The 55,063-nt window shown below is 71.6% G+C and carries 54 protein-coding genes, 1 tRNA gene and 1 pseudogene (1 of these 56 cut by a window edge); 18 read left to right on the top strand and 38 right to left on the bottom strand.

Features of this window, described 5'->3' with window-relative positions:
• The 5 genes from ACFWJW_RS26345 to ACFWJW_RS26325 form a co-directional block, all read left to right on the top strand.
• Positions 1-1,650: the 3' portion of an ArnT family glycosyltransferase gene (locus tag ACFWJW_RS26345; RefSeq protein WP_387246037.1), read on the top strand. 666 nt of this gene lie to the left of the window's left edge; only the last 1,650 of its 2,316 coding nucleotides appear in the window; its start codon lies off the left edge, out of view; it ends in the stop codon at positions 1,648-1,650.
• Positions 1,651-1,904: 254 nt separating this feature from the next.
• Complete coding sequence (locus ACFWJW_RS26340) at positions 1,905-4,322, top strand: ATP-binding protein (protein ID WP_387246035.1); 2,418 nt, start codon at positions 1,905-1,907, stop codon at positions 4,320-4,322.
• Between the two features lie 365 nt (positions 4,323-4,687).
• Positions 4,688-5,848, top strand: coding sequence for an RICIN domain-containing protein (locus ACFWJW_RS26335; protein ID WP_387246033.1), 1,161 nt, complete (start codon positions 4,688-4,690; stop codon positions 5,846-5,848).
• Between the two features lie 99 nt (positions 5,849-5,947).
• Positions 5,948-7,507, top strand: coding sequence for an MFS transporter (locus tag ACFWJW_RS26330; protein WP_387246031.1), 1,560 nt, complete (start codon positions 5,948-5,950; stop codon positions 7,505-7,507).
• A gap of 143 nt (positions 7,508-7,650) precedes the next feature.
• Positions 7,651-8,421, top strand: coding sequence for a TetR/AcrR family transcriptional regulator (locus tag ACFWJW_RS26325; protein ID WP_387246066.1), 771 nt, complete (start codon positions 7,651-7,653; stop codon positions 8,419-8,421).
• A gap of 33 nt (positions 8,422-8,454) precedes the next feature.
• Here ACFWJW_RS26325 and ACFWJW_RS26320 read toward each other — a convergent pair whose 3' ends face one another.
• The 3 genes from ACFWJW_RS26320 to ACFWJW_RS26310 all read right to left on the bottom strand — a co-directional run bounded on the left by ACFWJW_RS26320 (position 8,455) and on the right by ACFWJW_RS26310 (position 12,670).
• On the bottom strand, positions 8,455-9,297 hold the full coding sequence (locus ACFWJW_RS26320; RefSeq protein ID WP_387246029.1) for a YceI family protein: 843 nt from the start codon (positions 9,295-9,297) through the stop codon (positions 8,455-8,457).
• 287 nt (positions 9,298-9,584) lie between these two features.
• Positions 9,585-12,185, bottom strand: a complete 2,601-nt coding sequence (locus ACFWJW_RS26315) for an MFS transporter (protein WP_387246027.1) — start codon at positions 12,183-12,185, stop codon at positions 9,585-9,587.
• An 11-nt stretch (positions 12,186-12,196) separates the two neighbouring features.
• Entirely contained in the window at positions 12,197-12,670 is a 474-nt protein-coding gene (locus tag ACFWJW_RS26310) for a MarR family winged helix-turn-helix transcriptional regulator (RefSeq protein ID WP_387246025.1), read from the bottom strand.
• Between the two features lie 345 nt (positions 12,671-13,015).
• Here ACFWJW_RS26310 and ACFWJW_RS26305 point away from each other — a divergent pair, with 345 nt between their 5' ends.
• A complete protein-coding gene (locus ACFWJW_RS26305; RefSeq protein ID WP_387246023.1) occupies positions 13,016-13,234 on the top strand; it encodes a hypothetical protein in 219 nt (72 codons plus the stop codon).
• 170 nt (positions 13,235-13,404) lie between these two features.
• Here the strand turns inward: ACFWJW_RS26305 and ACFWJW_RS26300 are convergent, their stop codons facing one another.
• The 3 genes from ACFWJW_RS26300 to ACFWJW_RS26290 form a co-directional block, all read right to left on the bottom strand.
• Complete coding sequence (locus tag ACFWJW_RS26300) at positions 13,405-14,547, bottom strand: hypothetical protein (RefSeq protein WP_387246021.1); 1,143 nt, start codon at positions 14,545-14,547, stop codon at positions 13,405-13,407.
• 229 nt (positions 14,548-14,776) lie between these two features.
• Positions 14,777-17,677 (bottom strand): helix-turn-helix transcriptional regulator, encoded by a 2,901-nt coding sequence (locus ACFWJW_RS26295; RefSeq protein WP_387246019.1) that lies wholly within the window; start codon positions 17,675-17,677, stop codon positions 14,777-14,779.
• A gap of 203 nt (positions 17,678-17,880) precedes the next feature.
• Positions 17,881-19,212 carry an amidohydrolase family protein gene (locus tag ACFWJW_RS26290; protein ID WP_387246017.1) on the bottom strand — a complete coding sequence of 444 codons (1,332 nt, stop codon included), beginning with the start codon at positions 19,210-19,212 and terminating at the stop codon, positions 17,881-17,883.
• Positions 19,213-19,285: 73 nt separating this feature from the next.
• Between ACFWJW_RS26290 and ACFWJW_RS26285 the strand changes: the two genes are divergently transcribed.
• Entirely contained in the window at positions 19,286-19,837 is a 552-nt protein-coding gene (locus ACFWJW_RS26285; RefSeq protein ID WP_387246015.1) for a MarR family winged helix-turn-helix transcriptional regulator, read from the top strand.
• A 119-nt stretch (positions 19,838-19,956) separates the two neighbouring features.
• On the opposite strand, the gene ACFWJW_RS26280 is transcribed toward ACFWJW_RS26285, so the two are convergent.
• From ACFWJW_RS26280 to ACFWJW_RS26255, 6 genes are all read right to left on the bottom strand, one after another.
• On the bottom strand, positions 19,957-20,430 hold the full coding sequence (locus tag ACFWJW_RS26280) for a VOC family protein (protein WP_387246013.1): 474 nt from the start codon (positions 20,428-20,430) through the stop codon (positions 19,957-19,959).
• A 230-nt stretch (positions 20,431-20,660) separates the two neighbouring features.
• A complete protein-coding gene (locus tag ACFWJW_RS26275; RefSeq protein ID WP_387246011.1) occupies positions 20,661-21,482 on the bottom strand; it encodes a hypothetical protein in 822 nt (273 codons plus the stop codon).
• A 357-nt stretch (positions 21,483-21,839) separates the two neighbouring features.
• Positions 21,840-22,676 carry an RNA polymerase sigma factor SigF gene (locus ACFWJW_RS26270; protein ID WP_026169669.1) on the bottom strand — a complete coding sequence of 279 codons (837 nt, stop codon included), beginning with the start codon at positions 22,674-22,676 and terminating at the stop codon, positions 21,840-21,842.
• A gap of 190 nt (positions 22,677-22,866) precedes the next feature.
• Positions 22,867-23,676: an RNA polymerase sigma factor SigF gene (locus tag ACFWJW_RS26265; protein WP_026169670.1), complete on the bottom strand. Its 810-nt coding sequence runs from the start codon at positions 23,674-23,676 to the stop codon at positions 22,867-22,869.
• Between the two features lie 219 nt (positions 23,677-23,895).
• A complete protein-coding gene (locus tag ACFWJW_RS26260; RefSeq protein WP_042150707.1) occupies positions 23,896-24,189 on the bottom strand; it encodes a Dabb family protein in 294 nt (97 codons plus the stop codon).
• A gap of 136 nt (positions 24,190-24,325) precedes the next feature.
• Positions 24,326-24,490: a hypothetical protein gene (locus tag ACFWJW_RS26255; protein WP_167392858.1), complete on the bottom strand. Its 165-nt coding sequence runs from the start codon at positions 24,488-24,490 to the stop codon at positions 24,326-24,328.
• 515 nt (positions 24,491-25,005) lie between these two features.
• Between ACFWJW_RS26255 and ACFWJW_RS26250 the strand changes: the two genes are divergently transcribed.
• Complete coding sequence (locus tag ACFWJW_RS26250; RefSeq protein WP_387246008.1) at positions 25,006-25,494, top strand: hypothetical protein; 489 nt, start codon at positions 25,006-25,008, stop codon at positions 25,492-25,494.
• A gap of 172 nt (positions 25,495-25,666) precedes the next feature.
• Here ACFWJW_RS26250 and ACFWJW_RS26245 read toward each other — a convergent pair.
• The 4 genes from ACFWJW_RS26245 to ACFWJW_RS26230 form a co-directional block, all read right to left on the bottom strand.
• Positions 25,667-25,753, bottom strand: a tRNA-Ser gene (locus ACFWJW_RS26245).
• A gap of 79 nt (positions 25,754-25,832) precedes the next feature.
• Positions 25,833-26,387, bottom strand: a complete 555-nt coding sequence (locus tag ACFWJW_RS26240) for a nucleoside deaminase (protein ID WP_387246006.1) — start codon at positions 26,385-26,387, stop codon at positions 25,833-25,835.
• Between the two features lie 70 nt (positions 26,388-26,457).
• Positions 26,458-27,000, bottom strand: a complete 543-nt coding sequence (locus tag ACFWJW_RS26235; protein ID WP_387246004.1) for a hypothetical protein — start codon at positions 26,998-27,000, stop codon at positions 26,458-26,460.
• A gap of 210 nt (positions 27,001-27,210) precedes the next feature.
• Positions 27,211-27,429 carry a hypothetical protein gene (locus ACFWJW_RS26230; protein ID WP_168480567.1) on the bottom strand — a complete coding sequence of 73 codons (219 nt, stop codon included), beginning with the start codon at positions 27,427-27,429 and terminating at the stop codon, positions 27,211-27,213.
• Positions 27,430-27,604: 175 nt separating this feature from the next.
• Between ACFWJW_RS26230 and upp the strand changes: the two genes are divergently transcribed.
• Positions 27,605-28,240 (top strand): uracil phosphoribosyltransferase, encoded by a 636-nt coding sequence (upp, locus tag ACFWJW_RS26225; protein WP_387246001.1) that lies wholly within the window; start codon positions 27,605-27,607, stop codon positions 28,238-28,240.
• 75 nt (positions 28,241-28,315) lie between these two features.
• On the opposite strand, the gene ACFWJW_RS26220 is transcribed toward upp, so the two are convergent.
• From ACFWJW_RS26220 to ACFWJW_RS26210, 3 genes are all read right to left on the bottom strand, one after another.
• Positions 28,316-28,963, bottom strand: coding sequence for a LytR C-terminal domain-containing protein (locus ACFWJW_RS26220; protein WP_387245999.1), 648 nt, complete (start codon positions 28,961-28,963; stop codon positions 28,316-28,318).
• Positions 28,964-29,119: 156 nt separating this feature from the next.
• Positions 29,120-29,416 (bottom strand): type II toxin-antitoxin system VapB family antitoxin, encoded by a 297-nt coding sequence (locus ACFWJW_RS26215; RefSeq protein WP_006604254.1) that lies wholly within the window; start codon positions 29,414-29,416, stop codon positions 29,120-29,122.
• Between the two features lie 195 nt (positions 29,417-29,611).
• Positions 29,612-30,238, bottom strand: a complete 627-nt coding sequence (locus ACFWJW_RS26210) for a DUF4232 domain-containing protein (RefSeq protein WP_387245997.1) — start codon at positions 30,236-30,238, stop codon at positions 29,612-29,614.
• A 224-nt stretch (positions 30,239-30,462) separates the two neighbouring features.
• Here ACFWJW_RS26210 and ACFWJW_RS26205 point away from each other — a divergent pair, with 224 nt between their 5' ends.
• Positions 30,463-32,085, top strand: coding sequence for an apolipoprotein N-acyltransferase (locus ACFWJW_RS26205; RefSeq protein WP_387245995.1), 1,623 nt, complete (start codon positions 30,463-30,465; stop codon positions 32,083-32,085).
• 5 nt (positions 32,086-32,090) lie between these two features.
• On the opposite strand, the gene ACFWJW_RS26200 is transcribed toward ACFWJW_RS26205, so the two are convergent.
• The 5 genes from ACFWJW_RS26200 to ACFWJW_RS26180 all read right to left on the bottom strand — a co-directional run bounded on the left by ACFWJW_RS26200 (position 32,091) and on the right by ACFWJW_RS26180 (position 34,748).
• Positions 32,091-32,720, bottom strand: a complete 630-nt coding sequence (locus ACFWJW_RS26200; RefSeq protein ID WP_387245993.1) for a hypothetical protein — start codon at positions 32,718-32,720, stop codon at positions 32,091-32,093.
• Positions 32,717-33,421 carry an RNA polymerase sigma factor gene (locus ACFWJW_RS26195; protein ID WP_387245991.1) on the bottom strand — a complete coding sequence of 235 codons (705 nt, stop codon included), beginning with the start codon at positions 33,419-33,421 and terminating at the stop codon, positions 32,717-32,719. Before ACFWJW_RS26195 ends, ACFWJW_RS26200 begins: the two co-directional genes overlap by 4 nt.
• A gap of 34 nt (positions 33,422-33,455) precedes the next feature.
• Positions 33,456-33,992, bottom strand: a complete 537-nt coding sequence (locus tag ACFWJW_RS26190; RefSeq protein WP_387245989.1) for an LPXTG cell wall anchor domain-containing protein — start codon at positions 33,990-33,992, stop codon at positions 33,456-33,458.
• A gap of 133 nt (positions 33,993-34,125) precedes the next feature.
• Positions 34,126-34,362 carry a hypothetical protein gene (locus ACFWJW_RS26185; RefSeq protein ID WP_387245987.1) on the bottom strand — a complete coding sequence of 79 codons (237 nt, stop codon included), beginning with the start codon at positions 34,360-34,362 and terminating at the stop codon, positions 34,126-34,128.
• Entirely contained in the window at positions 34,359-34,748 is a 390-nt protein-coding gene (locus ACFWJW_RS26180; RefSeq protein ID WP_387245985.1) for an ArsR/SmtB family transcription factor, read from the bottom strand. Before ACFWJW_RS26180 ends, ACFWJW_RS26185 begins: the two co-directional genes overlap by 4 nt.
• Before the next feature lie 194 nt (positions 34,749-34,942).
• Between ACFWJW_RS26180 and ACFWJW_RS26175 the strand changes: the two genes are divergently transcribed.
• A complete protein-coding gene (locus tag ACFWJW_RS26175) occupies positions 34,943-37,180 on the top strand; it encodes an MMPL family transporter (protein ID WP_387245983.1) in 2,238 nt (745 codons plus the stop codon).
• A gap of 61 nt (positions 37,181-37,241) precedes the next feature.
• Here ACFWJW_RS26175 and ACFWJW_RS26170 read toward each other — a convergent pair whose 3' ends face one another.
• The 4 genes from ACFWJW_RS26170 to ACFWJW_RS26155 form a co-directional block, all read right to left on the bottom strand.
• Entirely contained in the window at positions 37,242-38,465 is a 1,224-nt protein-coding gene (locus ACFWJW_RS26170; protein ID WP_387245981.1) for a GTP-binding protein, read from the bottom strand.
• Between the two features lie 5 nt (positions 38,466-38,470).
• A complete protein-coding gene (rpmF, locus tag ACFWJW_RS26165) occupies positions 38,471-38,641 on the bottom strand; it encodes a 50S ribosomal protein L32 (protein ID WP_085928160.1) in 171 nt (56 codons plus the stop codon).
• Between the two features lie 260 nt (positions 38,642-38,901).
• Positions 38,902-39,957 (bottom strand): NAD(P)-dependent alcohol dehydrogenase, encoded by a 1,056-nt coding sequence (locus ACFWJW_RS26160; RefSeq protein WP_387245979.1) that lies wholly within the window; start codon positions 39,955-39,957, stop codon positions 38,902-38,904.
• Positions 39,958-40,104: 147 nt separating this feature from the next.
• Complete coding sequence (locus ACFWJW_RS26155) at positions 40,105-40,452, bottom strand: hypothetical protein (RefSeq protein ID WP_387245977.1); 348 nt, start codon at positions 40,450-40,452, stop codon at positions 40,105-40,107.
• A 308-nt stretch (positions 40,453-40,760) separates the two neighbouring features.
• Between ACFWJW_RS26155 and ACFWJW_RS26150 the strand changes: the two genes are divergently transcribed.
• Both ACFWJW_RS26150 and ACFWJW_RS26145 read left to right on the top strand, forming a co-directional pair.
• Positions 40,761-41,279 (top strand): DUF1203 domain-containing protein, encoded by a 519-nt coding sequence (locus ACFWJW_RS26150; RefSeq protein WP_387245975.1) that lies wholly within the window; start codon positions 40,761-40,763, stop codon positions 41,277-41,279.
• 74 nt (positions 41,280-41,353) lie between these two features.
• Positions 41,354-41,851, top strand: a pseudogene (locus tag ACFWJW_RS26145) (IS982 family transposase); the annotation flags it as partial.
• 108 nt (positions 41,852-41,959) lie between these two features.
• Here the strand turns inward: ACFWJW_RS26145 and ACFWJW_RS26140 are convergent.
• Positions 41,960-42,532, bottom strand: coding sequence for a PadR family transcriptional regulator (locus tag ACFWJW_RS26140; protein ID WP_387245973.1), 573 nt, complete (start codon positions 42,530-42,532; stop codon positions 41,960-41,962).
• Between the two features lie 139 nt (positions 42,533-42,671).
• On the opposite strand from ACFWJW_RS26140, the gene ACFWJW_RS26135 reads away from it, so the two are divergent.
• Positions 42,672-43,103 (top strand): nuclear transport factor 2 family protein, encoded by a 432-nt coding sequence (locus ACFWJW_RS26135; protein ID WP_387245971.1) that lies wholly within the window; start codon positions 42,672-42,674, stop codon positions 43,101-43,103.
• Between the two features lie 115 nt (positions 43,104-43,218).
• Here ACFWJW_RS26135 and ACFWJW_RS26130 read toward each other — a convergent pair whose 3' ends face one another.
• Positions 43,219-43,425: a ferredoxin gene (locus tag ACFWJW_RS26130; protein WP_387245969.1), complete on the bottom strand. Its 207-nt coding sequence runs from the start codon at positions 43,423-43,425 to the stop codon at positions 43,219-43,221.
• Positions 43,426-43,584: 159 nt separating this feature from the next.
• Positions 43,585-44,928, bottom strand: coding sequence for a cytochrome P450 (locus tag ACFWJW_RS26125; RefSeq protein ID WP_387245967.1), 1,344 nt, complete (start codon positions 44,926-44,928; stop codon positions 43,585-43,587).
• 323 nt (positions 44,929-45,251) lie between these two features.
• On the opposite strand from ACFWJW_RS26125, the gene ACFWJW_RS26120 reads away from it, so the two are divergent.
• Complete coding sequence (locus tag ACFWJW_RS26120; RefSeq protein WP_387245965.1) at positions 45,252-45,749, top strand: MarR family winged helix-turn-helix transcriptional regulator; 498 nt, start codon at positions 45,252-45,254, stop codon at positions 45,747-45,749.
• 85 nt (positions 45,750-45,834) lie between these two features.
• Here ACFWJW_RS26120 and ACFWJW_RS26115 read toward each other — a convergent pair whose 3' ends face one another.
• From ACFWJW_RS26115 to ACFWJW_RS26095, 5 genes are all read right to left on the bottom strand, one after another.
• Entirely contained in the window at positions 45,835-46,995 is a 1,161-nt protein-coding gene (locus ACFWJW_RS26115) for a flotillin family protein (protein WP_387245963.1), read from the bottom strand.
• Between the two features lie 11 nt (positions 46,996-47,006).
• Complete coding sequence (locus tag ACFWJW_RS26110; RefSeq protein ID WP_387245961.1) at positions 47,007-47,258, bottom strand: hypothetical protein; 252 nt, start codon at positions 47,256-47,258, stop codon at positions 47,007-47,009.
• Positions 47,259-47,482: 224 nt separating this feature from the next.
• On the bottom strand, positions 47,483-48,145 hold the full coding sequence (locus ACFWJW_RS26105) for a peroxiredoxin-like family protein (RefSeq protein WP_387245960.1): 663 nt from the start codon (positions 48,143-48,145) through the stop codon (positions 47,483-47,485).
• Entirely contained in the window at positions 48,142-48,759 is a 618-nt protein-coding gene (locus ACFWJW_RS26100) for a TetR/AcrR family transcriptional regulator (RefSeq protein ID WP_387245958.1), read from the bottom strand. The genes ACFWJW_RS26105 and ACFWJW_RS26100 overlap by 4 nt, the downstream gene beginning before the upstream one ends.
• Positions 48,760-48,932: 173 nt before the next feature.
• Entirely contained in the window at positions 48,933-49,748 is an 816-nt protein-coding gene (locus ACFWJW_RS26095) for a methyltransferase domain-containing protein (protein WP_387245956.1), read from the bottom strand.
• Between the two features lie 28 nt (positions 49,749-49,776).
• On the opposite strand from ACFWJW_RS26095, the gene ACFWJW_RS26090 reads away from it, so the two are divergent.
• Complete coding sequence (locus ACFWJW_RS26090; protein ID WP_387245954.1) at positions 49,777-51,372, top strand: PLP-dependent aminotransferase family protein; 1,596 nt, start codon at positions 49,777-49,779, stop codon at positions 51,370-51,372.
• A gap of 162 nt (positions 51,373-51,534) precedes the next feature.
• Here ACFWJW_RS26090 and ACFWJW_RS26085 read toward each other — a convergent pair whose 3' ends face one another.
• Positions 51,535-53,064: an IPT/TIG domain-containing protein gene (locus tag ACFWJW_RS26085; protein WP_387245952.1), complete on the bottom strand. Its 1,530-nt coding sequence runs from the start codon at positions 53,062-53,064 to the stop codon at positions 51,535-51,537.
• 232 nt (positions 53,065-53,296) lie between these two features.
• Entirely contained in the window at positions 53,297-53,755 is a 459-nt protein-coding gene (locus ACFWJW_RS26080) for a nuclear transport factor 2 family protein (RefSeq protein WP_387245950.1), read from the bottom strand.
• Positions 53,756-53,850: 95 nt separating this feature from the next.
• On the opposite strand from ACFWJW_RS26080, the gene ACFWJW_RS26075 reads away from it, so the two are divergent.
• Both ACFWJW_RS26075 and ACFWJW_RS26070 read left to right on the top strand, forming a co-directional pair.
• On the top strand, positions 53,851-54,462 hold the full coding sequence (locus ACFWJW_RS26075; RefSeq protein WP_387245948.1) for a TetR/AcrR family transcriptional regulator: 612 nt from the start codon (positions 53,851-53,853) through the stop codon (positions 54,460-54,462).
• Between the two features lie 113 nt (positions 54,463-54,575).
• Positions 54,576-54,974, top strand: a complete 399-nt coding sequence (locus ACFWJW_RS26070) for a hypothetical protein (protein ID WP_387245946.1) — start codon at positions 54,576-54,578, stop codon at positions 54,972-54,974.
• Positions 54,975-55,063 lie beyond the last annotated feature (89 nt).

Here is a 55,063-nt window from a genome sequence, read left to right as displayed (position 1 = left end):
CTCGCCGTCGTCTACGCCTGCTGTGCGCCGGTCGCGCTGCGCCGGCGGTTCGGTCAGCTGCTGCTCGCCGGGCCGGCGATCGTGCTGTCCGGCGGCTGGTGGGTGGCGCTCGTCGAACTGTGGCCGGCGGCCTCCCGCCCGTATATCGGCGGCTCGCAGCACAACAGCTTCCTGGAGCTGACCTTCGGCTACAACGGCTTCGGGCGGATCACCGGCAACGAGACCGGCAGCGTCGGGGGCGGCGGCCGTCCCGGCGGCGGCGGTGGCTGGGGCGAGACCGGCATCACCCGGCTGTTCTCGTCCGACATGGGCGGGCAGATCTCCTGGCTGCTGCCCGCGGCGCTGATCCTGCTGGTCGCGGCGGTGGCGGTGCTCTGGCGGGCGCGGCGCGCGGTCGCCGCCGAACAGGCCGCGCAGCGGGCGGAGTTCCTGGTCTGGGGCGGCGCGCTGCTGATGACCTTCACGACCTTCAGCTTCATGTCCGGGATCTTCCATCAGTACTACAACATCGCGCTGGCCCCGTATATCGCGGCGCTGGTCGGGATGGGCGCGGCGCTGCTGTGGCGGCGCGGCGGACGGCTCGCCGCATACGTCCTGGCCGGGACGGTCGCGGTGACCGCCGGATGGTCGTTCGTGCTGCTGAACCGCTCGCCGGACTGGCTGCCGTGGCTGCGCTGGACCGTGGCGGCCCTCGGCCTGCTGGCGGCGCTGGGGCTGCTGGTGGCGGTACGACGGGACGGGGCGCCGGCGGTGGATCGAGCGCCGGCATCGGAGGGAGCGTCGGCAACGGGCGGAGCCCGTGGGCCGGGTGGCGCGCCCGTATCGGGTGGCGCGCCTGCATCGGGTGGTGCGCCTGCGTCGGACAGCAGGCCGGTATCGGGTGCTGCCCCCGTACGGGCGGGCCGGCGGATCGCGGTGCTCGCGGCCGGGCTCGGGGTGGTGACGGCGCTGGCCGGGCCGGTGGCGTACACGCTCAATACGGTCAACACGGCGAAGGGCGGCTCCATCGTCACGGCCGGTCCCTCGGTGCGGGGCGGCATGGGCGGCCCCGGCGGCGGGTTCCCGCGCGGCAGGATGCCGGGCGGCGGCATGCCGGGCCACAACGGCGGGGCACCGGGTGGCGCTCCGGGTGGCGGGGCACCGGGCACCGGCCAGGGCGGCCGGGCCGCCGGCCAGGCCCTCCCGCCGGGCCAGGGCGCCCAGGGCCGGGGTCCGGGCGGCATGGGCGGTCTGCTCAACGGCGCCAAGGTCAGCGACCAGGCCAAGGCGCTGCTGGTGAAGGACGCGGACGACTACACCTGGGCGGCCGCGGGCACCGGCTCCCAGACCGCCGCGAGCTACCAACTCGCCACCGAGAAGCCGGTGATGGCGATCGGCGGCTTCAACGGGAGCGACCCGTCGCCGACCCTCGCGCAGTTCAAGACGTATGTCGCGGAAGGGAAGATCCACTACTTCATCGGCGGCGGATCGGGCGGTGGCCCCGGTCGTCCCGGCGCCAAGGGGCCCGGCGCCAAGGGCCGCCCCGGCGGTACCGGCGGTCCCGGTGGCGGCCAGGGAAGCGCGTCGCGGATCGACTCCTGGGTGAAGCAGAACTTCAAGAGGGTCACGGTCGGCGGCGCCACCTTCTACGACCTGACGAAGCGCGGGTGATGCCGCCACCCAGCACCTCACGAAGAAGGGCTGAACGAAGAACGGCCGGCACCCTCAGCCCGGCATGAAGACGCCGGGCCCCAGCCCCACCCCGGCCCCCGGCCCCCACCCCCGGACGTTCACCCCGCCGACGACCCGTCGATGCTCCCCCTCCCGCTCCGTCCGCTACCTCTCGGTCCGTTACCCCTCCATTTGAGGGAGAGCGTTCCGGATGGCTGAAAATGATGCCGTCTCGGCCATCCGGAACGCGGCACATGAGCGAGAGGGCACGACGCAGCATGGAGAACGACCACCGGGCCACCGGCCATCACCCCGCCGAACGGACGGACCACAGCTCCCCGGGGGCCGGTCCGGGCCCGGCGGGCGGGGAGGTGCAGGCGGAGCTGACGAGCTTCGTCGGGCGTCGGCGGGAGGTGGACGGGGCGCGCCAACTGCTCACCCGTACCCGGTTGTTGACGCTGACCGGGGCGGGTGGCATCGGCAAGACCCGGCTGGCGCTGCGGGTGGCCTCGGAGGTGCGGCGGTCCTACCCCGGCGGGGTGTGGGTGGTGGACCTGGCGCCGCTGGAGGACGGCGCCCTGCTCGCGCAGACGGTGCTGGCCGCGCTGGGGCTGGACCACGATTCGGCCCGGCCGCCGATGCGGACGCTGGCCGACCATCTCCAGGACCGGCGGCTGCTGCTGGTGCTGGACAACTGCGAACATCTCCTGGACGCCTGCGCGGAGTTGATCCGGGTGTTGCTGGCGGCGGCACCCGGTATGCAGGTGCTGGCCACCAGCCGGCAGGCGTTGCGGGTCGAGGGTGAGCACTTGATGGTCGTACCGCCGCTGTCGACGCCGGAGTTGGGCCACCCGGTGCCGCCCGGGGAGCTGGCCAGGTACGAGGCCGTGCGGCTGTTCGCCGACCGGGCCCTGGCGGTGTACGGCGACTTCATCCTCAGCCCGGACACCCTGGTGACGGTCGCCCGGATCTGCCACCGGCTGGAGGGCATACCGCTGGCCATCGAGCTGGCGGCGGCCCGGCTGCGGGTACTGTCGCCCCGTCAGATACTCGACCGGCTCGACAACCGCTTCGCGCTGCTGACCCGCGGCAGCCGCGCCGCGCTGCCCCGTTGGCGGACCCTGCGGGCGGCGATCGACTGGAGCTACGAGCTGTGCACGCCGCCCGAGCAGCGGCTGTGGGCGTCGCTGTCCGTCTTCTGCGGCGGGTTCGACCTGGAGGCGGTCGAAGAGGTCTGTGCCGGGGAGGGGCTGCCCCGCGAGACGGTGCTCGATGTGGTGACCGAGCTGGTGGACAAGTCGATCCTGAGCCGCGAGGACCACCAGGGCCAGGTGCGGTACCGGATGCTGGAGACCATCCGGCAGTACGGTCGCGCCCTCCTTGAGGACGGCGGGACCGGCCCGCGGCGGGAGACCGTACGCCGCCGCCACCGCGACCACTACCAGCAGTTGGCCACCCGTGCGGAGGCCGAGTGGTTCGGCCCCCGGCAGATGGCGTGGTTCGCCCGCCTGCGCCTGGAGAACGCCAACCTCCGGGCGGCGCTGGAGTTCTGCCTGGGGACGCCCGGGGAGCACCGCGCCGGGCTCCAGCTGGTCACCTCGCTGTGGAGCCACCGGCTCGGGGTGAGCGGAGTGGAGGAGCAGCGCAGCTGGCTCGGCCGGGCGCTGGCGCTGGACACCGGTCCCAGCCCGGCCCGCGCCAGGGCGCTGTGGGTCGACGGCTGGCTCGCCTTCCTGCGCGGGGACGTGGCGACCGGGCACGCCCGGCTGGCCGCCTGCCAGGAGCTCGCGGACACCCTGGGCGAGGCCGGGCCGCTCGCCGACGCGGTGCAGTTCGCCGGTCTCGCCGCGCTCTTCCAGGACGAGTTCCGCCGGGCGATACCCCTGCTGGAGGACGCGCTCGGCCGGCACCGCGCCAACGGGGACCTCGGGGCCCAGTGGACGACCCTGTTCCTGCTCGCCCTCTCGTACTGCCTGGCCGACGACCCCCGGGCCACCCCGCTCGGCGAGGAGTGTCTGGCCCTGTGCGACACCCATGACGCGCGCTGGTCCCGTTCGTACGCGCTGTGGGCGCTCGGGCTCCAGCGCTGGCTGGCCGGGAGCACCGGGGAGGCGATCGCCCTGCTCCAGGACGCGTTGCGGGGCGAGCTCCCGCACTACAACCTGCTGGCCACGGCCCAGTGTCTGGAGGTGCTCGCCTGGGCCACCGCGCGGGACGGCAAGCCGCTTCAGGCGGCCAGGCTGCTCGGGGCGGCGCAGACGCTGTGGGTGTCCCTGGGAGCCGCACTGCCCGGTCTGGGCCGTCTGCTCCAGCATCACACCGAGTGCGAGCTGCGGCTGCGGAGTGCGCTCGGCGACGCGCCCTTCGCCGCCGCGGTACGGGACGGGGCCGGCCTCCCCCTCGACGAGGCGATCGCCTGCGCGCTGGGCCGCCCGGACCCGGTCGAGGAGCGGCCGGCCCGGCCGGGCGCGCCGGGGCCGTTGACCCGGCGGGAGCACCAGGTCGTCTCGCTGCTCGTGGCGGGACTGACCGACAAGGAGATCGCCGCCAGGCTCGTGATCTCCGCCCGCACCGCCGAGGGGCATGTGCAGCGCATCCTGGCCAAACTCGGCTTCCACTCCCGGACCCAGGTCGCCGTCTGGGCCGTCGCCCAGGGCGTTACGGCCCCCTGACCGGTCCTCTGACCGGCCCCCGAGCCCCTGACCGTCCCGCCGGGCGGGGCCCGCTCCCGGATGCAGGTACCCGCGTACAGGTAGTTCTCCGCTACCGCCGGGCGGGCCGCGACGGTGATCGTGGTGCGGCGGTCGCCGCGTCGGGGGCGGCGACCCGTCCGGTCCGCCGGACGGGTCTCCCGATGCGTCCGGCGGACCGTCCCGCGCACGGTGGCGTTCCGCTCGCCCGCGCGGAGGAGCAGGGGGCGTGGTGCCGGGTCGGGTGCCACCCCTCACCACGACCAGCAGGAAGAAGTGGGGCACCGGAAATGACTGCACGATGGGCCGGGAGATCCGGCCGTCTGTGTGCGCGCTTGGGTACGGCGGTGGCGATCGCCCTGACGATGTGCCTCGGGCTCATCGTCACGCCGTTCGGGACGGGGGAGGCGCGGGCCGATGGCGGCCGGGACTGTAGCCAGCCCCTCCAGTGCGTGACGATCTACAGCAAGCTGGAGGCGCCCAACTGGCGGGTGCTGGACGTCGCACGGGGCTGGGGCGGCGACGGCGCCGCGAACTGGGGGCACCTCAACGTCGTGCCGAAGGGCGACCCGACCGGCGACAACCAGAAGTTCCAGCTGCGGAACACCGGCGACGGCAGTTTCCAGATGGTGGTCAACGACGGCGGCAAGTGCATCGCCCAGGACGACGGTCACTACCTCGGATGGATGGCGGAGGCCGACTGTGCGAACGTCGACACCCAGAAGTGGTACCTCCAGCCGACGCCCTCCGACGGGTTCATGATCCGCTCGGTCAAGGACGACTCCTGCATGAACGCCCAGGGCGGGTACAGCGGGCAGAACTTCGTCTACCACTCGAACCACGTCGGGTCCTACACCTGCAACTCCGGCGACCAGGCGTCGTTCTTCAGCATCCACGACCCGGCCGCCGGGGACGCGCGGGAGACCCCGGCCATGTACAGCCTCGCGGCGTCCTATGCGATGACCAAGTGCGACAAGGACCACGCGTACTGCAAGTGGGAGATCACCGACCGTTCCGAGCCCACGTACGGGACCCCGATCTGCCGCGGTCACACCGACAAGAACGAGACCGGCGGCGACCTGACCAAGGAACTGACCCAGACCGAGACCAGCATCGAGTCCACCACGACGGGCTCGGCGATCCAGGACACCGCCGAGGTGGGCGTCACCCTGACGCTGGGCGTGAAGGACGTCTTCTCGGCGCAGCTGGGCGCGAAGTTCAGCCACTCCTGGCAGAGCAACTACGCACGCACCACCGGTAGCCAGAAGACCTGGTCGGAGAAGGTGAGCATCACCGTTCCCGACGGCCAGTACGGCTGGGTGGAGGAGCGGCCCCGGACCCAGGACCTGACCGGCCACTTCGTCTTCGACATCAACGGCTGGGGCCAGTGGACCTACGGCGCCGACAGCAGCAACCCGGCCGTGGCCAAGATCGCCCTCGGCGGTGGCGACGAAGGGAACGGGCTGTGGGTCAGCAAGACCGGCGCCGACCTGCCGGAGTACTGCTGACCACGGGTACCCGCGACCCGGCCAAAAATAAAATGTACGGCGTATAGCACTCCCTGTACGGTGTAAATGATTCGCTCATACACCGTACAGGGAGCCCGTATGTCCCCCGTGGCCTCCGACGCCACCACCACGCTCCAGCCACCGGGCCGGACCGCCGCCCGCTGGCTGATCCTCGCCGTCATCTGCCTGGCCCAGCTGACGGTCATCCTCGACAACACCGTCCTCAACGTCGCCATCCCTTCCCTCACCGGGGAACTGGGCGCGAGCACCGCCGACGTCCAGTGGATGATCAACGCCTATTCGCTGGTGCAGTCCGGTCTGCTGCTCACCGCGGGCAACTCCGCCGACCGCTACGGCCGCAAGAAGATGCTCGCCGTCGGCCTGGTGCTCTTCGGCGTCGCCTCGCTCGGCGCGGGGCTCGCCCAGTCGCCCGGTCAGCTGATCGCGGCCCGCGCCGGGATGGGCGTCGGCGGCGCGCTGCTGGTGACCACCACCCTCGCCGTCGTCATGCAGATCTTCGACGACGACGAGCGCCCCAAGGCCATCGGCATCTGGAGCTCGGTCAACTCGCTCGGGTTCGCGGCCGGGCCGCTGATCGGCGGCACGCTGCTCGACCACTTCTGGTGGGGCTCGCTGTTCCTGGTCAACCTGCCGGTCGCCGTCATGGCGCTGGCCGCCGTCATCGCCCTCGTCCCCGAGTCCAGCAGCCGCGGCGGCGAGTGCCCTGATCTGCTGGGCGCCCTGCTCTCCATGATCGGCATGGTCGGCGTGGTCTTCGCGATCATCTCCGGGCCGGTCACCGGCTGGCTGTCCGGCCGGGTGCTGGTCTCCGCCGCCATCGGCCTGGCCGGCCTCGCCGCCTTCGCGCTCTGGGAGCTGCACGTCCCGTATCCGATGCTGGACATGCACTTCTTCCGCAACCGCCGGTTCATCGGTGCGGTCGCCGGCGGCATCCTCGTCGCCTTCGGCATGGGCGGCTCGATGTTCCTGCTCACCCAGCATCTCCAACTGGTCCTCGGCTACGGCCCGCTGGACGCCGGACTGCGGATGGCGCCGCTCGCGGTCACCGTCATCCTGCTCAACTTCACCGGTCTGAGCGCACGGCTGCTGCCCCGGCTCGGCACCCCCGGCATGATCGTCTCCGGGATGTCGCTGCTCGCGGCCGGCCTCGCCGCCATCTCGCTGCTCGGCGGCGACGGCTACGGCGGCATGCTGACCGGCCTGATCGTGATGGGCGTCGGTGTCGCGTTCGCCATGCCGGCGATGGCCAACGCCATCATGTCCGCGATCCCGCCGGCCAAGGCCGGAGTGGGGGCGGGGGTCAACGGCACACTGATGGAGTTCGGCCAGGGCCTCGGTGTCGCCGTCCTCGGCGCGGTCCTCAACTCCCGCTTCGTCGCGCTGCTTCCGCTGGCCGCCGCCGGCGCCGGCTCGCTGCCCGCGGCGCTCGCCCGGACCCGTACGGACGCCGAACGCACCGCCGTCCACGACGCCTTCGCGGCCGGTATCGGCACCAGCCAGCTGGTCGGCGCGGCCGCGGTGTTCCTCGGCGGACTGGTCGCCGCGCTACTGCTGCGCCGGGCGGAGCGGGCCGGCCAGGACCCGGAGGTGCCGGCCACGCCCGCCGGTGCGGAACCGGCGGCCGCCCCGGCGGAATAGCATCGGCGGGTACGTGATCGTGAACGGCGCGTACCGACGGCACGTATGACCACGCGTACGTGCCCGCGACCGACGACGACACCAACGACGACATCGACGACGACACCCTGACGCCGCAGACGTCCGGGGCAAGGAGGGGCGCCATGGCAGCGACGGACGGCCGCACCGGGAAGCGGTCGAACAGCGTCTGGCTGGCCGAACGCCCCCCGCTCAAACGGAAGGCGGACCAGCCGGCCGGACTCGACCTCGACAAGATCGTCGCGGCGACGGTCCGGCTGCTGGACGCGGAGGGCCTGGCGAAGTTCTCCATGCGCCGGCTCGCGGCCGAGCTGGGCGTCACCGCGATGTCCGTCTACTGGTACGTCGACACCAAGGACGACCTGCTGGAACTGGCCCTGGACCGCGTCATGGGCGAGGTGCGGCTGCCGGACGAGGCCGACACCGGCCGGGACTGGCGGGACCACCTGCGCTCACTGGCCACCGAATACCGCACCCTGCTGACCGGCCACACCTGGGTGGCCCGGCTGCTGGGCACGTACATCAACATCGGCCCGCACTCGATCGCGTTCTCCAACGCCAGCATGCGGGTGATGAAGGAGAGCGGCCTGTCGCTCCAGCAGATCTCCGGCGGGCTGTCCGCCGTCTTCCAGTTCGTCTACGGCTTCGCCACCATCGAGGGCCTGTTCAACGCCCGCTGCGCGGAGGCGGGGGTGTCCGTCGACGCGTACTTCCAGCAGGTGATGACCTCGGTCCAGGGCGTTCCGGAGTTCGCGGAGACGCTGGAGAACACCACCAAGATCATGGAGGCCCGCGGCGGGGCCACCGTGGAGGAGATGCGCGACCGCGACTTCGCCTTCGCCCTCGATCTCCAGATCGCCGGCATCGAGGCGATGCGGGAGCGGGCGGGGGAGTGACACCCGGCCGGTCCGTGCCCGGCGGAGGGGGCCTCACCCCATCGGCAGGCTCTCCCCCTGCACCGCCTGGATGTCCAGCTCCACCTTGAGCGTGGTCCCGATGGCCGCGACACCGGCCGCCACGACCTGGTTGTAGTTCATCTTGAAGTCCTCGCGGCGCAGTTCGGCGGTGGCACGGAACGCGGCGCGCACCCCGCCCCAAGGGTCGGGGCCGGTGCCGAGGTAGCTCAGTTCGAGGTCCACCGGCCGTACGACACCGTGCAGCCCGAGCTCACCGTGCACGGTCCAGCGGTCCGGGCCGGCCGGTGACAGGCCCGAGCTGCGGTAGGTGAGCTCGGGGTACTCCTCGACGTTCAGGAAGTCCTCGGAGCGCAGATGGCCGTCGCGCATCCCGTTGCCGGTGTCGATGGAGGCGGCCTTGATGTCCGCCTCGACCCGCGAGGCGTTCAGGTCCTCGGCGATCTCGATCCGGCCGCCGAACTCGGTGAACCGGCCGTGCACGCTGGAGATCCCCAGGTGCTGGGCGACCGCCGCCACCGTCGAGTGCATCGGGTCGATGGTCCAGACACCGGGCGGCGGCAGCTCGGCCCCGCCCTGCCGGGCCAGCACGACGCTGCCCACGTCCATCCGGCCGCTCGCCGTCACGATCGCGCTGGAGGCGACCGGTGCGTAGCCGACGGCCGTCACGATGACCGTGTACGGGCCGGGCGGCAGCGGCTCCGCGCTGCGGATGGCGCCCTCGTCGTCCGCCGCGGCCCGCAGCACCTGCGCGCCGGTCATATCGGTGACGGTCACTACGGCGTGCTGGACCGCCCAGCCGTCCCGTGTGCGGACCTGCGCCCTCAGTCCCGCAGCTCCCGCGCCCGTCGAAGTCATTGCCTCTCCCGTTTGTTGCCTGGTGGTGTCCCCTGCTCATGGGGCCCGTGCGAGCCGGGCCGTGAGCGTGGGGAGGTGTCGGGCCCCGGCGGCGGCGTGCAGGCCGTCCCCTGCCTGTGCGCAGCGCCGCCGCCGGAGCCCTTCGATCCGGTCCGGAACGCGCCTCCGCTCAACGCGCGCCCCGGACCGGGGTTCGTGCCGCCTGGATGCCCTGGTGCGGCATCCCGCGGGTGGGGGTCAGTGCCGGCGCGCAATCGACGCGCAACCGACCACGGCTCCGCCCACGCTCATTCCGGCGCACCCGCACCGGGGTGCGCGAGCTCGACGTCGTAGCCGTCGACCCCGTGCGCGCCGACCGCGAGGCCGGTGGCGACGGGCGGGTAGCCGCTCGCGATGACCGTGTAGTCGCCGGCGTCCAGGTCGGTGAAGGCGTAGGCGCCGTCCTCCCCGGTCGTCGAGGTGGCCACGACATTGCCCGCGGCGTCCACCAGCGTGACCCGGGCGTCGGGCAGCGGCCGGCGGTGCGCACCGGCCCGCACGACGCCCTGCACCCGTGCGCCGGACAGCAGCTCGATCTCGATCCGCGTGGTGCCCTGGCCGCCGATCTCGACCGGCAGCGCCGCCGGGCGGTGGTTCGGGGCGTTCACGGCGACGGTGAAGGTGCCGGGCGCCAGCTCGTCGAAGGCGAAGTGGCCCTCGGCGCCGGTCTTTCCGGTGGCCAGCACCTCGCCGCGGACGTCGGTCACGACGACCATCGCCCCGTCGACCGGTGCGCCGGTGGCCGCGCTGCGGACCTGGCCGCCGAGGCCGCTGGTGCCGCTGAGCAGGATGTCGTAGGCGTGCGGCGCCTCGCCGATGACGACCGTGGACGCCTGCGGCTGGTGGCCGTCGGCCGCGGCGATCAGCACGTACGAGCCGGCGCCGGGGGCGTCGAGCACATACGAACCGTTGGCCTGGGCGACCGCGCGGCCCAACTGCCGCCCGCTGAGCGAGATCAGCGTGACCGCGGAGCGCGGTACGGGGCTGCCCTCCGCGTTGCGGACGAAGCCGTGCACCGACGGCCCGGACGGGGTGCCGTCCCCGCCGCCGGCCGAGGCGTACGCGGCCAGCGGCTGGGTGGCTGTCGCCGCGGCCGGCCGTGCCCAGGAGGGCGTGTGCGCCTCGTCGTCCGGGGCCACCGGCGCGGCGCCCACCAGGGCGGGCTCCCGCTCCTCGGCCTGCGCCGGAATGACGGCCTCCGCGGCGGCGGCCGACGGGGTGGCCGCGGCCGGTGCGTCCTCGGAGCTCTGGGACAGGCCCCCGCGCGTCTTCAACGCGACCTCCTTGATGAACAGGGTGAAGAGGAAGGCGAGCAGCGCGCAGGGCGCCGCGTACAGGAAGACATCGGCGACACCGTGGCCGTAGGCGCTCTCCATGACGGTGCGCAGCGGCGCCGGGAGGGAGTCCAGGTCGGGGATGCCGCCGCCGCTGTTGCCGGCGCCGTGGGCGGCGGCCTTGGCGGCCTTGGGGCCGAGGTCGGCCAGACCGTCCTTCACGTAGTGGGTGACCCGGTTGGCCAGCACCGCACCCAGGGCCGAGACGCCCACCGCACCACCGAGGGAGCGGAAGAAGGTCACGACGGACGAGGCGGAGCCGAGGTCCTCGGGCGCCACCTGGTTCTGCGTGGCGAGCACCAGGTTCTGCATCATCATGCCGATGCCCAGGCCCATCAGCGCCATGAAGATCGCGATGTGCCAGTACTCGGTGTCGTAGCGGATGGTGCCCAGCAGGCCGAGGCCCGCGGTCACCAGCACACCGCCGCTGACCAGCCACGCCTTCCACCTGCCGGTCTTGGTGATGACCTGGCCCGAGACGGTGGACGAGATGAACAGGCCACCGATCATCGGAATCGTCAGGACGCCGGACATCGTCGGCGACTCGCCGCGCGCCAGCTGGAAGTACTGGCTGAAGAAGACGGTCCCGGAGAACATCGCGACACCGACGAACAGCGAGGCCACCGAAGCCAGGGTGATCGTCTTGTTGCGGAACAGCCGCAATGGGATGATCGGCTCCTTGGCCCTGGTCTCCACGAAGAGGAAGACCGCGCCGAGCACGACCGCGCCGCCGACCATCGCGGCGGTCTGCCACGACATCCAGTCGTACTTGTCACCGGCCAGCGTCACCCACACCAGCAGCAGCGAGACCGCCGCGCTGATGAAGAACGCGCCCGCCCAGTCGACCTTGACGCCCTCGCGCCGGACGACGGGGAGCTTGAGGGTCTTCTGGAGCACGATCAGCGCGATGACGGCGAACGGGACGCCGACGTAGAAGCACCAGCGCCAGCCGAGCCAGTCGGTGTCGGTGATGACGCCGCCGAGCAGCGGGCCGCCGACGGTGGCGACGGCGAAGGTGGCGCCGAGGTAGCCGCTGTAACGCCCGCGCTCCCGCGGCGAGATCATCGCGGCCATCACGATCTGGGCCAGGGCGGACAGCCCGCCCACGCCTATGCCCTGCACGACCCGGCAGGCGATCAGCATGCCGGTGTTCTGCGACAGCCCGGCGACCACCGAGCCCGCCACGTAAATGATCAGCGCGACCTGCACCAGCAGCTTCTTGCTGAACAGGTCGGAGAGCTTGCCCCACAGGGGGGTGGTCGCGGTCATCGCGAGCAGCGAAGCGGTGACGACCCAGGTGTAGGCGCTCTGCCCGCCGTCGAGGTCATGAATGATCTCGGGCAGCGCGTTGGAGACGATCGTCGACGACAGGATGGCGACGAACATGCCGAGCAGCAGCCCGGACAGCGCCTCCATGATCTGACGGTGCGTCATAGGGGCTCCGCCGGAGGCGTGCTGTCCGCCTCCGTGCCTGGCGTGGCCGCCCCGCACACCGGCTGGTGTGGTCGTAGCCATGTAGTTCCTTTTCATCCTGCGGGTGTACGGGTGGTGAAGTCGTGATGCGCCCGGGTGCGGCAGTCGCCGAAGCTCGTGCGGAGCCTGGCGAGGAGCTCGGTGAGCTGCCCGACGTCGGCGTCGGACCAGTCGTCCAAGTACCGGGCGAGCGCGGCCGTGTAGCGCTCGGCGAGCTCGGCCAGCAGCGCGGTGCCGCTCGGGGTCAGCCGCAGCAGCCGTGAGCGCTTGTCCGCCGGATCGGGCTTCCGCTCGATCCAGCCGCGCTCGGCGGCATGGGCCACATGCCGGCTGGTCACCGACATGTCGATCGCGAGCAGCTCGGCGAGCTGGCTCATCCGCATCTCACCGTGCCGGTCGAGCAGGGTGAGCACCCCGGCCGAGGCGGGCGGGCACTCCTGGGGCAGCATCCGCCCCATCTCGCGCTTGACGGCACCGATGGCGCTGAGTTGCCTGGCCAGCTCCTCGTACTGACTGTGAGCTGCCACCGGCTCCTCCACGATCCCTCGCACATCTTTTGTTGCTTGGGGCAACCATAAGCAACGTTGGTTGCTGAAGGCAAATGATTCGTCCAGGGTTGAAGTAAGGGCACCTCAAAGTCTGCACCGGGCCTTGGTCAATGGCCTGACCAAGGCCCGTAAACCCGCAGGTCGGAGCCGCTCTCGCAGCCGCCGACCAATACCGGCCGGTAACGGGACACCCCCGGACGGCCCGCCCGCACTCCCGCCCACGCGCCGTACCCGCCCCGACCCCGCTCCGTAGGCGCCTTCCCGGGCGCTCCACGCGTGCCCCAGGGGTGCCGCTCCGCCCCCGGTTCGCTAGGGTCCTTGCCCATGGCGACCAACCCGCAGAACCAGGCCGGCGGCAACTACGACCCGGCCGGCAGCACGCAGATGTTCCGCGCCTTCGTGGACGAGGGCGGTACCCCGCAGACCGGCGGCCGCCGCGCCCCGGCCCCCCAGCAGTCGGCCGGCCCCCGCGTGGGCCTCATCGTCGGCATCATCGTCGCCCTCCTGGTCGTCGCGGGCGCGGCGTGGCTGGCGCTGGCCTGAACACTTCCGCAACGCACGGGGCCCGGCATCGGCGATGCCGGGCCCTTCATCTGTGCGGGCCACAGGTCAGGCCACGCGACCGCCCTTACGGCAGAGCCCTCGGTCAGGGCATGGACCTGACCGAGGGCGGCGCCGGGGCAGAGTGTTACTCCGTCGCCGGATGAGGCACCTCAGGTGCCCGGGCAGGAGCCGGGGGGCGGCGGGGCCGGCTCATCCTTGTTCGAATAGCCCTCCGCATAGGTGACGGTGCTGGTGCCCTCGGCGCTCCACTTCATGGGCCCGCTGGAGAAGGTCCAGGTACCTGTCACGTCCCGCTTTTCCATGATCTTCACGACCCACCCGTAGTTTCCGGGCGAGATGGGAAAGTCCCATGTCGTGCTGCGCAAATCAATATGGCTCCAGGTCTTCTGGTATGACGTGGAAACCGAGGTGCTGACCTTACTGACCACGCCCGCGTCCACTCCGAATTCGGCTCCGACAGTGACGGTGGTCCCGACGCTGTGCTGCCAGCCCTCATTCTCCCCCCGGGTGTAATGACCAGTGGTCTTCTCCGTCTTGCTGGGGTTTTTCCACCACTGGTTCACGCACTCTTCGCCGACGGGCTGCGCATCGCCGTAGGACTTCGCTTCGTAGCTGCAACTATCGGGGTCGACACCGCACATCTTGAATGCTGCGGACAACGCCTTCTGGTGGAGCCGGCCGGTGAAATCGCTGCGCTGCGCAGCGTCTTCCAGAATGAACTGCTGGCTTGCCCGGCCCGAAGAGCACTCGCCCCTGCCGAGGTCTGGAACGTACTTGTCCTTGCGTATTTCGCCGCCTATCATCTGGTCGTCCATGCACCGGCGCTCGCCGGCGTTCACGATGTAGTAGGCGTTGCCCGCACCGCCCTCGTTCACCGGTACCAGGTACCAGTTCTGGGAGTCTGTCGTGGGATCTGCGGCGTTCTTGTCATGGCAGTCCGTCACCGTAAGCAGGTATCCCTGCTTGTAGCGGGGGACGCCCGAGTCGTTCGTTCGCCACTTGTCGATGCACTGGCCGTCCGTCCCGGACTTGATGTGGAACGTTCCGTCGTCGTTGAAGTCGAATTCGAAGACTTCGGGGGCATCCCAATTCAGAACGGATGTACCCACCGCGTTGACGTACTGGCCCGGCTTCGACGTGCTTTGGACCGATACGGTCGTTGTGGCATCTTCAGCGCGAGCTGTCCCCGTGGCGAGCGGCGACACGACGAAACCAAGCATTGCCGAACAGACCGCCAACAGTGCGGCGGCCGCCCGCGCCCCGGATCTCCGGGGGGTCATCTCATGGGTCATGGTTCCTGCTCCTGTTTCCGTGAGCCGAGCCCTCGAGGCCGGGTCAGTGACCCCGAGCGGCACCCACAGCACGTTCTCCAGGACGAAGGGCCTGGCCGGGCACCGGTTCACCCTGTGGGCCCGGATCGCGGTGGGACTGTCAACGTAGGAGCGGGTGGCTGGATGTACATCCGTCACCTGACGGATAGAGCCCTTGATTACAGGCGCGCCGGGGCGTATTGACCGGCGGTCAGTGCGGCGATGGCGGCTCGTCCGGACTCCTGCGGCGGATGACTTCGGCGGCGAGTTCGACCCGTGAGGTCATCCCCAGCTTCTGGAGAATGTGGGACACATGGGTGCCGACGGTGCGTCGTGAGATGTACATACGGGCCGCGATCTCGGGGTTGGAGTGGCCGGAGGCGACGTGGCCGGCGACGAGGTGTTCGGTGTCCGTCAGCGCCTCCCACCCGAGGCGGGCACTGCTGCGTGGTCTGCGTGCGCTGCGGTGGACGGCGTGGGCCCGCAGGCGAGCCAGGGCGCGGGCCATGTCCCACTGGGCGTCCATCCGTGTGTAGACCTCCAACGCCTGGTCGAGCAGGGCACGAGCCCGGGCGGGCCGCCGCTGCTGGGCCAGTAGTTCGGCCGCGTCGGTGTAGGCGTGTGCCTCACTCAGCGGTCGCGGCGCCTGGTGGTAGCAGCGGGCTGCTTCCAGCAGCAGATCCGGGTCCCGGTCGAGCAGTCCCTGGCACCGGAGGGCATCACCGAGGTGGTACGGGGTGCCACTGTGGTCGGCGCGTCTGCGTGCGGCCTCGGCGTAGCGCCGTGCGTTGGTGGTGTCGTTGTGGGTCAGGGCGAGCCGCACGAGATCGGGCGTCAGAAGGCCGAGGCTCAACTGGCCCGGCAGATGGCCGCCCACGCCACGGTCGAACGCGGCGGTGAGCCGGGCGTAGGCGCGCTCGGGGTGGCCCCGGGCCTCGTCCGCGAGGGCGTCGGCACACAGCGGCAGGTGTGCGTAGTACCAGGTGATGTCACTGCTGTCGGTCGCCGCGGCCGCGGCGGTCAGATGAGCCTCGGCGGCGGACTGCCGGCCGCGGTGCAGTGAGATCAGCGCCGCCACCCCCCGCAGTGCCCGGCACATCCTGAAGCGCTTGCCGGGATCGAGCCCGGCCTCGATCTCGGTGAGGGCGTCGTCCCAGCGGCCGGCGTGGAAGGCGAGCAGGGCACAGGAGAGGTGGTACCAGGGCAGATAGATGTCACCGGTGTGCTTCGTCGTCTCATGGACGGCTGCGAGGGTGCGCTGCGCGTCCTGGTAGCGGTCGAGATCCATATAGCGGTTGACCAGGGTGAGTTGCAGCCTGATCCGCTGTGCCGGATGCAGCGGCTCCGGCGTGAGCCGGGCGGCGTGCCGGGCAAGTTCCAGGGCTTCGGTGCCAGGAGCTTCGAGGAATCGCTTCGCCGCCAGGATGTGCAGCGCATCGGCCAGGGCGGCGGCGTCGTCCATCGCTTCTGCCGCACGCCGGGTGGCCGAAGCGACCGCGCCGGCCTCCGTCAGCCGGCCGAGTGCGAACAGGCAGGTTGCGCTGAACGCCCGGAACCGGAGCGCCTCAAGCGCCGATACGCCCGGCCTGCCGCACGCGGCGCGGATCTCGACGAGCGCCAGGTCGGGACGGCCGCGGGCGAAGGACGCGTGGACGATGATCCACCGCAGCGGGCCTTCCCACCCCGGGCCCCGGGTCCTGGCCAGTGCGCAACGGGCGGTCTCCTCCGCCTCCGCCAGGCGGCCGGAGGAGAGCTCGGCGACGGCCCGGTACAGCTGGAGTTGGCCGCGGCGTGGATCAGTGGGGCCGGCGAGCTCCAGTGCCTGGTCGATCAGCAGGAGCGCCATGGCCGGTGCCCGGGACGTGAGGGGGACCGCGGACCCAAGGAGCCAGTCGATCAGGAAGTCGCCCGACGCGGACGTCGCGACCAGCAGATGCTCGGCGACGCGTTCGGGAACCGCTCCGGCGCCCGCGAGGGCCTGCGCCGTCCTCAAGTGCAGCAGGGCGCGGGCCGGTCCCGGCACGGCGTCGTAGAGGGCATGTCGGATGAGGTCGTGACGGAAGACCAGCCGGTCGCCGGCATCGCGCAGAATTCCGGCCGTCCCGGCCTCCGCGAGGATGCTGAGCAGTTCATGTGTCGGCCGGTCGAGGACCGTTGCGAGGTCGGTGAGGGTACAGCCGGTGCCCAGCACCGAGGCGGCGCGAAGCACTTGCAGCACCTCCTCGCGCAGATACCGCAACCGGTGGTTGATCAGATGGGTCAACGACGGTTGCGGGCAGTCGAGGGGGACCTCTGCGAGCCCGTCGCGGAGGTCGATCGCGTCCTCACGCCGGAGGGCGGCGGCCAGCTCCATGACGTACCACGGGTTTCCTGCCGCCCCCTCGGCCATGCGTCTCAGCCGCGGACCGGGCGCACCGCCGCACAGGCCGGCCAGCAGGGCCGACACGGCAGGCGGAGGCAGGGGGGTCAGCTCCAGTATCGGGTGGTTGCCGAGAGCCAGACTTCGGGAGAGCCGGTCGACGTCCCCTTGGGGCGCGGGCCGATAGGCCCCGACGAGGAGCAGTGGCAACTGGTGAACCGACCGCAGCAGCCGCTGCACCACCAGCAGGCTCGCCGAGTCCGCCCACTGGAGGTCGTCGAGGAACAGTGCCAGCGGCTGCTGCGTACACAGGTCGTCGATCAGGCCGAGCATCGTCTCGACGGCGGCGAAGTCCGACCCGGCCGCCTCGCCCAACCCACCCGGCATCCCGTAGCGGCCCTCGCCCCGCAAGATCTCGCCGGCCCGTGCCAGGGAGGCATCCGCCGACTCCGTATCCACCCCCAGACAGGCCGAGATCACCGCGAACGGGCGCTGCCGTTCCAGCTCCTGGGCCGTCGCCTTCAGCACCCGCATGCCCAGCGACCCGGCAGTTTCCGCGGTCAGTTCCAGCAGGGCTGTCTTGCCCAGGCCGGCCTCGCCGACGACGAACGCCACCTGCCCCGTGCCCGCCCTCGCGGTCCTCGCCCATCCCGCCATTTTCGCCAGCTCGGCCTCACGGCCCACCAGCCGCCCCGGGAAATACACCACGCCGCCTCCTCTGTACTTCGCGTACCAGCTGGAGAGACGCGCCACGGTGGGTTCCATTACGCCACTCGGACAAAATCGCGAAGAAAGTTCAGCTGTGGGTCACCGGGTGTGGGGAGGACGGCGCTCCCCGCTCGCCGCCCTGGTGATCAATCACCGAGCGGCTCAAGAGACACGACAGGCCGACCGTGCAGACGCCGGCCGCACGGCCCGGCTGCCAGCGCACCTGGTACGGCCCCGTTGCGACTCCTCTAGGACCTCGACGCCCCCAGGCGTTCGACTGCACGGTGGGCCTCGGAGAGTACGCTGCCCAGCTCCCCGTACAGCAGCTGCCCGTCGCGTTTGACCGGGTGGCCGTCCACCAGGACCGTGTCGATGTTTCCGGGGTGGGCGGCGGTCACCACGGCGCCGATCGGGTCGTGGGCGACCGGGGCGAGGTTGAGGGCGTCGGTGCGGAGGAGGACGAGGTCGGCGCGTTTGCCGATGCCCAGGGAGCCCACCTCGTCGGCCAGGCCGAGGGTCTCGGCGCCCTCCGCGGTGGCCATCCGCAGGACATCGGCCGCCTTGACCGTGGGCCCATCGGGCTCGCCGTCGCCGTCACCGTCGAAGTGACTGCTCATCAGCGCGGCGCGCATCTGCGAGAACATATCGCCCGGCGCCGAGGTCACCGCGTCCGCGCCCAGGCCGGTCGGGATGCCCGCGCGGCGCAGCCGTCCCGCCATCGGTGCGCCGAACCGCATCGAAGCCTCGATCGCCGGCGTGATCGCCACCGCGCCGCCGGACTCGGCGATCAGCCGCAGCTCGGAGTCGGGCAGGGAATTGCCGTGCACATAGAGGGTGCCGGAGGTGAGCAGCCCCTGCTCCTGGAGGGCGGTGATCGGGCGCATCGCCACCGGGCCGGCGGTCACATGGACGGCGATCGGCAGGCCCAGTTCGCGGGCGAGCAGCCAGTCCTCCCGGACGGTCTCCGGTGGGGCGAAGGAGGGGCCGACGGGGGCCAGGGCCATCGTGAGCAGCGCCTCGCCCGAGGGGAAGTACCGGGTGCGGACCTGCCGCACCCAGTCGGCCCGCCGGGCGGTGTCGTCGAAGACGGGGTAGCCGTAGCCGAAGACGGCGCGGATGCCGGCCTCCTCCAGCGCCTCGACGGCGGCCGCGCTGTGCTCCGGCGTGTACTGGACGTGCGAGAAGTCCTGCACGGTGGTGACGCCGGTGTCCAGGCACTCCAGCGCGCCGAGGAGGTTGCCGGTGTACACATCGGCCGGCGTGAAGCGGCCGGAGAGATCGCCGAGGATCCGGCCGAGATAGCTGTCGAGGCTCTCGTCGACCGCGGCGGACCGCAGCACGGCCTGCCAGAGATGCCGGTGGGTGTCGACGAAGCCCGGCAGCACGATCCGCTCGCGGGCGTCGATCACCTCCAGGCCGGTATCGCCCTCGTCGAAGGGCAGCCCGCGGCCCACGGCGGCGATCCGGCCCTCCTCGACGAGGACATCGGTGTGCGGGTGGACGACGGGGTGGGGGGCGGTGTCGATGACCAGGCCGCCGCGCAGAAGCAGGCGCGGTGAGTGGTGGCGCTCGATTCCCATGGCAAGTCACCCTCTACACGTTCGGAAGAAAGCTTTATAGAAAGCTATCATGATGCTGATCTATCCTGCCGACGTGACCGCACCACCCGGACCGCGCCCTGACCCCGTCGACGCGCTGATGGACGCCTGGCACACCGAGCTGCCGGACGTGCTCCGCCCGACGACGGAGCTCTCGAAGCGCATAGCCCAGCTCGCCCGCGCCCTGGATCAGGCCACCCGTGGCGTACTGCCCGAACTCGGACTGACCGTCGCCGAGTTCGACATCCTGGTCGCCCTGCGCCGGGCGGGTGAGCCGTACCGTATGAAGCCGAACGAACTGGCCCGCGCCCTGCTGCTGTCCTCCGGCGGCATCAGCAACGTCGTCAACCACCTCGCCGGGCGCGGCCTCGTCCGCCGCGAGCCCTCCCCGGACGACGGCCGGAGCACCATGATCAGCCTGACGCCGGACGGGGTGCGGACGGCCGAGCACGCCGTCCGCGCCAACGCCGACGCGCATGAGGCCGTCTTCGCCGAGGCGTCCCCCACGGCCGTGGAGGCGGCCACCCGGGCCCTGCGCGACGTGGACATACGCCACAGCGCCGCCCCGCGCCCGATACGGACCGGACGGAACCCCAGCCGCTCCTGAGGCCGCGGAGACCGCGGCGCGGCGACGAGCCGGGCCGGGCCGGGGCGCAGCGACGAGCCCCGGACCACGGGCGGCCCGGGGCTCCCGTGACGCGCGGGCAGTCGCCGGACGGCGGCCGCCTATGCCTGGTCGGCCGCGGCCTGGAGCGCGGCGATGTCGATCTTCTTCATGCCGAACATGGCCTTCATGGCGCGGGCCGCACGCTCCTGGTCCGGGTCGTTGAGCATCTCCGCCATGCCGCCGGGTGCCACCTGCCAGGACAGCCCGTACTTGTCCTTCAGCCAGCCGCAGGGGCCCTCCTCGCCGCCCTCGGAGAGCTTGGCCCAGTAATAGTCGATCTCGTCCTGGTCGGCGCACTCGATCAGCAACGAGATCGCCTCGCTGAAGGTGAACTCCGGCCCGCCGTTGAGCGCGAGGTACTCCTGGCCGTCGAGCTCGAACTCCACCGTCAGCACGGTGCCGGCCGGCCGCGGGCCCGCCTCGTTGTAATAGGTGACGGCCTTGATCTTCGAGTTCGGGAACACCGAGCAGTAGAACTCGGCGGCTTCCTGGCCCTGGGTGTCGAACCAGAGGTTGGGGGTGATCTTGGGCATGGTCTCTCCCTGGGACGGTTCGCGGCCGGTGGCTGCGTCTGTGCCTCTATAGACGGTCGCACCGGTCGGAACTCATCGCTATTCAGGGAGATGGTTTCGCGGGCCTACGGGGGAACGGGGCGGCCCGGCCGGCCGCGGGGCCGGGCAGACCCGCCCGGCCGGCTGCGGGGCCCGGTAGCCCCGCCCGGCCCCTCACTGCCAGGCGGCCGCCTCACTTCCACCTGGCCGCCTCACTTCCAGGTGAAGTCCACGTCCTTCGTCTCGATGTGCATGCCCGCCGGCACCCGCCAGCCGTCCACGCACACCCGCCAGCTGCCCGTCTTCTTCTTTCCCGGCGCCAGCGGCAGCGGCAGCTTGTGGGCGGAGGAGCGGGTGGCCCAGTCGATGCCGAGGGCGCCGATGATGTGCGTGCCGAAGGTGACCGTGCCGGCGGTGACGGGCCGGTCACCGGTGTTGAGGAACTCCAGGGTGACCCGCTCGCACCAGCGGACGTCGGTGCCGGACCGGCCGGGCACACCGATCAGCAGGCCGTCGGGGGTGTTCGGGCCGGCCGGGAGGGTGGGGGAGGGCGGTTCGGGGGCGGGGGTGCCGTGCGGTGGCGTGGGATCGCCCGGGTGCGAGGGGGAGTTGGGGGAGCCCGGAGACGTCGGGGGCGTGGTGGTGCCGCCGTGGCCGGGGTGCGCTCCTGAGGTGGGTGCGGAGGAGCCGTGCCGGGCACCGGGTGTGCCGGGGCTGCCGGAGGCCCGTGCGCCGTCGGCCGTGTCCCCCTTGCCCGAGCCGTCGGACGCCCCCGAACCGGGCCGGCCGGACTCCGTTCCGCCGCCGCTGCCGTCTTTGCCGCCGTTCCGCGCCTGGCCCCGGTCGCCGTCCAGCGGCGTCAGCTCGACGCCGTCCCGGGGCGGTACGGCGTGGGTCGGCGCCCGGCCGTCGGCGGGACCTGCCGCGCCCACCGCGGCACGGCCCGCACCGGCCGCGCTCCCGCAGCCGGTCAGCAGGGCACCCAGACACAGCACGGCCGCGGAAGCGGAGGCCACAGTCGTCGTCCGTCGCATCGGCACAGTGTTGCTGACGGTGTGTCAGGTGTACAGAGGCCGGACCGGGCTTGTGGAAGGCGGGTGGACAGCCCTTCATCGCCGGGTCGACAGCCTTCTCCGCAGGGGGCCGGCTCACCGTCGGCGGCGTCGGCCGGCTCACGCGCACGGGCGACGACGGGCGGCCACGGCCGGTATCAAGTCCCTGGCCGACGGGGTACGTTCACGGTCCGCGAGGGGATCACGGAGGCAGAGTCCGTGAGGGGATCACGGAGGGGCCACGAGCTGCGTACGGCCGCGCACGGCCCGCAGAGGGTTCTCGTGTGACTGTCCGCCGAGCGGCACGAAGCGCTGTACAGCCCCCCGGCGGACCGTTCCTCAGTCGGAGATGAGGCCCTCGCGCAGCTGCGCCAGGGTGCGGGTGAGCAGCCGGGAGACATGCATCTGGGAGATGCCGACCTCCTCGCCGATCTGGGACTGCGTCATGTTGGCGAAGAAGCGCAACATGATGATCTGGCGCTCACGGGCCGGGAGTTTGGCCAGCAGCGGCTTGAGGGACTCGCGGTACTCCACGCCCTCCAGGGCGCTGTCCTCGTAGCCGAGGCGGTCCGCGAGGGAGCCCTCGCCACCGTCGTCCTCGGGGGAGGGCGAGTCGAGCGAGGAGGCGGTGTAGGCGTTGCCGACGGCGAGACCGTCGACCACGTCCTCCTCCGACACCCCCAGGCACAGGGCCAGTTCGGGAACGGTCGGGGAGCGGTCCAGCTTCTGGGAGAGCTCGTCACTGGCCTTGGTGAGGGCGAGCCGGAGCTCCTGGAGGCGGCGCGGCACCCGCACCGACCACGAGGTGTCGCGGAAGAACCGCTTGATCTCGCCAACCACGGTGGGCATCGCGAACGTCGGGAATTCCACGCCGCGTTCGCAATCGAAACGGTCGATCGCCTTGATCAGACCGATCGTGCCGACCTGGACGATGTCCTCCATCGGCTCGTTGCGGCTGCGGAAGCGGGCCGCCGCATAGCGGACCAGCGGGAGGTTCAGCTCGATGAGCGTGTCGCGTACGTACGTACGCTCCGCGCAGTCCTTGTCGAGCGAGGCCAGCCGCAGGAACAGGGAGCGGGAGAGCGTGCGGGTGTTGATGGCGTCGTCGTCGTGCACGTGCGGTGCGGGCGCGGGAATCGCGGGAAGCACCTTCGAGCTGCCCAGTTCTACGGACATGCCACCCCCTTGAGGTCGCGGTCGGGTCGCTGCGGCGTCCTCGGGCCGGGGTGGACCGAGGAGTGATACCTCCACCTGAATACCGGAGGCAGCGCCGCGGCAAACGCGGTTCCAGCAGAATGTCACATGTCGGCAACACGCTGTAGCGCCATGTCGACATATCTGTGCAGGATCGGGTCGCCCGTCCCGGCTATGCGTCGATCCTGTTTGCGGATCGCAGCCGAGCGAAGCTCCGCGACAGTAGCCGCGAGACATGCATCTGCGACACCCCTAGTTCCGCACTGATCTGTGACTGCGTCAGATTGCTGTAGTAACGCAGCAGAAGGATCCGCTGCTCGCGCTCCGGCAGCTGGACCAGGAGGTGCCGTACGAGGTCCCGGTGCTCGACGCCGGCCAGCTCCGGGTCCTCGTAGCCGAGGCGGTCGAGCAGGCCGGGCAGGCCGTCGCCCTCCTGTGCGGCCTCCAGTGAGGTGGCGTGATACGAGCGGCCCGCCTCCAGGCAGGCCAGTACCTCGTCCTCGCCGATCTTCAGTCGCTCGGCGATCTCGGCGGTGGTGGGGGAGCGGCCGTGCAGCACCGTCAGATCCTCGGTCGCGCCGTTGACCTGGACCCACAGCTCGTGGAGGCGGCGTGGCACATGGACCGTGCGGACATTGTCTCGAAAGTAGCGTTTGATCTCGCCGACGACGGTGGGCATCGCGAAGGTGGGGAACTGGACGCCCCGGTCCGGATCGAACCGGTCGATCGCATTGATCAGGCCGATGGTGCCGACCTGGATGACGTCCTCCATCGGCTCATTGCGGCTGCGGAAACGCGCCGCGGCATAGCGGACCAGCGGCAGATTGGCCTCGATCAGTGCGGCGCGGACCCGGGTGTGCTCCGGGGTGCCGGGCTCCAGATCCGTCAGCTCCGCGAACAGCACCTGCGTGAGCGCCCGCGTGTCCGCGCTTCGGCTCTCGCGGGATGGAGCCTTGGGCGCAGTACGGGCCGTCACGGTCACGCCACCCTTCACAGTGCATGTATCCGGCAAAAGCGGTCATAGCATCACAAGACATGTGCACTGTGTGCAAGCACCTCATAACGCCGTGTTGAACAGAGAGTTGAGTGGCTGCGGGGTGGCCTGCGGCGGGTGGGTGGCGGTCGGGGCCGGGGTACGACAAAGCCCCCCGCCCACGGGGGGCGAGGGGCTCGGCGGGACGGGCCGGGGGAGTGCCGCGGCTCAGAATTCGTAGTCGGCGATCACCCAGGTGGCGAATTCACGCCACTGGGCAGCGGCCGCCTGGTGGGCCGGGTGCTCGATATAGCGCTTGAGGGCGTCCTTGTCGGCCACCGCCGAGTTGATCGCGTAGTCGTAGGCGATCGGCCGGTCGGTGATGTTCCAGGCGCACTCCCAGAAGGCCAGCTCCGGAATCTCGCCCTCCAGCGCCGCGAACGCGCGGACGCCGGCCTGCACCCGCTCCTCGTCGCGGGAGACACCTTCATTGAGCTTGAACAGGACCAGGTGGCGGATCACGGGAGCCTCCGTGGGGCGGACGGGGCGCAGCCGGTCCGGTCGCCGGACGGGCTGGGCCGGGGCTGGGGCGCCGGCCGACCGTGGGCCGGCCCGGTCGCGGGCGGCCCCAGGGTTCGCCGGCCGGGGCGGGCGGTCCCTACTTGATCAGCTGGGTCATGAACTCGCCGACCCCCTGAGCGGCGGACGAGATGCCCTCGAAGCCTATCTGCACCATTTCGGCGGCCCGCTGAGGGGAGGTGATGATCGTGTACAGCACGAAGACAATGATCATGTACAACGCGATCTTCTTCGCCTGCGCCATCAGTCCCGTCTCCCCTACGCAGGCCCCTACGGCGGTGCCTGCACTTCCCGGTTGCAGTCGGGCGAGTGTAACCACACGTGTTCGATCTCGGGAGTCGTGGTTGCGGACCGAGTGCGTCCGCTCCAGTCCGGCACTGATACGGACTTTATGGACCAAAGGCCCGCCAAAGGGGGCCCTTCGCCTGCCTGTTGGGGCGGCTCCCGGGAGGCACCCTGAGAGACGTGGGCCGGTGAATCTGGCAGGAATTTCCGGCCCCTGGACCGGAGCCTCGCTGCGGGGTTCACGCCACGACCGCCCCCGGACGGTGGCGTGGACTCGAGGTGTGGTCCTCCTCGGAGGAGGCGGCGTCCGCGGATGCCGCTTCCCCGGGACGGGAGCCCTGTCGCCGAGCCGCCCCTGGTCACCACGGGGGAACCCAGGAAACGGTCCGGCGGCGGGGCTCCCGTCGTGTACGGCGACAGGCGCCGGGCCGCGGCACATAATGGCGGGACGCCCGTCCCGAAGGGGAACCGAAGATGCCCATGAACTCCGCCTCACCCGCGCCCGATTCGTCGCACCGGGCCGCCCGGCCCGCCCGGAGCGGCGCCCGCTCGCCCCTGACGCGGCGGCGGCCGGCCGTCGTACTGGCACTGCTCGCCGGTCTGCTGGCCGCGGCCGTCGCACCGGCAACGGCGGCCGGCCGCGCCGCGGGGGACACCACCCGGCCGGTCGCCGCCGCGAACGCTCCGGGCCGGGGCGCCGACGCCTCCGTACGGCTCGCCGCCGCCCCCGCGCAGCCCGTGTCGTACCGCCACCACCGGGCACACCACGCGCCGCACTTCACCACGGTCTCCAAGTCCAAGGTGTCGAAGTGGAAGAAGAAGGCGAAGAAGAAGGGCAGCTTCTTCAAGAAGCTCGGCATCGTGCTGATCGTGCTGTTCGTCGTCTTCCTGGCACTGGTGGCCCTGGCGATCTGGCTGCTCGTGCGCTTCGTCCGCTCGCGCAGCAGGCGTAACGCGCAGTAGATGCCGGCCGGCCCACCCCGGCCCGGCGGCGCGCCCGTCCCGGTCCCGGCGGGCGCGCCGCTTTTCCGTGACGAGCGCCGGCGCGGAACCCGCGCTCCGCCGTCGGGCGTCGCGGCCCCGGACATGACGAAGGCCCCGATCCTTGTGTGGATCGGGGCCTTCGCCCTCTGAGCGGTAGCGGTGGGATTTGAACCCACGGAGGAGTTGCCCCCTCACGCGCTTTCGAGGCGCGCTCCTTCGGCCGCTCGGACACGCTACCGAGAGAGAGCTTAGCCCAAGGGTGGCCGTGCGCCGAAATCGGATTCCGGGCGGCGGCCGCCGCGGGCTCCGGACGCCGGTCAGCGCTCGCGGAAGAAGTCGGTGAGCAGGGCCGCGCACTCGGCTTCGAGGACGCCGGTGATGACTTCGGGCCGGTGGTTGAGACGCCGGTCACGAATGACGTCCCAGAGGGAGCCGGCCGCCCCGGCCTTGGCGTCGCGGGCGCCGTAGACGACCCGGTCGATCCGGGAGAGCACGATCGCCCCGGCGCACATCGTGCACGGTTCGAGGGTGACGACCAGCGTGCAGTCGGTCAGCCGCCACTCGCCCGCCCGCCTCCCACCGCCGTCCCGGCCGGGCTCCGCGCGCGCGGCCGTCTCGCGCAGGGTCCGGGCCGCCGCCCGCAGCGCGAGGATCTCGGCGTGCGCGGTCGGGTCGCCGGTGGCCTCGCGTTCGTTGTGGCCGGTGCCGAGGACCGTGCCGTCCGCGGACAGCACGACGGCGCCCACCGGGACGTCACCGGTCCCGGGGGCGCGGGCGGCCTCGCCCAGCGCCTGCCGCATCGGCGCGGTCCAGGGATCGCGCAGCGGGTCGGGTGCGGGGGAGGGAAGAGAGGCGGATGGGGGGACGGTCATGTCCCCAGTGTCGGGGACGTGACCGGGGCGGGGCCCGCAGGCCCCGGGGCAGGAGCCCGGCCGGGCCGGCTCAGCGCACGGCCTCGAGGACTTCCGTGCAGCCCAGCGAGTCCGCGATGGTGCTCAGCGCATCACCGTCGAGGGCCAGCAGTTCCTTCTCGCTGACCCCCAGGTCGGCCAGCAGGGCGGCATCGCCCAGCGGGCCGTGCGGCGGGCCGTCCGAGCCGTTCACCGCCTCCAGGGGGTCGTCGTCCACGTGGTTGTCCGATTCGGGTTCGCCGTCCTCCGTGCCGTCCAGGTCGAGGCTGTCGAGGTCGTCGGTCGCGTCGTCCTCGTCGCGGCCGAGCAGCTCGTCGGTCAGCATGGCGCCGTACGAGCTTCTGGCGGCGATGGCGGCGTTGGAGAGGAAGACCCGGGGGTCGTCCTCGCCGTCCACCCGGACGACGCCGAACCAGGCGTCCTCCTGCTCGATGAAGGCCACCACCGTGTCGTCGTCGACCGCCGCCTCTCGGGCCAGATCGGCCAGATCGGTCAGCGTCTCCACATCGTCGAGCTCCGTATCGCTCGCTTCCCACCCGTCTTCGGTGCGCGCGAGCAGTGCGGCGAAGTACACCGTGACTCTCCCACTGGTCATAGGCGTGCCGGGCCGGGCGGGGCGGCGCTGCACGCCGTTGGTCCCGCCCCTTCGGAATCGTGGCAGAAACAACGCGTTCGCGCGGGGTCTTCGGCGCTGCGTCGTGCGGAGGTTGTGCGAGATGTCGCTCACGTGCCGCAGCGCGAGCGGGGGCGTGCAGGGGTTCCGCTACCGGCGCAAAGGGCTCCGCTACCAGCGGAATGTGCGCATCCGCACGGCCTGGCGCATCCGCTCGGCCCGCGCGCGGCGCGGCTGGACACGGTCCCGCAACTCCTTGGCCTCGTGCAGTTCCCGCAGAAATTGTGCACGGCGTCGTCGGCGCGCCGCTTCGTTCCCGGCGTCCGGGGACGGGCCCTGGCTACCGGAGACGGCGTCGTTCGTGTCATCGGTCCGCTTACGGTCGGGCACACGCACACCACCTCGGGCGAGCTCCTCGCCCGAGGACGGAACGGCCAATCGGGCGTACGTGCCCCCTTTCCCTCCTTTCAGTGGTTTGATGCCGGCCGCCTCGCACGGCCGCGGGCTTCCGCCGGGCACCGCACGGCGGGCGCCGGGGCCTTCCGGCTCGGTTAGTGTCGATGTCATGCGGATCCACGTCGTCGACCACCCGCTGGTGGCGCACAAACTCACCACTCTGCGCGACAAGCGCACCGACTCCCCCACGTTCCGGCGGCTCGCCGACGAGCTGGTCACCCTGCTCGCGTACGAGGCCACCCGCGATGTGCGCACCGAGCAGGTCGACATCGAGACGCCGGTGACGGCGACCACCGGTGTGCGGCTCTCGCACCCGCGCCCCCTGGTCGTGCCGATCCTGCGGGCCGGTCTGGGCATGCTGGACGGCATGGTCCGGCTGCTGCCCACCGCCGAGGTCGGCTTCATGGGCATGGTCCGCAACGAGGAGACCTACGAGGCGCACACCTACGCCACGCGGATGCCCGACGACCTCTCGGGCCGTCAGGTGTACGTCGTCGACCCGATGCTCGCCACCGGCGGCACGCTGGTCGCGGCCATCCGTGAGCTGATCAAGCGCGGTGCGGACGATGTCACCGCGATCTGCCTGCTGGCCGCGCCGGAAGGCGTCGCGGTCATGGAGAAGGAGCTGGCCGGGACGCCGGTGACGGTGGTCACCGCGGCGGTCGACGAGCGGCTGAACGAGGCCCGCTACATCGTGCCCGGCCTCGGCGACGCGGGCGACCGCATGTACGGCACGGCCGGCTGACCGGACCCGCCGTTTCCACCTGATCGTCGTTCGGGCCCTGCACCGCGGGTTGGTGCAGGGCCCTCGCTCATGCGGTCAGCACTTGGCGTCGGCGGCGGGGGCCGGGGACGGATGGGTCAGCAGGGAGAGGGACTTGGCCGCGGCCTGCTGGGTGGTCAGCGCCTTGAAGGTGTCGCCGATGATCAGGTCGAGCTCGGCGCCCTTGCGGCCGTCGGTCTTCTGCTGGGCGCCGGTGAGCTGGGTGGCGAGCACCTTCAGCGGGCCGTCGGCCGCCTTGGGGCCGAGCAGTATGCCGGCGCCCTTGATCTTCTTGTCGTAGGCGGCGGGGGCGTTGCCCACCTTGCCGATCTTGAAGCCGCGCTTCTGGAGTTCGTCGGCGGTGCGCTTGGCCAGCCCGGAGCGCGGGGTGGCGTTGAAGACATTGACGGTCAGCGTGGCGGGCGCGGGCAGCTTCCGGGCGGCGGTCTTCGCCTGGGCGGCCGCCGTCTTGGCGCCGTCCTGGCAGTGCTGTTTCTCCTGGGCGGCGTGCGCGGTACCGGACCGGCCACCGAAGACGTCGATGAGCTGCAAGGTGCCCCAGCCGGCCAGGCCGAGGGCGCAGCCGACGGCGACGAGGGTGAGAACGATCCGGCGACGGTGGCGCGGACGGCGCATCCGCGGATACCTGTCGCCCGTGATGCGGTACTTCCTACCGCCCATGCCTGGGGGCGTCAGCATGCTCATGGGCGCAGCGTAGTGCGGGCGGAGGTCCGTGCCTACTAGATGATCAACGCGTCGTGCGAGACCCAACCCAAAAGGGTTAATTCGGACAGGGCGGGTTGGGCGGTGCCGGGCGGTTGAAGGCGATTTCCGGCCTGTTGGGCGACGCGGGCCGGGGTGTCAGTCCAGTTCGAGCACGCGGGCGTGCAGCACCTGGCGCTGCTGAAGGGCCGCGCGCACCGCGCGGTGCAGCCCGTCCTCCAGATAGAGGTCGCCCTCCCACTTCACGACATGCGCGAAGAGGTCGCCGTAGAACGTCGAGTCCTCGGCGAGCAGCGTTTCGAGATCGAGCTGCTGCTTGGTCGTCACCAACTGGTCGAGGCGTACCGGGCGCGGGGCGACGTCCGCCCACTGGCGGGTGCTCTCCCGGCCGTGATCCGGGTACGGCCGGCCGTTTCCGATGCGCTTGAAGATCACACGGAAAGCCTACCGGGCGAGCGGCACCGGGCGCAGCCATGCCGCAGCAGTGCAAAAGGATCATTGGCGGCAAAATTGGATCTTTGGGGAGCGGAGGCCCCGCGGATATGGCCGGATGCGACCCGAACGGCCTACCGCGGCGGGCGCCGGAGCGCGGGATGCGGCCGGGCGTCACCGCTTCCGGACTTCCAGGCGTCACCACTTCCGGGTGGCCGCCAGGCTCGACTGCCAGTAGGTGACCCGGGCGGTGTGCGGGTCGACATGGACCGGGGCGCGGCCGTCCAGGCCGACCTGGGTGGGGGTGGCCCGGGCCGACAGGGCGACGCCGAACTGGGAGACCTTTCTGCCCCGGCGGTGCGTGCCGTCCGGCCCATGGGCGGCGGAGGTGGTGATCAGGGCGTACGCGGTCCGGTTGGGAGTGAGAGTGACGACGGTGGGGGGTGCGCTGGAACCGATCGCGGGGAGTGGGGGCTGGCGGTCGTCGCCGAAGTGCAGCAAGGGGTAGGGCTGGGCGGCGAACGTGCAGGGCCGGTCGGAGAAGTTGGTGACCGTCAGCAGCATGCGGTGCGCCCGCCGCGGCATCGCGCCGGCCTGGAACTTGAGCATCTCGGGGGTGCAGGCGGGCCGGCCGTCCGGGCCGGTGGGCGGCTTGCCGTCGTCGTGCGCGGAGGGCGGGACGGGAGCCGGTGACACGGCCGTGGCGGAGTCCCCGGCCTTGGGGCCGGTGCCGTCGTGGCAGCCGGCGGTCAGGGCCAGGGTGGCGGTGACGAGGAGAGCTGCGGTGGCGGCCCGGCGGACGGTGGCGATGGCGGTGATGGGCATGGGTGCTCCCCGGACGGTGGCGTGTACACGACCTTCGACGCGGGTGCTGGCGATCCACTAACGCATGGCTAACGCCTGCCGGGCTGCTCCCGGCGGGCCCGCCGCTCCCGGGACCCGACGAAAGTCGGGGGTCGTTCCTGCCGAACGACAGCGGTGAGGAGGGAGCCGCCGCCCCTAGCGTCCCGGTACGCGGTAGGCGAGGCGTACGGGGAGAGGAGAGCGGTGTGCTCGGCATACGGGAGCGCAGGGGAGCGGGAGCGGGCGAAGGGGGAGGGCAGGCCCCGGGGAGGGAGCAGGGGAAAGGGGAGCGGACGGCGGGGGCCCGGCCGGCCGGGCGGTGGCTGTGGGGAGCGGGCGCCGCGCTGCTGATTCCCGCCGTGCACAGCAACTGGCATCTGGCGGCGGCCGCCTGGCTGTTTCCGGTCTTTCTGCTGCGCTACGCCCGGCTGCGGCCGGCCCGGCACGGGCTGCTGCGGGTCGGGTATGCGCTGGGCCTGGCCCAGTTGGCGTGGCTGGTCTCGACGGGGATGGTGTTCGTGCCGTCCGTACTGGCGGTGTTCGCGGTGCTCGCCGTGGTGCAGACACTGCCGTTCGTCGCCGACCGGCTGGTCGCGGCGCGCTCCGGCTCGGTGTGGTCGACGCTGGTCTTCCCGGTGGTGCTGGTCTGCGGGGAGTACCTCTTCACACGGCTGGCCGGCTTCGGCGACTACGGGGCGCTCGGCTTCACCCAGCACGCCTTCCTGCCGCTGGTCCAACTCGCCTCCGTCACCGGTGTGTACGGCGTCAGCTTCGTGGTGGCGTGGACGGCCTCGGTCGCGCACTGGGCATGGCAGCGCGGTTTCCGGTGGCGGGAGATCCGGCGCGGCGTCGTGGTGTGTGCCGGGGTGCTCGCCCTGGTGCTGGGGGCCGGTGGCGTACGGCTGGTGGCCTTCGCGCCGACGACGAAGACCGTACGGGTCGCGGGCATCAGCGCCGGGCGCGGCGCGGAGCGGGCCACCGAACGGGCGCTGCACACGGCCGGGACGGAGCTGTGGCGGCCGCGGAACCTGGTGCGGGCCGATCCGCGGCGGGTGCGCGCCGCGCTGGCACCGGTGGCCGATGACCTGGTGGCGGCCACCGACCGGGAGGCGCGGGCCGGGGCGCGGATCGTGGTGTGGCCGGAGACCCAGGCCCGGGTCCTGGCGGCGGACCGGGAGCGGCTGCTCGCCCGGGTCGCCGGGATCGCCCGTAAGCGTCAGGTCTACGTCGACACCGCCTTCGCCCTCTACACCCCGCGGCCGCCCCATGTGCGCAATGTCGCCACGCTGGTGACGCCGGAGGGGAAGGTCGCCTGGACCTACGACAAGACGCACCCGACCCCGATGGAGCCGATGACGCCCGGCACGGGGGAGGTGCCCGTCACCGGCTCGCCGTACGGGCGGCTGGCGACGGTGATCTGCTACGACGCCGACTTCCCCGCGCTGATGCGGCAGGCGGCGGACCGGGGCACCGGCCTGATCATGGTGCCCGCCAACGACTGGGCGGGCTTCGAGTCGCTGCACGCCCAGCGGGCCGTCTTCCGGTCCGTCGAGTACGGCTATGCCATGGTCCGGCAGTCCGTGCACGGTGTCGCCACCGCGGTGGACCACCAGGGCCGGATCCGCGGCAGCGCGGACTACTTCACCGCGGACCGGCAGACGCTGGTCGCCGAGGTGCCGGTGCAGCCGCGCACCGGCACCCTCTACAGCCGGACCGGTGATCTGTTCGCGCTGCTGTGCGCGGGCGGGACGCTGCTCGTGGTGGCGCTCGGGGTGCGCGGGCGCCGGTCCGCCGCCGGTGTTCCCGCGGCCGGGGGCGGCCGTCGGTAGTGTCCTCAACTCGCCGTCGCCGTAGGGGGTTTGCTCCGCTGTTCGCCCTGCGGGGCGGGGGTGTCCGTCGGGGGCGCGGAGGCCGGCGGGGCGGTCCCGGAGGGGCTGCTGGACGGCCGGGTGGTGGAGGTGGGCGTGGGGCGGTCCCGCGGCGGCCGGGCCGGTTCGGTCGTGGCCGGCGCACCGGAGGGAGCGGTGGTACGGGGGGCGCCCGGCGAGGGGGCAGTGGGCGACGGCTTGGAGGTCGGTGTCCTGGGTGCCGGGTCCGGTGACGGGTCGACGGAGTGCGGCGGGCGCGCGGGCAGCGGCCGGTCCGGCGGGCCGTCGGCGGCGGTCGCCAGATAGCCGAGCACGGCGGCGACGGCCGCGGCGGCCGCCGCCAGCGGCAGCCCGAAACGGCGCAGCCACAGCCGCCGCACGGCGGACAGCGGGTCACGGCGCGGTGCGGGGCGCGGGGGCGCGGCGGGCCGCAGATCCCGGATGCCGATGCTCTCGGCGCGGGCCGCGAGGGCGCGCCGCAGGCGGTCCTCCACGGGGCGGCCGGAGTCGGGGCCGGGACCGCGGCCGCCCGCGCCGGCACCGCCGTCTCCCGCGCCGTCTCCGGTGCGGCCGAAACCCGTGCCTGGGCCGTTCATGACCGCGCCTCCAAGATCTTCTCCAGCGAGTCCAGCGCGCGGCTGGCGATCGATTTCACCGAACCGCGGCTGATGCCGAGTGTCGTCGCGATCTGCGCCTCCGTCAGATCGCCCCAGTAGCGGAGCACGAGCACCTCCCGGCGGCGGGCGGTCAGCCCGCTCAGCGCGGCGAGCACCTCCCGGTGCTCCTCGTCCAGCACGATCCGATCCTCGGCCGACGGGGCGTCCGCCTCGTACGGAGGGACGTAGTCGCGCGCGGTACGGCGGCGCCGCAGCACCGAGCGGGCGGCGTTGACCACCGCGGTGCGCAGATAGGCGAGCGCGTTGTCGACCTCGTCGAGCCGTTCGCCGTGCCGTTTGTAGAGCGCGGCGAACGCGTCCTGGACGACGTCCTCCGCGGTGGCCCGGTCGTCGACGAGCAGGACGGCCAGCCGGACCATGGTCAGCCGGTGGGCGTGGTACAGCTCGCTGATCGTGGGCGCGGGATCGGGCGGGGCGGTGCCCTCGCCGTGCGGCAACCCGGTCCGGGAGCCCTTGGGTTGGCCGTACGCGGGCGGCACGGGCGAGTGACCGGGGCGCGGTGTCTCGCGGTGGGCGGCGCTCGCGCGGGCGGTGCGCAGCAGCCACCGCCACCAGGCAGGCCGGGGCCCCGGCAGGGCGAACCGTGCCGGGGCGTGGTGCGGGGCGGCGGAGAGCTCCATCGCTTTCTCCGGGCGGGCGGCGGTGCGCGCCGGCTCAGCCGCGCCGGCGGCGGACCGCGTAGACGGTGCCGCCGCCCGCGGCGATCAGCCCCGCGGCGACACCGCCGTACGCCATGGTGGCCGTGGAGGCCCCGGTGTGCGCGAGCTCCTTGCCGCCCTTGGGCTTGCCAGGGGTGGTGGGCCTGGGCTCGCCGGGGGTGGTCGGGGTGGCGGAGGGCGGCTGGGTGGCGTCCGGGCCCGGGTGGGTGGGGGAGGGCCGCGGGGGTTCGGTCGAGTCCGGGCCCGGGTGGGTGGCGGACGGCCGCGGGGTGCCGGGAGCGGTGGGCGGGGCGGTGGGTGCGGGCCGGGTGCTGCCGTCGCCCGGCGCCGGGGTGGGCTTCGCGGACGTGTGGCCGGCGGTCGGCCGCTGCGGCTGGGGCGCCTGGCCGCCCTGGGCGTAGGCGGTGCCGGCCGACAGCGCGGTCAGGGCGAACGCCGCGGCCAGCCCGGCGCCGGCCGCACCGCGCAGACGGCGGCGGGCGGCGTACGGGTGGGTGGCGGAGGAGGTGCGGAAGGTGCGCGTGTACTTCACGGTCGGCTGCTCCACGTTCTTCGACGGGGGGCGCCGGATGGCGCCCTTACCCCTGACGACGTGCGGCGCGGGCGGGGGTTGCCGGGCGGCGCGAAAAAACTTCGCCGGGCCGCGCCCCGCCCGCCGACCGGCCTCAGCCCACGCTCTGGAGCAGCTTCTCCACGGCCTTGACCCGGTCGCCCAGCTCGGCCAACTGGGCAGTCATCGTCTCCTGCTGGGCCATGACCCGCTCCGCGAGCCCGCGGTACTCGGCGAGCGCCGCGGCGTCCGCGCGATGCCGCTGGAGCCTGAAGTACGACGCCACGATCGTGGTGACCGAGGCAAAGATGATCACCAGGACGGCTATCGGGATGATGATGCTGCCGTTCATGTACGTGTCCCCCTAGGGTCGTTCGGTCCCTTCGCGGCCGGCGGCTGCACCGCGCCGTCCGCGTCCCCGGCCTCGTCCCGCGACGGCGCCCCGGACCGGTCCTCCTGGAGGGCGGCGAGGACGGTGGCCACGTTCAGCTTCAGCTCGAACGGCGCCAGTTCGAAGTACTTCAGCGCCTTGCCGTCCTCGGACAGCTCCAGCCGGCCCACCACCAGACCGGCCTTCTCCAGCCGGTCCAGGTGCATGTAGAGCAGCGGCCGGGACATCTCCAGCCGGCGGGCCAGCTCGCTCACGTACAGCCGCCCGTCGGCCAGTTCGCCGATCACCCGCAGCCGCTGCGCATGGCCCACGGCGGAGAGCAGGGCCAGCAGCTGCTCGCTGTTCATGGCCCACCTTCTCGCTGTTCCGGACGTCTGTCAGCGGAGGTTTTCGCATGCCACGACGGGCTGTCAAACAGCCCGGCGCCCTCCGGCCATCGCAATTTTACGGTTGACGCTCTGATGCGACACCTGTAATTCTCGACTTACATGCGTACCAGTGGGGGGCGCGACGCGATGCCGAAGGGGCGGGGCAAGTGAACGTGGCGGTACGAATACGGCCGTTGGAGCCGCAGTCGAGGGAAAAACGGCCGGTCACGGTGCGGTGGGCGGTCTGGAGCGCACGGCATCCGTGGCGCGCGCTGGCCGGCTGGCTGGCGTTCGTGGTGCTGTGCCTGGGGGTGGGCCTGGCGATGGGCACCCACAACGCCACCGGCGAGGACTACCGCGTCGGCGAGGCGGGCCGCGCCGAAACCCTGGCCGCCGAGGCCCGGCTGGACCGGGAGCCGGTCGAACAGGTGCTGATCTCCGCCCGGTCCGGCCCGCTGGAGCAGGCCGCCGTCGACGCGGCCGTCCGCGACCTCACCGCCCGGATGCGGCAGCTGCCCGAGGTGGCGCGGGTCGAGCCCCCGGTCCGTTCGGCCGACGGGGGTTCACTGCGGGTCGCGGTGGTCATGAAGGGCGTCGAGGCGGACGCCAAGGATCATGTGGCGCCGCTCGCCGCCCGGACCGCGGCGGTCCAGCGCGACCACCCGCGGCTGCGGGTGGCGGAGACCGGCAACCCGTCGGTCAGCGTCGGCGTCGACACCCAGCGCGGCCAGGACCTGGCGCTCTCCGAGGCGATCGCGCTGCCCGTCACGCTGCTGACGCTGCTGGTCGTCTTCGGGTCCGCGCTGATGGCGGCGGTGCCGCTGCTGCTCGCGCTGACCTCGATCGCGGCCGCCATGGGCCTGTCGATGGTGGTCTCGCACCTCCAGCCGGACGCCGGGGTGGGCGCCAACATCATCCTGCTGATCGGCATGGCCGTCGGCGTCGACTACACGCTCTTCTACCTCAAGCGCGAACGGGAGGAACGGGCCCGCGCGGGCGGCCGGCTCGGCGCCGAGGCGCTGGTGGAACTGGCCGCCGCCACCTCCGGCCGGGCGATCGTGGTCTCCGGCCTCGCGGTGATCGTCTCCACCGCGACCCTGTACCTGGCCACCGACGTGGTCTTCTCCTCGCTCGCGACCAGCACCGTCATCGTCGTGCTGGCCGCGGTCCTCAGCTCGCTGACGGCGCTGCCCGCACTGCTCGTCAAGATCGCCCAGCGCGCCGAACGCCGCGCGGACCGCCGTGCGCAGCGGACCGGCCGCCGGCCGGCACCGCGGGACCGTGCGGAGGGCACCGGCCGCCTCTGGCGCGCCCTGCTGCGGCCGGCGACCGAGCACCCGGCCCGCACCCTGTGCGTCGCCGTCCTGGTGATGCTGGCGCTGGCGGCACCCGCGCTCGGCATGCAGCTGCGGGTCCTCAACAAGGACAGCCACTCCCGCGAGATCCCCGCCCTCCAGACCTACGACCGGCTCACCACGGCCTTCCCCGAGCTGCGCGTCCAGCATCAGATCGTGGTCCGGGCGCCCGCCGCGGAATCCTCCGAAGTAGCGGCAGCACTACGGCAGTTGAGCGCACGGGCGCAGTCCGATCCGCTCTACGCCAAGGGTGTCACCCCGCTCGTGAAGACCTCGCGGGACCACCGCACCACCACCATGGAGCTGTCGACGCCGCACAAGGTCAGCTCCCCCGAGGCGATCGCCTCCCTCGACCGCCTCCGCCGGGACTATCTGCCGGACACCGTGGGCGCGGTGCCCGGGGCGGAGTTCGCGGTCAGCGGCGATGTCGCCCACGACACCGACTACCTCGCCCACCAGGACGGCAAGCTGCCGCTGGTCGTCGGCGCCCTGCTGCTGCTGACCTTCCTCATGACCACGCTGGTCTTCCGCTCCGTCGTCATCGGCCTGCTCGGGGTCGCGCTCAATCTGCTCTCCGCGGCCGCGGCGTTCGGGCTGGTCGTGGTCTTCTTCCAGTACGGCCTGGCCAGCACGCTGTTCGGCTTCGACACCGCGGCGACCAGCGCCATCGGCTCCCGCGTACCGCTGTTCCTGTTCGTGATCCTCTTCGGTCTGTCGATGGACTACCAGATCTTCGTGGTCAGCCGGATCCGGGAAGCGGCGCTGCGCGGGGTACCGACCCGGGAGGCGGTGCTGCACGGCGTCGGGGCCTCCGCCAAGGTCGTCACCAGCGCCGCGGTGGTCATGGTGACGGTCTTCGCGGCCTTCATGTTCCTGCACCTCGCGGAGATGAAGCAGATCGGCTTCAGCCTCGCGGTGGCCGTCCTGCTGGACGCCTTCGTGATCCGGGTCGTGATCCTGCCGTCGGCGCTGACCCTCCTGGGGCGGGCCAGTTGGTGGCCGTCCCGGACGATGCGGCGGGCGCAGCGGGAGGCGCCCGTGGGCGCGGTGCCGTAGCCGGGCGGTGCTCGTACGCGGGGTGTCCGTACGCGCGGTGTCGTCGCCGGCCGTGGCCGGGTCAGCCGGCGAGCGGCACCGCCGGGTGGTCCGCCGGGCCCTCGTGGTCGCAGCGCTCCTCGGTGCCGTGGACGTCCCAGGCCGGGAACGGGTCGTCGGCCGCCGTGGGCGCGGGCTCGTGGGGGTCGAGGAGGCAGGCGGTCAGGGCGGCGTGCAGCGGCCCGGCGCGCAGACCGGTGCCGATGAAGACCAGCTCCTGGCCGGCCGGGCCCGGCTCCGCACCATGACCCGGGCCCGGCTCCGTACGCCCCTCGTCCACACCCGACGGCTCGAAGCGGGCGACCGAACCGGCCTGGGACCACAGCCCGGTGAGGCCGGGACGGGTGGCGAGCCGGAAGAAGCCCTTGGAGCGCAGGACGCCGCCGAAGGCGCCGCTGTCGAGCTGCTCGGTGACGAAGTGCCAGAGGCGGGCCGGGTGGAAGGGGCGCTCGGCGCGGAACACGGTGCTGGAGATGCCGTACTCCTCGGTCTCCGGGACATGGTCGCCGTTGAGTTCCCGGACCCAGCCCGGCGCCTGCTGGGCACGCTCCAGGTCGAAGCGGCCGGTGCCCAGCACCTCGGCGGGCGGCACCGCGCCGTGCCGGGCCGGGACGATACGGGCGGCCGGGTTGAGCCGGGCCAGCGTCGCCCGCAGGCGCTCCGCGGTCCCCGCGTCGACCAGGTCGGTCTTGTTGAGCACGAGGACATCGGCGAACTCGATCTGGTCCATGAGGAGATCGCTGACCGTGCGCTCGTCGTCCTCGTACTGGTCCAGGCCGCGTTCGGCGAGGCCGTCGCCGCCGGTGAGTTCGGGGAGGAAGTGGGCCGCGTCGACGACGGTGACCATGGTGTCCAGGCGCGCGAGCTCGCCGAGCGTGGCGCCGTCATCGCGAGGAAAGGCGAAGGTCGCGGCGACCGGCATCGGTTCGGAGATACCGCTGGACTCGATCAGCAGATAGTCGAAGCGCCCCTCGCGGGCCAGCCGGTCGACCTCCTCCAGCAGATCGTCGCGCAGGGTGCAGCAGATGCACCCGTTGGTCATCTCGACGAGCCGCTCCTCCGTACGGGACAGCGCCGCGTCGCCCCCGCGCACCAGGGCGGCGTCGATGTTGATCTCGCTCATGTCATTGACGATGACGGCGACGCGCAGGCCCTCCCGGTTGCCCAGGACGTGGTTGAGCAGGGTCGTCTTGCCGGCGCCGAGGAAACCGGAGAGGACGGTGACGGGCAGCCGGGGGTGCGCCATGGCCGTCAGCCCTTCGGGTCGATCAGGCCGAGCCGGTATGCCTTCGCCAGGCGGCGCGGCACCTGGTACACGGAGCCGTCGACGGTGACCGGCACCAGCTGCGGCGTAGTGGCCTTCCACTGGGCCCGGCGGTGGCGGGTGTTGCTGCGGGAGAGCTTGCGCTTGGGTACGGCCATGGGACGGGCCTCCTACGGGACGGGCGGGTGCCGGCACGGGGCGCCGGCGGACGTCGTCGGAGGCTATATGGAAATGGGTGCCATTTTCAATTAGAGTTACCGGAGTGTGCGGGACGGCCATGCCACCGACGGCCCCGCACACCACCGCCCGGGGTGGCCTGCGGCAGGCCACCCCGGGCGGATCGGCGCCTGGGCGGGACGGTCCCCGACGGGATCACGGCACGGTCCCCGTCGGGGTCACGGCACGGTCCCCGACGGGATCAGATCGTCGCGGTGTCGATCACGAAGCGGTAGCGCACATCGCTCGCCATGACCCGCTCGTACGCCTCGTTGATCCGGTCCGCGGCGATCACCTCGATGTCCGCGGCCAGCCCGTGCTCCCCGCAGAAGTCGAGCATCTCCTGGGTCTCCGGGATGCCGCCGATCATCGAGCCGGCGAGCGACTTGCGCTGCGGTATCAGCGCGAACGGCGCGACCGGCAGCGGGCTCTCCGGGGCGCCGACCTGCACCAGCGTGCCGTCGGTGCGCAGCAGCCCGAGGTAGGCGTTCAGATCCAGGTTCGCCGAGACGGTGTTGACGATCAGGTCGAAGGTGCCGGCCAGTGCCTCGAAGGTGGCCGGGTCGGACGTCGCGTAGTAGTGGTCCGCGCCCAGCCGCAGCCCGTCGTCCTTCTTGCGCAGCGACTGGCTCAGCACGGTGACCTCCGCGCCCATCGCATGCGCGATCTTCACGCCCATGTGGCCGAGACCGCCCAGGCCGACGATCGCGACCTTCTTGCCGGGGCCGGCCTGCCAGTGGGCGAGCGGGGAGTAGAGGGTGATGCCGGCGCACAGCAGCGGGGCCGCGGCGTCCAGCGGGATGCTCTCGGGGATCCGCAGGGCGTAGTTCTCGTCGACGACGATATGAGTGGAGTAGCCGCCGTAGGTGGTCGCGCCGTCCCGGCCCGTGGCGTTGTACGTGCCGACGTTGCCGAGCTCGCCGGTGCAGTACTGCTGAAGCCCGGCACGGCAGTTCGCGCACTCCCGGCAGGAGTCGACGAAGCAGCCGACGCCGACCCGGTCGCCCGCCCGGTAGCGGGTGACCTCGGGGCCGACCTCGGCGACCACACCGGCGATCTCATGGCCGGGAACGATCGGGAACGCCCCGCCGTCGCCCCACTCGGCGCGCACGGTGTGGATGTCGGAGTGGCAGATACCGGCGTACTTGATGTCGATCAGGATGTCGTGGGCACCCAGCTCGCGGCGCGGAATCGTGGTCCGCTCCAGCGGTGCTTTCGGGGCGGGTGCGGCGTACGCGAAGACAGAGGTGTGCGTCATGCCATCGAGCATGTGTTGCTTCGCAGGCCCGAACCAGTGCCCCCTTCAACATATGCAGGGCGTGCCTAGTACTGACGGAACCACCCTCCGGGGCCGGCCGGGGGCGGCCGCCGGTCGTGGCCGAGGCGCTCCGGCGGCCGGCGTCGGTCAGGCGAAGACCACCGAACGGACCTTCAGCCGCTCCGAGCCATGACCGCCGTTCGGCCGGAGGGTGAAGTAGTCGCCGGTGCAGTCGGCGCCCGTGAACAGTGTGGCGACGGACGCGGTGTAGTTCTTCGGGGTGTGCGCGGGCAGTACGGCCGGGTCGGCCACCTCGGGCAGGGTGATGCACACCCGGCTCACCGGGTCGGGCAGCAGCCCCACATGCGGAGTGCCGGTCTGGTCGGTGTAGACGTAGGTGAAGGGGCCGGTGGCCGCGCCCGCCGGGGAGGCGGGCAGGGACAGGGTGAGCGCGAGCGCACTGACGGCGAGGGCGGCGGTGTGACGAAGTCGCATACAGACATTCCTTCCGTTCCGGTTCTGTGCGGAATGTGTGCTTCCCGGCCTTCCGCCCGGTGATGTGCGTCGTCACACGAAGGAGTTGCGGCGAAACGATCCCTCGGCGGGTGTTCGGGGCGGGGCCGGGTCGCGTGTCCGCGGGGCCGGGCCGGGTCTCTAGATGATCGATTCCAAGGGGTGGGCGATCATAGGCGGCCTGCGTGCAGCGGGAGTGACCTTTCCAGCCAGCCTTCTGCGTGGGCGCGCACCAACGTGACGTCCGTTTCCTGCCAGCAACCGCCCGTGCGTCGATCCAGCATGGGCACATGACCAGATACACCGTGCTCCCCGTTGACACAGCCGTCCTGAAGGAACTGCGGGTTGTCGACGACGCGGGCCGTCCCTGCGCCCCGTACCTCGCGACCGGCGACGACGTGGGCTCTCCGCTGCGCTGCTGCCTGCGCCCCATCACCCTCGGCGAGCGGATCGCCCTTGTTTCGTACGCCCCGTTGCGTCGCTGGGCCGCCACGAGGGGTGCAGATCCGGGCGCGTACGACGAACAGGGTCCCGTCTTCATCCATGCCGATGACTGCGGCGGGTTCACCCCCGGCGAAAACTATCCCTTCGCTCGGCCGGGCGCCCTGCGCACCGTGCGCCGCTATGACGCCCGGGGCCATATCGCAGGCGGCCGCCTTCTGGAGATTCCGGCCGACGCCACGACTGGCTTCGATGCAGCCTTCGACGATGCGTTCAACGATCCGGACGTGGTGCTCGTACACGTCAGGGCACTGGAATACGGATGCTTCCACTTCGAGGTGCGACGGCCCTGCGCCCAGGAGCAGTAGCAGCCGTACCACCTGAATGATCGACTTCAAGGGATCGGCTACGCGCATACGGCGAGGGAGTCCAACGTCGGTGTGTGAAGACAGAGTTGGACTCCCTCGCCACCGCACTGTACGTGAAGACCGATGACCTGCTGAAGGCATCACCGCATATCGCCCCGTGGCGGCCCGCAGTGGGCATCGTGCCGCAGCTGACCGACGCCGAACTGGTCACGCTCGCCATGATGCAGGCCATGCTGGGCTTCACCTCCGAGGCCAAGTGGCTTCGCCACGCCCACTCCCACCTGCGGCATCTCTTCCCTTACCCGCAGAGGCAGCCCGGCTACAACAAGCGCCTGCGCAAGGCCGCCGAACTGCTGCGGAGAGTGACCCGGCTGCTGGCCACCGACACCTCTGTATGGAGCGACGACGTGTGGATCGTGGATTCCACGCCGGTGGAGTGCGGACGCTCCCGCGAGACCGTCAAACGCCCCGACCTGGCCGGATGGGCCGAGTACGGGTACTGCGCCAGCCACAGCCGCTTCTTCTGGGGCCTGCGCCTGCACCTGGTGTGCACCCTGGAGGGCCTGCCGATCGTCTCGCGCTGACGGCCGCAATCCGGCACAACGACCACACCGGCCAGCCCGTCCTTCGCTCACTGACCGCCTACGACCACTAGCAACAGACCCCTTGGAATTGATCATCTAGGGCTGCTGCTGTCCCCCGTCGTACCGCGTCCGCAAGGCAGCGGCGCTCCGCTCGCACCAGTCGTGGGTCTCCCGTTCGAAGGCCAGACCGCGCAGACAGGTCAGATACGGGCCGAGCCGGGTGCCGTGGGCCAGGAACTCCGCCTCGTCCCGCCCGTCGCGCAGCCGCACCGCCAGCTGTTCGAGGATCTCGGCCTTGGCGGCGGCGGTCCGGGCCCGCGCGGCCAGCTGCTCGATCACCGGCGCGGCCGCGATCCGGTCCACGGCCTGCACCTTGACCAGCAGATCGTCGCGGATGAACGACGGCTTGGCCGTGGTCGCCGCGAACCGCTCCAGCTCGGCCAGGCCCTCCTCGGTGACATGGAACAGCCGCTTGTTGGGCCGGGTCTCCTGGATCACCTGGCGGCCGGCGACCAGCCCGTCCGCCTCCAGTTTGGTCAGCTCCGCGTAGAGCTGCTGCGGCAGTGCGTGCCAGAAATTGGCGACCCCGGCATCGAACGCCTTGGCCAGCTGATAGCCGCTGTACTCGCCGTCCAGCAGCGCCGCCAGCACCGCATGCCTGAGCGCCATGCCCGGCCACCCCTTTCCATACTCAAGAATATGACTAATCATAGTCGCGACTATGAGGGTGGGGTCGGGTCCATCGCCGCGGCCGGGTACGGGCCGAGGCCGCTCGACCACTGCCCGGCCGAGGCGAGGAGGAAGAGTCATGGGGACGACCGTGGACCGCTTCAAGGCGGCGGTGGAGGCAAAGGAACTCGACGCGGTGGAGGAGCTGTTCACCGCGGACGTCCGCCTCTACAGCCCGGTGAAGTTCACGCCCTTCGAGGGGCGGCCGATGGTGCTCGGGCTGTTCGGGGTGCTGCTGCGCACCTTCGAGGACTTCCGCTACGTCGGCGAGCTGACGGGCAGCGCCCAGACGGCGGCAGGCCCGGACGGCGGCTCCGCCGACTCCACCGTCCTGATCTTCCGGGCCACCGTGAACGGCAAGGAGATCCATGGCATGGATCTGCTCCAGTTCGACGAGGCGGGCCGGATCAAGGAGTTCACGGTGATGGTGCGCCCGCAGTCCGCGGTGCATGCGCTGGGCGAGGCGGTGCTGGCCGGGCTGGTCGAGGACGGGCTGGCGCCTCAGGCGTAGGGCGCTCGGCCGGGTGGCCTCTTTCGGACGAGCGACCGCCCATCCGAAAGAGGCCGATGCCGGGGCGGGGCGGTCACGGGGATCTCGGCTAGACGCGCTCCGCCTGTCCCACCGTCTAGACCCGCTCCGCCTGTTCCACCGTGATCGCCGCGGCCGGGCAGATGGCCGCCGCCTCGTGGACCGCGTCGTGCAGTGCGGCCGGCGGTTCGGCGTCGAGCAGCAGCACGATGCCGTCCTCCTCGCGCTGGTCGAACACCTCCGGCGCGGACAGCACACAGCTTCCGGCGCCGCAGCACTTGTCCTGGTCAATGTGTACGCGCATGGTTCTCTCCAAGAGGGGGCGTCGCCCGGCCGGTGACGGCCACGGACGGACGGGCTGTAAGCGGGCTGGGGGCTGGAAACGGGATGCGGGCCGGAACGGGACGACGGGAAGGGGCGGGATGACCGGAAGGGCCGGGGTGGCGCTGCCGGGCGCGGGTGCTCACCATGCGACGGGCAGCGCGTGCACCCCGTAAATCCCCATGTCATGACGGAACGGGATGTCCTCGAAGGGAATGTCGAGCCGCAGGCCGGGCAGCCGGCGCAGCAGGGTTTCGAGGGCGATCTGGAGTTCCACCCGGGCGAGCGGCTGGCCCAGGCACTGATGGACGCCGAAACCGAAGGCGAGATGACGGCGGGCATCGCGGCCGACGTCGAGCGCGGCGCCGCCGGGGAAGATCTCCTCGTCGCGGTTGGCGGTGTTGAGCACGCACAGCACGCCCTCGCCCGCGCGGATGGTGCGGCCGCCGATGGTGACGTCCTCGTCGGCGATCCGCGGGAGACCGTTGTGGACGATCGTCAGATAGCGCAGCAGCTCCTCGACGGCTCCCTTGATGAGCGACGGATCCGCGCGCAGCCGCGCCAGTTGGCCGGGGTTGCGCAGCAGGGTGAGGGTGGACAGCGCGGTCATGTTGGCGGTGGTCTCGTGGCCCGCGACCAGTAACAGCCGTCCCATGGAGGCGATGGCCGCATCGTCGAGTTCGCCGCGGGCGACCAGCCGGCTGATGATGCCGTCGTCGGGCGCACGCCGTTTGGCATCGGCGAGCCGGCTGAGGAAGTCCTGCAACTCCTCCTGCGCGCCGCGCACCTGCTCGGGCGTCGACCGCAGGTTGAGCAGCACGCTGCTGTGCTTCTGGAAGAACTCGTGATCGTCGTAGGGGACGCCGAGCAGCAGACAGATCACCAGGGACGGCAGCGGCAGCGCGAACTCCGCGACCAGGTCGGCCGCGTGCCGCCCCTCGGTCATCCGGTCCAGCAGCTCGTCGGCGAGGCGCTGCACCTCGGGGCGCATCGCCTCCATCTTCTTCACCATGAAGTCGGCGGTGAGCATCCGGCGCAGCCGGGCGTGCTCGGGGTCGTCCTGGCGGATGAACGACGGGTTGCCGGTGGCGAATTCACGTCCGCCGGCGGTCAGGAACGGGAATCCCGGGCGGGTCGCATCGGCACTGAACCGCGGATCGCCGAGCACCTCGCGTAAGTCCTGATGCCGGGTCACCAGCCAACAGGAGGAGCCGTCCCACAGCGTGGCCCGGGTGACCGGCTCCTCCCGGTGGGCCCGGGCGATCTCGGGGGCCGGGTCGAAGGGGCAGCCGGTGGCCCGTGCGCCGGGGACGGCGATGGGGGCGATGGGGGAGCGGCCGGCGTCAGGGCCGGTGCCTGGTCCGGCGTCCGGTCGGGTGCCTGGTCCGGCGTCCGGTCCGGTGCCTGGTCCGGCGTCCGGTCGGGTGTCCTGCTGCCTCTCGGCCGCCCTCTCGGTCTCCCTCTCGATGTGTTCTGTAGTCGTCATTCGGCTGGTCCTTCCACGATCGGGACACGGCGGTGCCGTGGCGAACGGTGCGGGTGGCGCCACTCCTTGACGGGACATACGAACTCGGCGGCCGGCTCGGCGGTCGACTCGGCGGCCGCGGTGACCAGCGGCGATCACTGTATGGCGATAGCTAGTTACCTAACTTAAGCAACTAAGTTGTTCTACGCTAACTCACTCTCGGAGGGGGCGGGAAGGGGAGAACGTGGCGCGCGCGAGGTTGGCTCAAACCCGGCGGACGCCCGTACGGAACGGGCAGGTCACGGGGCGGATCGCCGCGCCGCGCGGGCCGCTACAGTGCCTGCATGCCGGACCCCGGAAGAGACCAGGACCCCACCGTCGCACTGCAAAGAGTGCTGGCCACGCTGTCCTACCTGCTCACCCGCTCCCGGGCGCACGAACGCCAGGCGGCCGAGGCGGGCGTCACGGCGGCACGCTCCGATCTGTGGCTGCTGATGGCCCTGGAGGACAGTGGAGGCATCAGCAGGGTCGGTGATCTGGCCGCCCTGCTGATGGTCGAGCCGCCACATGTCACCCGCCAGATCAGCCAGTTGGAGTCCCAGGACCTGGTCGAACGGACCCCGGACTCCCTCGACCGCCGCGCCCGCAAAGTGGCCATCACCCCCCACGGCAAGGCCGTCCTCAACCGTCTGCAACAAACCAGCCATGCCGGCCTCCACGAGGCCCTCGCCGGATTCGACGACGCCGACATCGCCACCACCGTCGCCGTACTCAACCACCTGGTGGCCTACGCCCGCCGCAAGCACACGGACGAGGAACGCCAGCGGGGGCGGGGGATGTGAGACCCCGTCTTCGCCCCCGCCTGTCTCCGTCGCCGACCCCGCCCGGGTCCGTCTCCGTTCCCGACCCCGCGCTGGGGCCTCGCTGCTACTCGATCTCGACGCGGCCGCTGTGGCCGTTGGATGCTCCGGAGCCGCCGGTCTTGTCGGCGCCGGTGTCCTGCCCGTCGGTGGTGCCGAGGTTGCGGCGGACCGAGTCGAGGATCGTCAGGCCCTGGCCGACCAGGCCGGCGGCGATCTCGCCGAGACCGTCGGTGCCGTTGAGGACATTGACGTTGGCGTTGGAGAGGCCCGCGGAAGCCTCCTTGACGATCTGCGGGAGCTGGTCGATGAGCATCCGGTCCAGGGCCACCCGGTCGTGCGAGGCGGCGGCCTCGGCCTGGATCTTCATCCGCTCGGCCTCGGCCAACGCCAGCAGACGGATGCGCTCGGCCTCCGCCTCGGCGGGCTTGACCACCTCGGCCACCAGCTCCTGCTGACGCAACCGGGCCGCGCGCTCGGCGAGTTCGGTCTGCGCGGCGAGGACTTCCTGCTGGGCGTGTGCCTGGGCGAGCGGGCCGGCCTGGGCGGCGTGGGCCTGGGCGCGGTCCACCTCGGCGTTGTACTCGGCCTGGACCACGGCGGTCTGCCGGGAGTACTCGGCCTGATTACGCGCGGCCTCCTGCTGCGCCTCGACCGAAGCCTGGGTGGCCTGGGCCTGGGCGATCTGCGCCTGCCGCTGGATGGCGGCCTTGTGCGGGGCGGACATCGCCTCGATATAGCCGGTCTCGCCGTCGTCGATCGACTGGATCTGCAACGAGTCGACGATCAGACCGATCTTCGCCATCTCGGTCTTGGACGTCTCCAGCACCTCGGTGGCCAGCTTCTGCCGCTCGGTGACGATCTCCTCGACCGTCATCGAACCGATGATGGAGCGCAGATGACCGGCGAAGATCCGGCCGGTCAGTACCGACATCTGGTCCTGGTCGGACAGGAACCGCTGGCCCGCATTGACCACGCTCTCGGTGTCATTGCCGACCTTGAACGCGATCACGGCGCGGACCGTCAGCGCGATGCCCTGCCGGGTCACACAGGTCTCGGCGACCTCCGCCTCACACATCGCCAGGGTCAGAAAGCGGACCTTGCGAAAGACCGGCAGCACGAACTTGCCGTGCCCGGTGACCACTCGGAATGGCGCGCCCCCTTGTCCACGCCTGCCGCCCGAAATCAGCATGGCTTGATCGGGGGCAGGAACGCGGTAACCGAACATCCTTTGTCTCCTCAGCCTGCGTCGCCGGCACCGCCGGTCAACGCGTCCAACGGATCGGCCCACTCCATGACGTCGACCTGGCGACTGCCACGGGACTCGATGACGAGCACGGTCGCCCCTACCGGAAGGGGCTCGGCGGACCAGGCGAGGAAGGTCTCGGAGCCGCCCCTGATCCGCACCAGAACCTCACCGGGACCGGCAGCCCCACGAGTGCCGATCAGAAGCACTCCCGTACAGCCGATCACGGCATCGTCCTGCGCCATCGGCGGCTGCCCTCCCCCGTTCACGTTCCTGGAAATCCGACCTTAGCGCTCCGGTGCGCGGCGGCCTACGGGGGGAGGGCGGCGAGTTGGGACACCGGTTCGGGCGCGCGCACTTTCTTGTCCCGACGGGGCCGAATACCGAATGCGGGGAGGGGAATTTCGCCGGACCGAGCTGTCATCTCATCGGCATCTCATCGACTCCTCATCGATTCGGTACGGAGGATTCAAAGCGCCGTGGGCAGGTTGTCGAGGGCGGACAGGATGTCGGACGGCTCGGCGCGGGCGGTGTAGTCGGTGTCGAGGAAGGACCAGCGGATGGTGCCGTCCCGGTCGATGACGTAGGTGGCGGGAACGGGCAGGGTGCGCGGATGTCCGCCGTTGACCCGCTGGAGGTCGAAGCCGAAGGACTCGTAGACGACGGCCAGGTCGTCGGGCAGGTCGAAGCTGATGCCGAACTGCTTGGCGGTGTCCGAGCCGAGGTCGCTGAGGACGTCGAAGGCGAGCGAGTGCTTTTCGGTGAGGGTCAGGGACTCGTCGGGGATCTGCGGCGATATGGCCACCAACTGGGCGCCACGGGCGGTGATTTCGGCGTGGTGCTGCTGGAGGACACGCAGGGCGAAGTTGCAGAAGGGGCACCAGGCGCCGCGGTAGAAGGTGAGCACGACCGGGCCCGCCGACAGCAGACCGTCCAGCGTGACGGTGCGACCGGTCGAGGTGGGGAGGCTGAAGCCAGGGGCGGTGTCTCCGGTCCGCAGGGCGCGCTCGGCCAGTCCGGAGGCGGCGAGCTCACGGCCGGCCCGCTCCATCACGGCGCGCTCGGCGTCAGGGATCTCGATGTGGGGGTAGTGCTCGCGCAGGAAGGCGGTGAGTCCGTCGGCGTAGTTCATTGCGGGGGTTGCTCCTGAGGCGAGAGAGGGGCGCGCAGGGGCGCGAGGGCAGCGGCCACCGTGTCGGTCAGCGCCTGGGCGTCGGCACCGGCACGGGAGCGCAGATTGACGCCGTACGCGAGGGTCGCCAGCACCGCGGCGGAGGCGTCGAGATCGCAGGACGGCTGGAGTTGCCCCAGGTCAGCGGCGTTGGCCAGGGCCGCGCGCATGGCTGACTGGAGCATGTGGTGGTGGTCTTCGAGCAGCGTGCGGATGCCGGTGTCGGTGCACTCCGGTCCGGCGTAGGCGTTGGTGACCATGCAGCCCCAGCCGGCGACCGGGCCGGAACAGCGCACCTCGATCAGCCCGGCGAAGAACTCCTCTATCGAGGTCAGCCCCGCGGAGGCCCGCGACAGCTGGGCGAAGGCCGGTGTCGAGTGCTGCGCTATATAGCGGTCCAGCGCCGCGGCGTAGAGGCCGTCCTTGTTGCCGAAGGTCGCATAGAGGCTGGAGCGGCTCACTCCGGTCGCGCTCACCAGCGCCTGGATGCCGGTCGTCGGCAGGCCATGGCGCCAGAAGACCTGGATCGCTTCGTCGAGCACGAGCTCGGGGTTGAAGTGCTTGATGTCGGGCATGGCTGTGCTGCTCGTTTCGCCGTCACCGGGGGAAGGAATGCAGGGTCACTCGGTCCCGCTCACGTATCTTGGAACGGTCATTCCAAGATACGTCGACTGCCCTTGCCTGGCAAGGAGTTGAGGAAATCGGCTGAGGAAACTTCTGGAACGCACGCCCCACCCCCACCCCACCCCTACGGGTTGACCCCCACCGCCTTGAAGAAGGTGTAGTGGAAGGTTCCGCCCTCGTCGGCGGTCAGGCGTAGGTCGGCGATGCCGCGGTCCCAGTCCGCGGCGGTGGTCAGGCCGGTGCTCAGCGCTTCGTGCCGGACCGCCTCCACCATGGCGATGAAGGTCTTCCGGGTGAGGCCGTCCACCAGCGCGGGGTGGGTGGCGTCGGCGTAGGCCGTCCGCGGCCGGACCACCACCTGGTCGAATCCGGCGCCGCTGAGCAGTGGCTGCAACGCCCGTCCGAGCAGCGCGTTTCCACCGGCCGCGGCCTGTAGGCGTACCTGGTGGCCGATCACTTCATGGGCGTGGATGCTGTCCGGGTGGAGGACCACCGAGCCGTGGTCACCTTCGATCACGGTCAGGGTGCCGCCGGGCCGCAGGACGTGGCGCAGCGCAGCCAGTGCCTGGGCCGGGTCCGGCAGGTGCTCCAGCACGAAGCAGGCGAAGACATGGTCGAACTCGGCCGGGCCGAAGGGGAGGTGGTGGAGGTCGGCGGTCCGCCACTCCACGTCGGCCCCGGGCTCCTGCGCCGCCACATGGGCGCGGGCCTGCGCCAGGGACTCCGCGGACCGGTCGATCGCGACGATCCGTGCCCCCGGACTGTTCCTGGCCAGATGCACGGTCTGTGCGCCCACCCCGCAGCCGACCTCCAGTACCCGGCTGCCGGCGGCGTACGCCGTACCTGCGTGCAGCAACGCGGCCAGTGTGTCCGCCTGGTCGCCCAGGCGACGTGCTTCCTGTGGTGAATAGCCGTGCACATAGGCCGTGTTCGTTGTCATGCCTTCACCGTGCCGCGACAATGGCCCGGTGCACAGGTCCAAAGAGCACCCTGCCAACCGGTCCATAAGCCCCACGCCGCCCCCGGCCCCACCGTCCCGCCGCACGTCCCCCGCCCCCGGTTCGTCCGACTTCCTTCAGCTGAATCTCGACGACGCGCCCGTGGGGGGCCGGTCGGACTGGCTGGCACGGGAGTTGCGGCGGGCTGTCGCGGACGGCCGGCTGCCGGTCGGGAGCCGACTGCCCGCGACCCGGACGCTCGCCGCCGAGCTGGGGGTATCGCGGGGCGTGGTCACCGAGGCGTATCAGCGGCTGATCGAGGACGGGCAGCTAGCCGGGCGGGGGAGGGGCGGCACGGTCGTCGTCGCCGCGCCCGTGACGGCCGATACGAGGTCCACGGAAGGGACGTCCGTCGCCCACCGGCCGCCCCGCGACCACCGGCCGCCCGTCACCCACCGGCCGCCCCGCGCCCACCGGCCGCCCGCTCCGTTCGCCGCACCGCCCGGCCCGGAGATCTTCGACGAGCTGCGCACCGCACCCGCACGGATCGACCTCGCACCCGGCGTGCCGGACCTGGCCGCCTTCCCCCGTGCGGCCTGGCTGCGTGCCGAACGCGCGGTGCTGGCGGACCTCCCGTCGGCCGGCCTCGGATACGGCGACCCCCGTGGCACCGCCGCGCTGCGCCGGGCGGTCGTCAACTGGCTGGCCCGCAACCGCGGGATCAGGGCGGACCCGGACGAGGTGCTGATCGTCGCCGGTACCGCGCAGGGGCTCGGTCTGATCACGGACGTGCTGCACCGCGACGGGATTCCGGAGATCGCGGTGGAGGACCCCGGATCGCTGGGCGCGCGACAGCATCTCCAGTACTGGCGGATGGCGACGCCGCCGGTCCCGGTGGACGGCGACGGGATACGCGTCGACGCGCTGCGGGCCAGCGGCGCACGGGCCGTACTGCTGACTCCGGCGCACCAGTTCCCGACCGGAGTGGTGCTCGGTGGCGCACGGCGCCGGGAGCTGATGCGCTGGGCGGCCGACGGCGGCCTGATCATCGAGGACGACTACGACGCCGAGCACCGCTACGACCGCGCGCCGGTCCCCGCCCTGCGCTCGCTCCTCCCCGAGCAGGTCTGTTACGCCGGCAGCGTCTCCAAGCTGCTGGCCCCCGCCCTGCGGGTGGGCTGGCTGCTGCCGCCGCCGAAGTACCGGGAGGCGGTGGTCGACGCCAAGCGGTTCGCCGACCTCGGCAGTGCCGCACTGCCGCAACTGGTCCTGGCCCGGCTGATGGAGTCCGGCGAACTGGAGCGCCGTCTGCGGCTGTTGCGTCGCCGCCATCGCCGCCGCCGGGACGCCATGATCGCGGCGATCCGCGCACATCTGCCGGGCGCGACCGTGCACGGCGCCGCGGCGGGCGTGCATCTGACGCTCACCTTCGGACCGGACGGCTACCGGGGCTCCGATACGGACCTGGCCGCGGCCGCGCTCACCCACGGCGTCAAGGTCCACCCCCTGTCCTGGCACTGCCAGCGTCCGTCGCCGCCGGGCCTGGTGCTCGGCTACGCCGCCCGCACCCAGGACGAGATCACGCAGGGGCTGGCCGTCGTGGGCGAGGTGCTGAGAAGCGCGTAACGGGGGCCACGCGCCTGAACGCCCCTTCCGCAACCCGCAGTTCTGTAACCCCTCCTGCCCCGGCGCCCCTCCTGTACCCCGCCCTCGCCCCGACGCAGGCACATACGGGGGGCGCTCCCGTACGTGCCGCTGGACGGTCCGGCCCGGGGTGTCCGGGCGGGATCAGGGCTCGATGACCGGTGCCGTGTCGCTGGACGGGGACAGGATGGCCGTCGGGGTGACCGCGCCGGCGAAGCTGACCTCATAGCCGTGGTTGATGAGGATGAGCGTCAGGGTGAGCGTCTCGTTCACCCGGGCGACGCCCTGGGCGTCGGTGTTGGCGATGCCCAGGACGTTGCTGCCGGCCTTGAACAGGATCGGCTGGTTGGGCACCGGAAGGCCGGTGACCTGGTCGGTCAGCGTGGCCGTCAGGAACGGGAAGTACACGTGCGGCGGGAACAGCTTCGTCAGCGCCGGGGTCGCGGTCAGCGAGGTGGCGTGGACGGGGAGGAAGTAGGTGAAGCCGCCCACCAGGGTGAAGCTGCCACCAGGGGTGGTGACGGTGACGTCCGCGGGGCCGGGCGCCCCGGGCGGAGTGGTCGCGGTCAGCTGCGTACCGGTGGCGTTGACGGTCACGCCGGTCGCGGGGTTGCCGCCGATGTCGACGGACGCCCCGGTCAGGTTGGTGCCGGTGATCGTCACCACCGTGCCGCCCGTGACGGGCCCCGAGTTGGGGGTGATGCTGGTGATCGTCGGGTCGAATTGGATGACGCTGACACTGGCCCCGGCGATGTTGGTGACGTAGACCTTGTTGTTGGGCGCGACCACCAGGGCGATCGGCTGGCTGCCGACGGGGATCGGGGCGCCGATGGTGGTGTTGGTGGTGGTGTCGATCACCGACACGTTGTTCGATCCGCGGTTGGCCGTGTAGGCGTTGCCGTCGGGGCCGACCGTGATGCCCCACGGGTTGGTGCCGACGGGGATCGTGGTGATGATGGTGTCCGTGGTGGTGTCGACCACCGTCACGTTGTTCGAGCCGATGTTGGCGACGTAGGCATCCCCGCTGGGGCCGATCGCCACGAAGTTCGGCTGGTTGAAGCCGGGGATCGTGGTGAGGACCGTGGCGGTGGCGGTGTCGATCACCGTCACGCTGTTCCCGTTCCGGTTGGCGACGTACGCCTTGCCGTTGGGGGCGACCGCGATGCCCACCGGGCCGCTTCCGGTGGGGATCGCGGCGCCGATGGTGGTGTTGGTGGCGGTGGCGATCTCCTGCACGCTGTTCGCCCCGAAGCGGCTGACGTAGACATTGCCGCTGGGGATGACCGCCGCCGCGGCGGGGCCACCGCTGAGGGCGATCGTGGTGAGGACGGTGCTGGTGGCGGTGTCGATCACCGTCACGTTGTTGGAGATGTTGTTGGGGACGTAGGCGTTGCCGTTGGGGGCGACGGTCAGCCAGGCCGGCGTGGTGCCGGTCGGGATCGCGGCGCCGATGACGGTGTCCGTGGCGGTGTCGATGGTCTGCACATTGTTCGACCCGGAGTTGGCGACGTAGAGGTCGCCATTGGGGATGAACGCCAGCCCGACCGGGTTGCTCCCGACCGGGATCGTTGTGACGGCCAGGAACGTCGTGGGCGCGGCCGTTGCCCGCACCGGGACGGGGGAGGCGGCCGGCTCCAGCGGATTCTGCGCCGGCGTCAAGAGACTCGTGCTCATGTGGACCCCTTCTGTGGGGGGCCGTCCAGAGATCCCGCTCCGGGGCACCACACCCACAGAAACCCGCGTCACAAAAACGCGGAGGGCCGCGCATCCCCGAGGAGGGATGGGCAGCCCATTGGTCGGTCGATTTCTTGCTTCCCGCGCCGAAGGGCGGTGAAACCTCCGCCTTGGCCATGTTTCGTGGCTTCTCCAAGCCTTTACCCAGGGGGAGTTGTCCGGCACCGGGCCGTCAGCGGAACGGAAGCGGGTGGTCCCGTTCCGGCTCCGGACGGGAGCCGAAGATCCGCCGGTCCGCCTCCGTGATCGCGACGTCGTGGATACCGGCCTCCCGGCGCCGCATCAGCCCGTCCGCGTCGAACTCCCACAGCTCGTTGCCGTAGCTGCGCCACCACTGCCCGGTGGCGTCATGGCACTCGTACTGGAAGCGCACCGCGATCCGGTTGCCGCTGTACGACCAGAGCTCCTTGCGCAGGGCGTAGTCCAGCTCCCGGGCCCACTTCCGGCGCAGGAAGGCGACGATCTCCTCGCGGCCGGTGAGGAAGGTGTCGCGGTTCCGCCAGACCGAGTCCTCGGTGTAGGCGAGGGCGACCCGCTCCGGGTCGCGGGTGTTCCAGGCGTCCTCGGCCGCCTGCACCTTCTGCCGGGCGCCCGGCTCGTCGAACGGGGGGAAGGGTGCGCGTGGCGCCATGACGGACTCCCTCTCTCAAGAGCAGAGAACGATCGTTCTCCATTGGTCGGCTAGTGTAGAGAACGACCGTTCTCCTGGAAAGCCCCGGAAGTGCCATGGACCTCGCCGAAGCCCGTACGCGGATACTCGACGCCGCGGAGAAGCTGTTCTACGACCGCGGCATCCAGTCCGTGGGGATGGATGAGCTCCGCGCCGCCGCCGGGGTGTCGCTCAAGCGCCTCTACCAGTGCTTCCCCGCCAAGCACGACCTCGTCGAGGCGTACCTGCGCCGGCGCGACACCCGCTGGCGCACCGCACTCGCCGCGTACGTCGACGCGCACGCCGACGGCCCCGCGGACCGGCCGCTCGCGGTCTTCGACTGGCTGGGCGAGTGGTTCGCGGAGGACGGCTTCCGCGGCTGCGCCTTCCTCAACGCGTACGGGGAGCTGGGGGCGACCTCCGACCGGGTCGGCCGGGTCGCGCGGGAGCACAAGGAGGCGCTGCTGGGGTATGTGACCGGCCTGGTGCGGGCGGTGCCGGTGGCCGAACCGGAGGGGCCGGCCCGGCAGTTGGTGCTGCTGATCGACGGGGCGATCGCCGGCGCCGCGCTCATGGGTGAGCCCGCCGCCGCCCGGCAGGCCCGTACCGCCGCCGCCGCGCTCATGGAGGCGGCGGGGAGCGCGACGGGGGCGCGGGCGGCGCGCCCAGCGGAAGGTTATGGCACGTGAGTTCGAAAGCCGACTAAGATCAACTACGTGCACGCGGTGCCCGCCACGCCCCATTCGTGGCGGGATTTTTCGCGTCTTCCGCCTGTATTCCGAGGAGAGGAATCCCCCCACACATGACCCGTTCGAAGCTGCTCCGCGCACTGACCGTCGCCGGCACGATCGCGCTGAGCGCCGTCGCCACCACCCCGGCCGCGCACGCCGCCGCGGACGCCTGCACCCATGACTGGTCGGGTCCGCAGATCTGCATCTCGGCCGACGGCCGGAACGGGACGGCCAACCCCGGTCACGTCACCGCGTCCTGGACCAACCCGCCCAAGAGCCGGCAGTCCGCGACCGTCTACCTCTACCAGCCGGACGGCTACACCTACTCGTTCAAGGCGAAGCGGTCCGGCGGCGAGATCGTCGGCCACACCGTCCCGGGCATCCAGTCCGACGGGAATCTCTGCGTGCGGTTCAAGGGCAGCTCGCACAAGGCGTGCATCGACATCCGCAACCGTAACGGCTCCTTCTGAGGGGCTCGCGGGGCAGCGGCCCCAGGACGCGGAGCGGCCGGCGGGCGGGCCAGCCGCCGGCGCGGCCGAAGGGGCGGAGCGGGGGCCGG

The organism is Streptomyces sp. NPDC127097 (assembly GCF_042724075.1).
Taxonomy (GTDB): domain Bacteria; phylum Actinomycetota; class Actinomycetes; order Streptomycetales; family Streptomycetaceae; genus Streptomyces.
Note: the sequence above shows the minus strand (reverse complement) of the source record. Positions and strands in the feature narration are given on the sequence as shown.

Coding starts and splice junctions, on each gene's coding strand:
- ACFWJW_RS26340 (WP_387246035.1), top strand. CDS start 1,905: ATGAGCGAGAGGGCACGACGCAGCATGGAGAACGACCACCGGGCCACC.
- ACFWJW_RS26330 (WP_387246031.1), top strand. CDS start 5,948: ATGTCCCCCGTGGCCTCCGACGCCACCACCACGCTCCAGCCACCGGGC.
- ACFWJW_RS26325 (WP_387246066.1), top strand. CDS start 7,651: ATGGCAGCGACGGACGGCCGCACCGGGAAGCGGTCGAACAGCGTCTGG.
- ACFWJW_RS26320 (WP_387246029.1), bottom strand. CDS start 9,297: ATGACTTCGACGGGCGCGGGAGCTGCGGGACTGAGGGCGCAGGTCCGC.
- ACFWJW_RS26315 (WP_387246027.1), bottom strand. CDS start 12,185: ATGGCTACGACCACACCAGCCGGTGTGCGGGGCGGCCACGCCAGGCAC.
- ACFWJW_RS26305 (WP_387246023.1), top strand. CDS start 13,016: ATGGCGACCAACCCGCAGAACCAGGCCGGCGGCAACTACGACCCGGCC.
- ACFWJW_RS26300 (WP_387246021.1), bottom strand. CDS start 14,547: ATGACCCATGAGATGACCCCCCGGAGATCCGGGGCGCGGGCGGCCGCC.
- ACFWJW_RS26290 (WP_387246017.1), bottom strand. CDS start 19,212: ATGGGAATCGAGCGCCACCACTCACCGCGCCTGCTTCTGCGCGGCGGC.
- ACFWJW_RS26280 (WP_387246013.1), bottom strand. CDS start 20,430: ATGCCCAAGATCACCCCCAACCTCTGGTTCGACACCCAGGGCCAGGAA.
- ACFWJW_RS26275 (WP_387246011.1), bottom strand. CDS start 21,482: ATGCGACGGACGACGACTGTGGCCTCCGCTTCCGCGGCCGTGCTGTGT.
- ACFWJW_RS26270 (WP_026169669.1), bottom strand. CDS start 22,676: ATGTCCGTAGAACTGGGCAGCTCGAAGGTGCTTCCCGCGATTCCCGCG.
- ACFWJW_RS26255 (WP_167392858.1), bottom strand. CDS start 24,490: ATGGCGCAGGCGAAGAAGATCGCGTTGTACATGATCATTGTCTTCGTG.
- ACFWJW_RS26250 (WP_387246008.1), top strand. CDS start 25,006: ATGCCCATGAACTCCGCCTCACCCGCGCCCGATTCGTCGCACCGGGCC.
- ACFWJW_RS26240 (WP_387246006.1), bottom strand. CDS start 26,387: ATGACCGTCCCCCCATCCGCCTCTCTTCCCTCCCCCGCACCCGACCCG.
- upp (WP_387246001.1), top strand. CDS start 27,605: ATGCGGATCCACGTCGTCGACCACCCGCTGGTGGCGCACAAACTCACC.
- ACFWJW_RS26220 (WP_387245999.1), bottom strand. CDS start 28,963: ATGAGCATGCTGACGCCCCCAGGCATGGGCGGTAGGAAGTACCGCATC.
- ACFWJW_RS26210 (WP_387245997.1), bottom strand. CDS start 30,238: ATGCCCATCACCGCCATCGCCACCGTCCGCCGGGCCGCCACCGCAGCT.
- ACFWJW_RS26200 (WP_387245993.1), bottom strand. CDS start 32,720: ATGAACGGCCCAGGCACGGGTTTCGGCCGCACCGGAGACGGCGCGGGA.
- ACFWJW_RS26195 (WP_387245991.1), bottom strand. CDS start 33,421: ATGGAGCTCTCCGCCGCCCCGCACCACGCCCCGGCACGGTTCGCCCTG.
- ACFWJW_RS26185 (WP_387245987.1), bottom strand. CDS start 34,362: ATGAACGGCAGCATCATCATCCCGATAGCCGTCCTGGTGATCATCTTT.
- ACFWJW_RS26180 (WP_387245985.1), bottom strand. CDS start 34,748: ATGAACAGCGAGCAGCTGCTGGCCCTGCTCTCCGCCGTGGGCCATGCG.
- ACFWJW_RS26170 (WP_387245981.1), bottom strand. CDS start 38,465: ATGGCGCACCCCCGGCTGCCCGTCACCGTCCTCTCCGGTTTCCTCGGC.
- rpmF (WP_085928160.1), bottom strand. CDS start 38,641: ATGGCCGTACCCAAGCGCAAGCTCTCCCGCAGCAACACCCGCCACCGC.
- ACFWJW_RS26160 (WP_387245979.1), bottom strand. CDS start 39,957: ATGACGCACACCTCTGTCTTCGCGTACGCCGCACCCGCCCCGAAAGCA.
- ACFWJW_RS26155 (WP_387245977.1), bottom strand. CDS start 40,452: ATGCGACTTCGTCACACCGCCGCCCTCGCCGTCAGTGCGCTCGCGCTC.
- ACFWJW_RS26150 (WP_387245975.1), top strand. CDS start 40,761: ATGACCAGATACACCGTGCTCCCCGTTGACACAGCCGTCCTGAAGGAA.
- ACFWJW_RS26140 (WP_387245973.1), bottom strand. CDS start 42,532: ATGGCGCTCAGGCATGCGGTGCTGGCGGCGCTGCTGGACGGCGAGTAC.
- ACFWJW_RS26135 (WP_387245971.1), top strand. CDS start 42,672: ATGGGGACGACCGTGGACCGCTTCAAGGCGGCGGTGGAGGCAAAGGAA.
- ACFWJW_RS26130 (WP_387245969.1), bottom strand. CDS start 43,425: ATGCGCGTACACATTGACCAGGACAAGTGCTGCGGCGCCGGAAGCTGT.
- ACFWJW_RS26125 (WP_387245967.1), bottom strand. CDS start 44,928: ATGACGACTACAGAACACATCGAGAGGGAGACCGAGAGGGCGGCCGAG.
- ACFWJW_RS26120 (WP_387245965.1), top strand. CDS start 45,252: ATGCCGGACCCCGGAAGAGACCAGGACCCCACCGTCGCACTGCAAAGA.
- ACFWJW_RS26115 (WP_387245963.1), bottom strand. CDS start 46,995: ATGTTCGGTTACCGCGTTCCTGCCCCCGATCAAGCCATGCTGATTTCG.
- ACFWJW_RS26110 (WP_387245961.1), bottom strand. CDS start 47,258: ATGGCGCAGGACGATGCCGTGATCGGCTGTACGGGAGTGCTTCTGATC.
- ACFWJW_RS26105 (WP_387245960.1), bottom strand. CDS start 48,145: ATGAACTACGCCGACGGACTCACCGCCTTCCTGCGCGAGCACTACCCC.
- ACFWJW_RS26100 (WP_387245958.1), bottom strand. CDS start 48,759: ATGCCCGACATCAAGCACTTCAACCCCGAGCTCGTGCTCGACGAAGCG.
- ACFWJW_RS26095 (WP_387245956.1), bottom strand. CDS start 49,748: ATGACAACGAACACGGCCTATGTGCACGGCTATTCACCACAGGAAGCA.
- ACFWJW_RS26085 (WP_387245952.1), bottom strand. CDS start 53,064: ATGAGCACGAGTCTCTTGACGCCGGCGCAGAATCCGCTGGAGCCGGCC.
- ACFWJW_RS26080 (WP_387245950.1), bottom strand. CDS start 53,755: ATGGCGCCACGCGCACCCTTCCCCCCGTTCGACGAGCCGGGCGCCCGG.
- ACFWJW_RS26075 (WP_387245948.1), top strand. CDS start 53,851: ATGGACCTCGCCGAAGCCCGTACGCGGATACTCGACGCCGCGGAGAAG.
- ACFWJW_RS26070 (WP_387245946.1), top strand. CDS start 54,576: ATGACCCGTTCGAAGCTGCTCCGCGCACTGACCGTCGCCGGCACGATC.